The sequence below is a fragment of the Micromonospora sp. DH14 genome (assembly GCF_029809455.1).
Classification (GTDB): Bacteria; Actinomycetota; Actinomycetes; order Mycobacteriales; family Micromonosporaceae; genus Micromonospora; species Micromonospora parva.
The window spans coordinates 57,672-113,588 of record NZ_JARVKT010000008.1; the positions used below are offsets into that span (position 1 = coordinate 57,672).

Below are 55,917 nucleotides of genomic sequence, written 5' to 3' on the forward strand. Positions count from 1 at the left end.
ACCAGCCGCTGCTGGTCGCCGCCGACCTCCAGCGCCCCAACGCCGTCGGGCAGCTCCAGGTGCTCGGTGGCCGCGCCGGCGTCGAGGTGTACGCCCCGGAGCCCGGCAACGGCACCGGTGACCCGGTGCAGGTGGCCCGCGCGTCGATCGAGCACGCGAAGCGCGCCGCTCGCGACATCGTCATCGTCGACACCGCCGGCCGACTCGGCATCGACGCCGAGATGATGCAGCAGGCCGCCGACATCCGCGACGCCGTCTCGCCGGACGAGGTCATCTTCGTCATCGACGCCATGGTCGGTCAGGACGCCGTCCGCACCGCCGAGGCGTTCCGCGACGGCGTCGGCATCACCGGTGTGGTGCTCTCCAAGCTCGACGGCGACGCCCGTGGTGGTGCCGCACTGTCGGTCCGCGAGGTCACCGGGCAGCCGATCCTGTTCGCCTCCACCGGTGAGAAGCTGGAGGACTTCGACGTCTTCCACCCCGACCGGATGGCCAGCCGGATCCTCGGCATGGGCGACGTCCTCACTCTGATCGAGCAGGCCGAGCAGGCCTTCGACTCCGATCAGAAGGAGAAGATGACCGCCAAGCTGATGGGCGGCGAGCAGTTCACCCTGGACGACTTCCTCGACCAGCTCATCGCGGTGCGGCGGATGGGCCCGATCGCCAACGTGCTGGCCATGATGCCCGGCATGGGGCAGATGAAGGACCAGCTCGCCGAGCTGGACGACAGCCACTTCGACCGGGTCACCGCGATCATCCGGTCGATGACCCCGGGCGAGCGGACCAACCCGAAGATCATCAACGGCTCCCGCCGGGCGCGCATCGCCAACGGCTCCGGGGTCACCGTGATGGACGTCAACCAGCTGCTCAACCGCTTCGCCGACGCGCAGAAGATGATGAAGCAGATGGGCGGCATGATGGGCCTGCCCGGCGGTGGCCGCCGCAAGGCGACCAAGTCGCCGAAGAACAAGCGCAAGGGCACCAAGGGCGGCGGTCGTCCGCGTACCGGCGCCGGCATGCCGGCCGGCTTTCCGGGTGGCATGCCGCAGCTCCCGCCGGGGATGGACCCGAACGATCTCGCCGCCGGCCAGGGCCTGCCGCCCGGCTTCAAGCTGCCGAAGATCGACTTCAACAAGCTCGGCAAGGGTGGCGACAAGGGCCCGCGCTGACGCGTGTCGGTGACGGCGGGCGACGTCATCCTTTCCTAGGGTGATGTCGCCCTGCCCAGGATCTGTTCGTCACGGAGCGGCCGTGGAAGGTCTCCGTGGACCTGCCGGCCCTGACCGCCCGGAAGAACGACCTGCTCGCCCCCGAGGAGGGCTGATCGGGTAGGACTGTGCGCATGGCTCTTCATGTGCGCGGCGTGCTGCTCCCCGACGACGAGGTCCGGGATCTCTGGCTGGTCGGCGACCGGGTGACCTTCACCCCGGTGCCCGATGCGGAGACCGTCGTCGACGGCGGCTTCGTGCTGCCGGGGCTTGTCGACGCGCACTGCCACATCGGCATCGCCCGAGGCGGCGCCCCGATCACCTCACTCGACCAGGCCCGCGCGCTGGCCCACGTCGACCGGGACGCCGGGGTGCTGGCGATCCGGGACGCCGGCTCGCCGTACCCGTACCCCGAACTCGACGACGAGCCGGGCCTGCCGCGACTGGCCCGCGCGGGCCAGCATGTCGCCCCACCGAAGCGCTACCTGCGCGACATCGGTGTGGAGGTCGACGCGACCGAGGTGGCTGCCACGGTGGCCGCGCAGGCGCGGGCCGGCAACGGCTGGGTGAAGCTGGTCGGCGACTGGATCGACCGGGGCGTCGGTGACCTGGCGCCGGCCTGGGACGCGGACACCCTCACCGCCGCCGTGCGGGCCGCGCACGACGCCGGGGTACGCGCCGCGGTGCACACCTTCTCCGAGTCGGCCGTCGAGATCATGGTGCGGGCCGGCGTCGACTCGGTGGAGCACGGCACCGGGCTCAGCCTCGACCTGATCGACGAGATGGCCCGCCAGGGCACCGCGCTGGTCCCCACAATGATCAACATCGCCACCTTCGGGGGCATCGCCGAGCAGGCGCGGGGCAAGTTCCCCGGGTACGCCGAACACATGCTCGCGCTGCGCGACGGCTTCCCCGACGTGGTCCGCGCCGCGCACGAGGCGGGCGTGCCGATCTACGTGGGCACCGACGCGGGTGGCGGCATCGACCACGGGCTGGCCGCCGAGGAGATGCTGCTGCTGCACGAGCAGGCCGGCATGGCACCCGTCGACGTCCTCGCCGCCGCCTCCTGGGGCGCCCGCGAATGGCTCGGTTTCCCCGGCCTGGTCGAGGGTGGGCTCGCCGACCTGACCGTCTACCCCGAAGACCCCCGCGCCGACCTGAGCGTCGTCCGCGCCCCGTCCCGCACGATCCTCCGCGGCCGAGTGGTCCGCTGACCTCTTCCGCGCCGCGCCTCGTTGTGCCGCGCCGCGCCTCGTTGTGCCGCGCCGCGCCTCGTTGTGCCGCGCCGCGCCGCGCCGCGCTGTGCCGTGCCGCGCCGCGCCGCGCTGTGCCGTGCTGGGCTGTGCCGGGCCGCGCAAGATCGTGCTCGATCCTGGATGTAGTGGCCTCGGCGTCGTGGGATCCCACTACATCCGGGATGCAGCGCGATCTTGCCCGCCCAAGATCCGCGCAACATCAGGGTTGTTGCTGCTTCCGGCGCGTCTGAGGCAGCAACTTCGGTGATGTTGTGAGGATCTTGGCGCGGGGCGCGGGGCGCGGGGCGCGGGGCGCGGGGCGCGGGGCGCGGGGCGCGGGGCGCGGGGCGCGGGTCAGCGGCGCGCGGTGGCGGCGGCGCTGAAGAGGCGTACGGCGAGGTCGGCGAGGGCCGTCGCGGTCTCCTCGATCGGTTGGCGGGGGAGCACGATGTGGCTGACCACCAGACGGACGACGGTGTCGGCGGCGAAGGCCAGCGCGGCTTGGTCCGCCCCGGGCAGGTGGTCGCCGGCCCAGTCGATCAGCGCGCCGGACGCCTCGGTGAGCACCACCTCGGCCCGGGTGGTGAGGTACGGCAGCAGCTCGTCCGACCCGCCCCGGGCGCTCGTCAGGATTGCCTTGACCAGCGGGTTGTCCGCCGCGGTGGAGAGGGTGCGTGCGATGGCGGTGTACGCGCCGGCCCGCACGTCGGAGCCGTGGGCGAGCAGCGCGTCGCGCACCTCGCCAACGAACCGGTCCACCTCGGCGCGGGCGAGCGCCTCGGCGAGGCCGGCCTTGCTGCCGAACTCGTTGTAGACCGTCTGCCGGCTCACCCCGGCCGCGGTGGCCACCCCGCCCATCCGGACCGCGTCCCACCCGGCGGCGATGGTCCGGGCGCGGGCGGCGTCCACGATCGTGTCCCGCAGCCGCTGGCGGGGGGAGTCCGTGGAGGTAGCCATGGTGGTCGAATTCTACGGGCGTACCCGCTGCCCGGCCCAGCGCCGTCACGGCCCGTCAGCGGAGCGGGACGGCGCGGCGTGGAGACTCCCGGACGCGGTGTCCGCCCGCGCGGCGCATAGGATGTGCGGTCATGGCACGCGTGCTCACTCCCCGTGCGGAGGATTTCCCCCGCTGGTACCAGGACCTGATCGCCAAGGCGAAGCTGGCCGACAACGGCCCGGTTCGCGGCACCATGGTCATCCGACCGGCCGGCTACGCCATCTGGGAGCGTATGCAGGCTGAGATGGACGCTCGGATCAAGGCGGCGGGTGCGGAGAACGCGTACTTCCCGCTGTTCATCCCGGAGAACTACCTCAAGCGCGAGGCGCAGCACGTCGAGGGCTTCTCGCCGGAGCTGGCGGTCGTCACGCACGGTGGCGGCAAGCCGCTGGCCGAGCCGGTGGTGGTGCGTCCGACCAGTGAGACGGTCATCGGCGAGTTCATGGCCAAGTGGATCGACTCGTACCGGGACCTGCCGCTGCTGCTCAACCAGTGGGCGAACGTGGTCCGGTGGGAGCTGCGTCCGCGCATCTTCCTGCGTACCAGCGAGTTCCTCTGGCAGGAGGGGCACACCGCGCACGCCACCCGCGAGGACGCCCGGGCGTACGCGCGGCGAATCCTGCACGAGGCGTACGAGGACCTGATGGTCAACGTGATCGGCATCCCGGTGGTGGTCGGCCTGAAGACGGCGCGCGAGCGTTTCGCCGGCGCGACGGCCACGTACACCTGCGAAGGCATGATGGGCGACGGCAAGGCGCTCCAGCTGGGCACCAGCCACGAGTTGGGTCAGAACTTCGCCAAGGCGTTCGACATCACCTACTCATCCAAGGAGGGCGGCCGGGAGCACGCCTGGACCACCTCCTGGGGCACGTCCACCCGGATGCTCGGTGGCCTGATCATGGCGCACGGCGACGACAACGGTCTGCGCGTGCCGCCGAAGCTGGCGCCGATCCAGGCGTACGTCATGATCGTCAAGGACGGTGACGGCGTCGGCGAGGCGGCGGCCAAGCTGCGCGACGGCCTGCGCGACGCCGGTGTCCGGGTCGCGCTCGACGACCGGACCGACACCCCGTTCGGCCGCCGGGCCGTCGACGCCGAGCTGCGCGGCTATCCGGTACGCGTCGAGGTCGGCCCCCGTGACCTGGCCGTGGGCAACGCGACAGTGGTGCGTCGGACCGACGGCTCGAAGACCCCGACGCCGGTGGCGGACGTGGTCGCCGCGGTGCTGGCGGCGCTGGAGACCGATCAGCAGGTGCTGCACGATCAGGCGTTGGCCAACCGCGAGGCGCGCACGGTGGAGGTGGCCACCCTGGCGGAGGCGATCGAGGCCGCCGCGACCGGCTGGGCGCGGGTGCCGTGGTCGGCGGTCGGCGTGGCCGGCGAGGCGGAGGCGAACGGTCAGGGCGTCACGGTGCGCTGCCTGCTGCGCGCCGACGGTTCGGTTCCCGACTCGGAGGACGAGCCGGATCTGGTCGCCATCCTCGCCCGCGCCTACTGAGGTGCTCGTCGACCGGTTCGAGCCGGGTCGGCTGATCATGCACCGGAACGTGCGGCACGGCCGGATCGGATGGGTCCGGCCGGCCCGCGTGGTCAGCGACGACGATCGAGGGTTGCTGGTCTGGGTCGCCCGGGATTCGCCGGTGGCCCACGAGGTGACCGAGGCCGGGCTGGGGATGCGGGCGATGCCGTTCGCTGAGTGGATCACATCGAGCTACCGGTTGGCGCAGGGGCGTTGGAACGGTCCGCCGCTGCTGAAGTTCCTGCCCACCGGGGCGGCGCACTCGGTCTGGTGGTTCTCCGACGCCCAGGGCCGGTTCGCCAACTGGTACGTCAACCTGGAGGAGCCCGGGGTCCGCTGGGACGACGGCCCGGTGGCCGGCGTCGACGTGGTGGACCAGGATCTCGACGTGGTGGTACGCCCGGACCTGAGCTGGGAGTGGAAGGACGAGGACGAGTTCGTCGAGCGTCTCGCCTTTCCGGAGCACTACTGGGTGACCGACGAGAAGGCGGTCCGTGCCGAAGGGGAGCGGGTGATCGCGCTCGCCGAGGCGGGCGAGTTCCCGTTCGACGGCACCTGGACCGACTTCGCACCTCCGCCAGAATGGGGCGTACCGGACAAGTTGCCGGCGGGGTGGGATCGTCCGCCGGTGCGCTGAGCGGTGTTCCAGGTCACCGGCGACGTGGTGTCCGGGTCCGATGCGGAAGATCGGCAGGGGATCTGGCAGAATAGGTCGCTGGTATCCGGCGCGCGTCCGGCGCCCTCTAACCCGGGCACGTCGCCAGTCCACCGAGTTGTCTCCGGCCCAACCCCACTGTGCCGGTCGGCGCTCACCCATGCACACCGCCCGTCTTGGGCCGGTGAGATCGCAACAGGAGCGAAACAACTGTGGCCGTAAAGATCCGGCTCCTGCGGATGGGCAAGATCCGCAACCCGCAGTACCGCATCGTCGTCGCCGACTCGCGCACCAAGCGTGACGGCCGGGCGATCGAGTTCGTCGGGGTGTACCAGCCGAAGGAGGACCCTTCGGTCATCGAGGTCAAGTCGGAGCGGGTCCAGTACTGGCTGTCCGTCGGCGCTCAGCCGAGCGAGGCGGTGCAGCGGCTGCTGGAGCTGACCGGTGACTGGCAGAAGTACAAGGGCCTGCCGGCCCCGCCGCCGCTCCTGGTCGCCCCCGAGCGGGCCGACCGCAAGGCGGCGTACGAGGCTGAGGCGAAGGCCGCCGCCGGGCTCGCCCCGGAGACCCCGGCCAAGCCGGCCAAGAAGGCCGCCAAGGCTGCCGAGGCGCCGAAGACCGAGGCTCCGGCCGAGGCCCCGGCCGCTGCCGACGCCGGTGAGCAGGCCTGACATGCCACTGCGTCCGGCGTTGGAGCACCTGGTCAAGGGCATCGTCGACCACCCGGATGACGTCCGGGTGCGGATGGTCGATTCCCGTCGGGGCAAGCGGCTCGAAGTCCGCGTGCACCCCGAGGACCTCGGCACTGTGATCGGGCGGTCCGGCCGGACCGCCAAGGCGCTGCGCCAGGTGATCGGCTCCATCGGCGGGCGCGGGGTTCGCGTCGACATCGTCGACTCGTACTGATGCAGCTCGTCGTCGGCAGGATCGGCAAGCCGCACGGTGTCCGCGGTGAGGTCACCGTGGAAGTGCGGACCGACGAGCCCGAGGCACGGTTCGCCCCCGGTACAGTGCTGCGCACTGAGCCGGGGGCGACACCCCCGCCGTCCTCCGACGGCCCCGGCGTGCCGTTCCGGATTCCGGCGGAGCTGACCATCGAGGAAGCCCGCTTCCACCAGGGTCGGGTGCTGATCGCGTTCGACGGCATCCTGGACCGCAACACCGCCGAGGCGCTGCGCGGCACGCTGCTCGTGGTGGACAGCGCCGACGTGGCCCCACCGGACGACCCGGAGGAGTTCCACGACCACCAGTTGGTCGGGTTGGCCGTGGTGACCCCGGCCGGCGAACGCCTCGGCGAGGTCGCCCGCATCGACCACGCACCCTCGTCCGACCTGCTGGTGCTGCGGCGCCCCGAGGGGCGTACCGCGTTGATCCCGTTCGTCCGGGCGATCGTCCCGGAGGTCGACCTGGCCGGTGGACGTGTGATCGTCGACCCGCCAGCCGGACTGCTCGACCTTTAGGACCAGCCCGCATGCGCGTCGACGTCGTGTCGATCTTTCCGGAGTACTTCGCCCCGCTGGACCTGTCGCTGATCGGACGGGCGCGGGCCAACGGCGTACTCCAGCTCGCCGTGCACGACCTGCGGACCTGGACCCACGACGTGCACCGCACCGTTGACGACACCCCGTACGGCGGCGGTCCGGGGATGGTGATGCGCCCGGAGCCGTGGGGTGAGGCGCTGGACGGCCTCGCGCCGGTGGACGCCCCGCCGCCCCGGCTGCTGGTGCCGTCGCCGGCCGGCGCCCCGTTCACCCAGGCCATGGCGTACGAGTTGGCCGCCGAGCCGCATCTGCTCTTCGCCTGCGGCCGCTACGAGGGGATCGACCAGCGGGTTCTCGCGCACGCCGCCACCCGGATGCCGGTCACCGAGGTGTCGCTCGGTGACTACGTGCTCTTCGGTGGCGAGGTCGCGGTCCTGGTGATGATGGAGGCGGTCACCCGGCTGCTGCCGGGGGTGCTGGGCAACGCGGGCTCGCTCGACGAGGAGTCGCACGCGCACGGACTGCTGGAGGCGCCGATCTACACCAAGCCGCCGAGTTGGCGTGGGCACGACGTGCCGGACGTGCTCCGCTCCGGCGACCACGGCAAGATCGCCCGCTGGCGGCGCGAGGAGGGTCTGCTGCGGACCGCTGCCCGCCGTCCGGACCTGCTGGCCGCGCTGCCCGCCGACCGGCTCGACAAACGGGACATCGCTGCCCTGGACCAGGCCGGATTTCAACCTCCGCCGGGGGATGTGGCAAAGTAGGGGGGTTGCCGCATCCGTCCGCGCCCGCGGTCGGCTGCGAGGATCCCCGACCGGGGTCGGTCCGCCGATCACCACCCGGGAATCAGAATCACCCACCCGCGCACCGAGTGACGGTGCGCCGTGAGCCTTACGAGGACGCAGCGATGAACATCCTGGACGCCCTTGACGCCCAGTCGAAGCGGACCGACCTTCCCGACTTCCGGGCCGGTGACACCGTCAAGGTGCACGCCCGCGTCGTCGAGGGCAACCGGTCCCGTGTCCAGATCTTCCAGGGCGTCGTGATCCGCCGCCAGGGTGACGGTCTGCGCGAGACCTTCTCGGTCCGCAAGGTCAGCTTCGGCGTCGGCGTCGAGCGGACCTACCCGCTCAACGGCCCGGGCATCGACCGGATCGAGGTCGTGACCCGCGGTGACGTGCGTCGCGCCAAGCTCTACTACCTGCGTGAGCTGCGCGGCAAGAAGGCCAAGATCAAGGAGAAGCGGGAGAAGCAGCCCAGCTGACTTCCCGCTCGCCACGCCGCCCGAGCTGCGCGTATGCCGTACCGACCAGAGCGCACTACCCTGGTCGTACGGGCGCAGCGAGGCGGCGACCCCGCCCTCGCGGCGGGCAGTTGTCCACTACCGCCCGTGGAGCCTCGACGAGGCTCCCGGGCGGTGGTGTTTCTGCGGACCGGGGAGTGGCGTGGTGCAGACGCTTGACGATGACGGCACCGTCGATCCGTGGCGTCGACGGGCCCGCCGCACCCGCCGACAGATGCCCCTCTGGCAGGAGCTGCCGCTGCTGCTGGTGGTCGCGTTCTGCCTTGCGGTGCTGATCCGCACCTTCCTGCTCCAGGCGTTCTTCATCCCGTCCGGCTCGATGGAGGACACCCTCCTCGTCGGTGACCGGGTGCTGGTCAACAAGGTCGTCTACGACGTTCGGGACCCGCTGCGCGGCGAGGTGGTGGTCTTCCGGGGCACCGACCGCTGGGCGCCGCAGGTCGACGATCAGCCGAAGCCGGGCGTCGCGGGCCGGCTCGCCCGCACCGTCGGCGACCTGGTCGGGGTGAGCCGGCCCGGTGAGAAGGACTTCATCAAGCGGGTGATCGGTCTGCCCGGCGACCGGGTCCAGTGCTGCGACAGTCAGGGGCGGGTGACCGTCAACGGCACCCCGCTCAACGAGACGTACGTCCTGCGGGACTCACCGCTGGACCTGCCGCCCAACCCGGCGGAGTGTCGCTCCCGGCGATTCGACGAGATCGTCGTGCCGCCCGGTCAGCTCTTCGTGATGGGCGATCACCGCGAGGTCTCCCAGGACGCGCGTTGCCAGGGGCCGGTGCCGATCGACAACGTGGTCGGCCGGGCCTTCATGGTGGTCTGGCCCTCGTCGCGGTGGAGTGCGCTGTCGGTGCCCCCGACGTTCGAGGACGTCACCGGGCCCGCCACGGCGTCCCCCGGCGCACCTCCGGTGCGACCGACCCCGCAGGGCGGTGTGCTGCTGATGCTGCCGTTGGCAGCCGCGCTGCGTGGTTCCCGCGCGTTCCGGTCGGTGCTGTCCAGCCGGGCAACGTAGGCTCCTTGGCGTGATTGACGAGCAGACCGACAAGCCGCGCAGTTCCTTCTGGAAGGAACTGCCGATCCTGCTGGGTGTGGCGATCCTGGTCGCGGTGCTGGTCCGCGCCTTTGTGCTGCAGACCTTCTTCATCCCCTCCCCGTCCATGGAGAACACCCTCAAGATCGATGACCGGGTGCTGGTCAACAAGCTGGTCTACGACTTCCGATCACCGCACCGCGGCGAGGTGATCGTGTTCAAGGCTCCGACCTCGTGGAGCGGTAACCCCGACGGTGAGGACTTCATCAAGCGGGTGATCGGCGTCCCCGGCGACCACGTGGTCTGCTGTGACCCGCAGGAACGGTTGATGATCAACGGCAAGTCGCTGGACGAGCCGTACATCTTCTCCATGGACGGGGTTCGCGACAAGCCCGCCGACCAGGAGTTCGACATCACCGTGCCGGAGGGTCGGCTGTGGGTGATGGGCGACCACCGGTCGGCCTCCGGCGACTCGCTGGAGCACTGGCAGCAGTCCGGGCAGAACATCACCGAGGCCACGATCCCGGAGAAGGACGTCGTCGGGCGGGCGTTCACCGTCTTCTGGCCGGTCAGCAGGGCCACCTGGCTGACAGTGCCCGACGGGTTCGACGGCATTCCCAAGCCGTAGACCGACGGGGCGTGGGCGATCCGTCGTCGGTCTGGCAGGCTGGTGCGGTGACCGTGAGCGCGAGGAGTGAACGTCCGAGCCCCGCAGTCGCGAACAGCGACGACCGTGTCCACACCCCTCGACGCGCGGCCCGCGTGCTGCTCGTCGACGCGGCCGGCCGGGTCCTGCTGTTCGAGGGCTTCGACCCGGCCCGACCCGGGCACCGGTACTGGTTCACGCCCGGCGGCGGGCTCGACCCGCTGGAGTCCCCGGCGGCGGGCGCGGCCCGGGAACTGGCCGAGGAGACCGGCCTGCTGCTCGACCCGGCCGCGTTGGGCGAGCCGGTCTGGTCCGACGCGACCGAGTTCTCCTTCGACGGCGTCTGGTACCGCCAGGAGCAGGATTTCTTCCTCTTCCGGGTGGACTCCTGGCGGGTGGACACCGCCGGCTTCAACGACATCGAGCGGCGCAGCATCGCCGGCCACCGCTGGTGGCTTCCGGACGAGTTGGCGGCCAGCGGCGACCGGTTCTACCCACCGGACCTGCCCGCCCTGCTGACCCGGCTGGGGCAGCCCACCACCACGGGCCAGGAGGAGGAGACGTCATGCTGACCCCGCCGCGTACCGTCGTGCGCCGTGAGGCCGGCCTGTACGCCCTGGAGCGGGCGTTGCAGCGGCGTGGCTTCCGGCACGTCGCCGGTGCGGACGAGGCCGGTCGGGGGGCGTGCGCCGGTCCACTGGTCGCCGCCGCGGCGGTGCTGCCCGAGGGGCGGCGCGGCGAGATCGAAGGGCTGGCCGACTCGAAGCTGCTCACCCCGGCGAGCCGGGAACGGGTGTACGCGGAGGTCGTGGACCGCGCCCTCGCGTACGCCGTGGTGGTCATCCCGGCCGAGGAGGTCGACGCCCGGGGCCTGCACGTGTGCAACCTGGCCGCGATGCGCCGGGCGCTCGCCTCGCTCACGACCCGCCCGGAGTACGTGCTGACCGACGGCTTCGGCGTGGACGGCCTGGGGGTTCCCGGGCTGGCGGTGTGGAAGGGCGACCGGGTGGCCGCGTGCGTGGCGGCGGCCAGTGTGCTCGCCAAGGTCACCCGGGACCGGCTCATGGTGGAGCTGGACGCGGTGTTCCCGGCGTACGGCTTCGCCGAGCACAAGGGCTACATCACCCCGGAGCACTCGGCGGCGCTGCGGGAGCACGGGCCGTGCCGGGAGCACCGTTTCTCGTACGTCAATGTCGCCGCGGTCTCCGGCCGCGACGGCCGGCCGCCGCGCGCCCGGCGGCCCGGCGGCCAGGGTCCGGATGAGCCGATGGAGCGCTCACGGGCGTCAGGGGGTACCGTCGGCGTGGCGTTGGGCGAGCAGCCTCGGCCTCCGGCGCCGGTGGGGGAAGATGTGGCCATGGAAGGCGGAGTGCGATGAGCGCGGAAGATCTCGAGAAGTACGAGACCGAGATGGAGCTGCAGCTCTACCGGGAGTACCGCGACATTGTCCGCCAATTCTCCTATGTGGTGGAGACGGAGCGGCGGTTCTACCTGGCGAACCAGGTCGACCTGCACGTGCGCAACTCCGACGGCGAGGTCTACTTCGAGGTCGAGATGCACGACGCCTGGGTGTGGGACATGTACCGTCCCGCCCGCTTCGTGAAGAATGTCCGGGTGATGACCTTCAAGGACGTCAACGTCGAGGAGCTGGAGAAGCCCGACATCTCGCTGCCCGCCGACTCCGGCTTCGGCGGCTGAGCGCACCCCAGCCGCGGTGCCGCGCCACGGGCCCCCCACCCGTGGCCTGACACCAGCCGGTCACTCGGCCGGCACCACGACCTCGACCCGCTGCGCCATGTTGTTGGCGAACCCGCCACGGTTCCACTGTTGCTCGACCGGCTGGGTCCGCCCGGACGCGTCGGTCGCCCGCGCGCCGAGCACGTACCGGCCGGGCGTGGCGACCCACTCGTGCCGCCAGCGCCGCCACGCGAAATCTCCGGCGTCCGTCGGGTCCAGCTCGGCCGGCACCCAACTCTCCCCGCCGTCGGTGGTCACCTCCACTGCCACCACCGGCGCGTGCCCCGACCAGGCCCGACCATCCAGGGTGCACGGGCCGGGGCGCAGCACCCGACGGCGGGACATGAAATCGGGGAAGCCGGGCGGGCGGACCAGCGCACGCGGCTCGATCCGGGTGACCGGCACCCCCGGGTCGTCGGCGTCGCGGCGTACCCGGTAGGCCACCGCGTTCTGGTACCCCTCGAACGGCTCGGTCCGCAGCTCGATCGAGTGGACCCACTTCACGTGCGCCATGCCGTACCAGCCCGGCACGATCAGCCGCAGCGGCGCGCCGTGCTGCGGCAGCAGGGGAGCGCCGTTCATCTCGTACGCCAGCAGCACCTCCTCGCGCAGCGCGTCGGCGACCGGAAGCGCCCGCTGGTAGTCCTGCTCGACCCCGCGCTCCACGCCGTGGTCGGCGCCGGTGAAGACCACGTCCACCGCTTCCGGGTCGATGCCCGCCTCGCGCAGCAGCGGAGCGAGCGGGGTGCCGGTCCACTCGGCGTTGCCGACCGCCTCGACCAGCCACGGCTGGCTGACCGGCCGGGGGTGCAGCAGGGCCCGGCCGTTGCCCGCGCACTCCAACGTCACCTGCCGGGTGACCCGGGGCCGCTCGCGCAGGTCGGCGAGGGTCACCGTCAACGGCCGGTCCACCGCCCCGCCGATGCTCAGCGTGTGCGTCGCCGGGTCGAGCGCCGGGATGTCGTAGTGGATCAGCAGGTAGTGCAGCCCGGCCGGGGTGACGTCGTAGCGCAGCGCCTCCAACGGGATGCCGTGGTTGCGGGCCGCGAGCTGCAACTCCTCGGCGCTGATCGTCTCGTCCGGCTCGGCGAGCCTCGACGGGCCGCTCACGTCGGCCACCGTCGGCCCGGTGAGCGGCGACGTCCGGTCAGCGTGAGTGGTCATGTGGGCCTCCCCGGTGCGTACGGCGGCACCCGCCGTACGCGGCACAGCCTAGGCCCTTCCTGGCGGTCCGAAAACGGGCACCGGAGGTCCCGGCGGCGCACCCGCGTCGGGCCGGGGGGCAGCGCATAACAGATCATCGAAGCCGTCGGGTGCTCGTCCACAGCGCCGCCGGTTGTCCACAGGCCCGCCGGCCGGGCTGGCGGACGGTCCCGCCTCGGTCGGAGGCTGCCGTCATGCGACCAGCCCTCCGTTCGATCCGACGCACCGTGCTGCTCTGCGCCGCGCTCCCGCTCGCGCTGACCGTCCAGCTCTGCGGGCTGGCGGTGCTGGGCGCGGCGGTCCCCGGCCAACCATCGACGCCGACAGTGCCGGTCGCGGCCCTGACGGTGCCGGTCGCCGACCCGGCGCCCACCGGGCGGTTCCGCTGGCCGGTCGACGGGCCACCACGGCCGGTGCGCCGCTTCGACCCGCCGCCCCACCCGTGGCTGCCCGGCCATCGTGGCGTCGACCTGGCCGCCCCGGCCGCAGCGGTGATCCGCAGCGCCGGGGCGGGCACGGTGCTCTTCGCCGGCCCGGTGGCCGGCCGACCGGTGGTCACCGTGGGCCACCCGGACGGGCTGCGGACCACCTACGAGCCGGTCCAACCCGCCGTACGCCCCGGCCAGCCGGTCGGTGCCGGCGCGCCGCTCGGCGAGCTGCTCCCCGGGCATCCGGGTTGCCCGGTCGAGGCGTGCCTGCACTGGGGTCTGCGCCGGGGCGACGACTACCTCGACCCGCTGGCCCTGCTCGGCCTCGGACCGGTGCGGCTGCTCCCGGTCGGTCTCGTCAGCGCTGGGCGAGCAGTGCCGGCAGCCGTGCGGCCAGCCGGTCGTATTCGTCGGCGGCGTTGTAGACCTGACCGGTGAGCCGCAGCCACCCCCGGCCGTTCCAGCTCATCACCGCCACCTCGGCGGCGAGCCGCTCACCGACCCGGGTCTGCAACGCCCGCGCGGCGTCGATCGTGGTGCCCGTGCCGGCCGGCAGCGGGATGAGACGCAGAGCCACCTCCGGCCCACCAGGGTCGGGCAGGTCGGTCGGAGTCACCCCCAGGGCGTCTCCCACCACCCGCTGGCCGTACCCGGCGAGCGCGGCGTTGTGTGCGCGCACCAGGTCGACGCCCAGACTGCGCATCGTGAACAGGCCCGCCGGGGCGGCCAACCAGGACGTGTAGTCGAGAGTCGCCTGCCACTCGAGCGGGGCCGGGAAATCCGACTCCTGCTCCCAGGACACCACCAGCGGCTCGATCCGGTCCCGCCACTGCGGTGCCACCGTCAGCAGGGCGGTCCCGCGCGGGGCGTACGCCCACTTGTGCAGGTTGCCCACCCAGAAGTCCGCGCCGATGCTCGCCACCGGGGTGGACAGCATGCCCGGGGCGTGCGCGGCGTCCACCAGGACGGGCACGCCGTGTTCCCGGGCCACCCGGGCGATGGCGGTGACCGGGAAGAGTTTGGCGGTGGCCGAGGTGAGCTGGTCGACGACGAGCAGCCGGGTCCGCCCGGGGCGCAGGCCGGCCCGGATGCTCTGCACGATCTGCTCGTCGGGGGCCGCCAGCGGGATCGGCAGGACCCGGCTGACCGCGCCGGTGCGGCGGCACTCGCGCTCGATGGCCAGGCTCACCGCCCCGTACCCGTGGTCGGTGCTCAGTACCTCGTCGCCGGGTTGCAGGCCCACCGACTGGAGCACCACGGCGACGCCGGTGGTGGTGTTGCCGACCAGGGCGCTGCCGTCCGGGTCGGCACCCAGGAAATTGGCGAGGTGCCGACGGGTGTGCGCGATCCGGTCGACCAGCCCCTGGGTGAAGAAGCGCAGCGGGTTCGCCTCCATCTCGTCACGCAGCCGCTGCTGGGCGCGCTGCACGCCGATCGGCACCGCGCCGAACGAACCGTGGTTGAGGTGGCTGACCGCCGGGTCCAGGGAGAAGAGCAGGCGGGCGCCCGGGATCGGCTCAGGGGGCTGCGGGACGCTCACTCGATGATCGTAACCGTGGGGCTCGGCGCCCTCCGGCCCTTGCTCAGGCCCGCGGGTGCGCCTGCCGGTACGCGGCACGCAGCCGCTCGACCGAGACATGGGTGTAGATCTGGGTGCTCGCCAGCGACGAGTGACCGAGCAGCTCCTGCACGGCGCGCAGGTCGGCGCCACCCTCCAGGAGGTGGGTGGCCGCGGAGTGGCGGAGGCCGTGCGGGCTGGTCCGGGGCAGCCCGGCGGTCTCGGCGTACGCACCGACGATCTGACGCGCGGTCGTCGGGTTGAGCCGACCGCCCCGGGCACCCAACAGCAGCGCGTCGCCGGAGTGGGCGGCCACCATCGCCGGGCGGCCCCGGCGCAGCCAGTCGTCCAACGCCCGCTGGGCGGGCACCCCGTACGGCACCGCGCGTTCCTTCCCACCCTTGCCGAACACCCGGAGCACCCGCCGGCCGTGGTCGACGTCGCCGACGTCCAACCCGCACGCCTCGCTGACCCGTACGCCGGTGGCGTAGAGCAGCTCCAGCAGCACCCGGTCGCGCAGCGACACCGCCTCGGCCTCCTCCGCCGCGCCCTGCGCCGATCCGGCCGCTGCCTCCGCGCGGACCAGGCCCGTGTGCTCCTGGTCTGTGCCCGCCGGGTTCGGGTCGGCTGGGTCTGTGCCGGCTGGGTTCGTGTCTGCTGGGTTCGTGCCCGCTCGGTCCGTGCCCGCTTGGTCCGCGGGCGGCGGGTTGGTGGGTCGGATCTGCCGGGACGGTGCCTCGACCAGGGCGGCGGCCTGGTCGGCGCGCAGCACGCTGGGCAGCTCCCGGTGCGCGCGTGGGCTGGCCAGCGCGGCGCCCACGTCGGCGGGGAGCAGCCCGGCCCGGTGGGCCCAGCCGCTGAACGCCCGCGCCGACGCGGCCCGCCGGGCCAACGAGGTGCGGGCCGCACCGGTGGTGCGCTGTCGCGCCAGCCAACTGCGCAGCACCGACAGGTCCAGCTCGGCCAGGTCGACGCAGCCCATCCGAACGGCGTGGTCGAGCAGCGACACCAGATCGGTGACGTACGCGCGGACGGTGTGCGCCGACCGGTTACGGACCCGGGACAGGTGCTCGGCGAAGTCGTCGACAGCGTCGCGCAGCGCCGGCGGCAACGCCTGGTGCATGGCCCGGGTGCCCCGGTCGGGGCGGCTCATCGGGGCCGCGCCAAGGCACCGGCCGGGTCATCGGCCCAGGCACCCTCACTGACAGCTGGCACGGCCACAGCCTACGGCCGGTCCGCCCACGTCACCGGACACGACGGTGCCGCCTTTCGCCTACCGGTGGCGGTTGTTCTTCCTCATCAGGAAGACGACCACGCCGACAACCAGCACGGCGGTCGTGGCGAGACAGCAGAGCACGCTGATGTGCCACGGCTTGATTGCACCCATGACCGGGACCGTACCGGCAATGGCAGCTGGCCGGGGTCCCGAGCGGGAGGGCGTGCGGGCATCCGACAACCACCGCGCCCGCCGGGCCGTGTCGCACCCGCTCAGCCTCACGGCGGGCCTGACGTCTCCGATGCCGCCGCCCGCTTGGGCTTCGCGGGCGGGGCGAGGGCGTAGCCGTCCTCGCGACGGACCACCATGGACAGCTCCTCCAGCAGCGACAGCTTGCGCAGCGCGGTCCGTACGTCGACACCGGCGCGGGCGGAGAGTCGGTCCACGCCCATCGCGCCCCGACGGGGCAGCGCCTCCAGCAGCGAGCGCGCGTCGTCGTCGAGCGCGTCGGCGGCCCGCTGCGGCCCACGTGCCAACGGGGCCAGGTCCGCGCCGATCCGGCCCACCTCCTCCAGCACGTGCGCCACCCCGGCGACCAGCCGGGCCTTGTCGGGGAACTCGCGCAGGAACTCGTGTGCGCCGACGGACATCGCCGAGGTCACCGGCCCCGGCACCACCATGGTCACCCGATTGGCGTGGATGGCTCGCCGCGCGGTCTGCGTCGCGCCGCTGCGCGCCGAGGCCTCCACCACGACGGTGCCCCGGGTGCCAACGGCGATCACCCGGTTGCGGATCAGGAACCGGGGTCGCAGCGGCTCGGCACCCGGGGGCCACTCGCTGACCAGCAGACCCGTCTCGGCGATCCGGTCGAAGAGCGCGGCGTTGCCCATCGGGTACGGGCGGTCTTGTCAAGCGAGATGTACAAGATCTAGGGTCCCCGTCATGTCTGGCAGGCGTAAGCGCGGTAGGGGCCTTGGCGTTATTCGGCTGAGTAAGCACAGCAACCGCCCGGATGACCCTTCAACCAGCCCGGAGCGGCAAAAGCATCACATTCTTGATGCTGCCGATAAGAGGGGCATCGAGATTGTTGGTTGGGCGGAAGACCTGAACGTCTCCGCCCGCAAGATTGCCCCGTGGAAACGCCCTCAGCTTGGATTGTGGATACCGAACCTCGCCCAAGAAACGCCGACCGGCGGCAGACCGGATGAGTTCGACTGCCTGATCTTTTGGAAGATCGACCGGGTTGCCCGGTCAGTTGGTGACTTCGCCAATCTCGTCAAGTGGGCAGGAGATAGCGGTAAAAACCTCATAGCCGCTGACGGAACCGTTGACCTGAGCACGCCCTACGGAAAAGCCATGGCTCAGATTGTCGCCGTGTTCGCAGAGTTGGAAGCGGACATTATCAAAGAGCGCGTCAACGATGGTCGGCAAGCATTGCGGGATGAGGGCCGGTGGGGTGGCGGCAGATACCCGTATGGGTTCATTCCCCGGCAGCAGGATTCCGGGGGGTGGAAGCTAGAGCACCACCCCGAGAATGCCGACAGGCTACGTGAAATCGCGCGTCGGGTCATCGCTGGCGAGTCGATGAATGCGATTGGTCGTGACTTCGACAAGCGGGGAATTCCAACGCCGACCGGCGGCAAACTGTGGGAGCAAGTGCATCTAACGCCGATGCTTCGTCATCGTTCCCTGATTGGTGAAGCGACGCACAACGGGGAGACGGTTAGGGATGACCTGGGTCGCATCATCCAGGCTTGCGACCCTCTGATCATGCGGACCGAATGGGACAACCTCCAAAAGCGCCTAGACGATGTGTCGATTCCCAAGAATCGCCAACCGGGCGTCTCGATGCTGTTGCGCATCGGGTTCTGTGGCCGATGCGGGCTGCCTCTCTGGCTCCGCCGAAAGACGATCAAGGGTGTTGAGTACCGCTATTCGGGTTGTAGTGGTGCGTGGTGCGCTAGCCAGAAGCGGACGTGTGATGCGTTGGGCATCCGGGCGGATTTCCTTGAGAGCATGATTGAGGAAATGCTCATGAATGCTATCGGTGATCTTGAGATGATCGAGCAGATTGACACCATGGGCGAGGACCGGCGAGAGGAATTGGCGGAGAAGTCCGCCAAGCTTGCTGACCTGTTGGTCGCCTCTGCTGGTGCACCCGAGAGCGTGAAGTCTCGGCTTGCGCCGGACGTTGAGGCGTTGACCGTCCGGGTTACTGAGCTTGAGTCCCAGCCGGTCATTGAACCGGTGCGCCGACAGGTCGGCACCGGGCAGACTTACCGCCAATTGTGGCAGTCGTCCGACGACAGGGAGCGTCGCCGGCTACTCGTTGAGTCGGGCATCCGGGTTGAGGCGATAAAGCTTGACGGCACCAATCAAGGGGTGTCCGTGGCGTTGATAGAGCGACCGGGCCGCGAGGATGACGCGATCATGATCAAGCAAGAGAGGGACATCTCCGTAACCCTGTTCATCCCTCACAACCTCGCCCAGCGGGCAACCGGCAACCCGGCTGTCAAACTGCTTTGGCGGCGGAGTCCGCTACCTGTAGCCGTCTGAGAGCGCCGCAGAGCGGCGAACCAACCCCGGTAGGTGTCTCTCCCTGCCGGGGTTTTTCGTGCCCTGGTGGCCCTGTTGGCGGGTGAGAGAATGATCGCGCGGCCCGTTAAGGGCCCACCAATCTTGACGAACCAGAAACCGTGTAATCGGCGTGGCTCCGCCATGCCGACTTTAGGGAGGTTGAATGACGCTGCCCGCTTTCCTGGATTTCGATAGCGCCGACGTCCCCGGGGAGCTGTCCCCGGCTGATGCGGCTTACATCAGGGCTGTCGACCACGAATCGGTGAACCGGATTGACTTCGGGGGTGGCGCGTCCTGGTGGGCGAGCCCGCATGAGCAGAGTAAGCAGCGGGCGCGTGATCCCCAGTTCCCGTTGTGGCTGCGGGTGCGGTACGCGGCGGAAGGCTGGTCTAACCGCATCGGGCACGCTGAGATGAGTAAGGGACAGTTGGCCGGCATCCTCGGCTATGAGGATCGGTACTGCCGGGCAACAGTGGTTGCCGTGAGTCGCGCCATAAGGCAGGCCATCGGTAAGGGCCTGCTCGATCCGTCTTCGGGGCCTTCGTGCCTGGTGATGCCGTACGCGGATCATCAGCAGGCGGGCCGTGGGACGCGGTTCTGTCGGGAGCATCGGATCGTTCGGGCCTAGCCAGTGTGCAGCTTGTCAACCTGGCTGGTTGACACCTGTCAGCAGGATCGGTTAGCGATCCACGCTCAATGTCCGATTCCCTCTCTATCTCAGTGATTACCCGTGGCGAGGAACGAGGCACGGGGACGAGCGGCCCTAGGTTGGGTTCAGTTGTCCTACTAATGGCCGGCTGATGTGCCGGCCCTAGTTAAAACCTCTGTTAACCAATAGCCGCTAAGCCGTTCCTGTGTGCAACGGCAGTATTGACCACCAAGGAAACAAAGGATCGGCCGCCAGAGCCGATCCGTACGGGGAAGGGGTTGTTATCAGCTCAAGTACCTGCACCAAGTGCCGCAAGCTCATACCGCTTGGCAGCGGTAGTCGCTGCGGCGGCTGCAAGCCCAAGCGTGTTCATGCGCTGTCAGCGTCTCAGCGTGGCTACACCAGCGAGTACCGCCGTAACCGAACCCTAGTCCTGGCGGACGGGCCCGCGTGCACCCTGTGTCGACGTCGGCCAGCAACCACCGCGGATCATGTCGTGCCGCTGAGCAAGGGCGGCACCAACAGACTCACGAACCTGCGGCCTGCGTGCGGGCCCTGCAACTCCGGCCGAGGGAACCGCGCCGGGCCCACTGGGACCATGTAGACGCACAGCGTGTCCGTCGCCCCCGGTCGGCGGCGGATACGTTGTCGTCCGTGGCGGTTACTGACGAGCGTGGACGAACGCTCTTCTGGGTGTGCGGTGGGTGTGACGAGTACGTAGTTGTTGGGTTCGAGTCGAAACCAGGATGGGGGCCGCCCGGGGCCCCAGTGCTCGCGGATGGCGTTGTAGCGGTGGAGAATGATCGAGGAAGCATGCGCCTATGGCACCGCGCCTGCACCTCGCTCCCGGCTCAGGCGTAGCCATAGGGGAGGGGTCGAAACTTTAGCCGAATTCCCTCCCGGACCCATCGAATTAGGCGCGTGCGTGTCTCGGGGGTGACTCCGATCTTGTGGGAATGCAAAGCAAATGGAGACGCAATTCTTAATGGAACTCCGGCGGCCAGCCATTGGAAGTTTCCTGACGTAGGAGCTGTTGGATCGCCGGGCTGGCCCATAGCGCACGCACCGTCTGGGCCGGCTCCCGGACCTCGTTGTTGCTGGCGGCACCCTCCAGCACAAGCTTCGGAAACCGTGTGAGGGAGTGCAGGGTCAGGCTGGCTGAGGCATCCGCCAAGGGCTCCACCCGCTGACCACCTACAGCCTGCGCATCAGCCCGCTGCTCCGCGGTCGCCTGTTCAATGGCGATTTTCCTAGCAGTCGTCAACGGCTGTGGAACAAGCCCAAGCACTGGATCATCCACGGTGCGGAAGCGCGCGATGTAAGACCAGGGCAACATCGTGAGCGGGTCACGGTCACCCTCGTCGCTGTCTCCTAACAGCCATCCAACGATGCGGGCTCGTTCTCGCCCAAGGACTTCTTGGTCCTCGGGGTGCTTCTCAGCCAAGGTCGCTAGTTGGGTTAGCTCTTCACGAAGCGTGGCGTTGTCCGGGGCCGGGTGCTTGATGGCGTGGAGTCGGCTGAGAAGCAACTGCCCGCGTTCGTTCCGGTAGGCGCGGGTCGTGATGATGTCCTTGGAGAGCTGGTCGAGCAGCTTTTGCTCGTCCTCGGAGAGGGCAAGCAGCCGTTCCCTGAGGGCCTTGTCCTGGCTCCGCCACTCTGCGATTGGCAGAAGGCCCTCGTTCGCCTGCTGGCGCAACGCCCTCAGCTTGTCGATTGACTCGACTGGCCAATCGAAGAGCGTGTTTGCTTCCATCGCAGCCTGAACATCCACGCCGAGAGTATGCCCGGCGTGACTGAGTCGGCGGTACGCCACACTCCGCCGCTGCTACGCGGTCACAGGTTCTTGAGAGGCCAGAACAGCACGCACCGTAGACGGGTACCACTTCTTGCCGCCCTGAGCTGTAGGGACGCCATCGGCGTTCAGCTCACGTGCGATTCCGGCGAGGCTCTTACCAGCAGCAGACTCAGTGATGATGCGGCTCCGAACCTCGGCCGGCAGAGACGCCGGACGACCGAGACGAACCCCGGCCGCCTTCTTGGCTGCCAGGCCCTCACGGGTGCGCTGGCCGATGATGCGCCGCTCCCACTGAGCCGCGGAGGCCATCACCGAGGCGAGGAACTCCCCGGCGGGCGTCGCAAGGTCAATGCCAAGGTCGAGGGCAATCAGGTTCCACCGCTTGGCGCGCGCCCGGTCCATCAGGGCGGCGAAGTCGATCAGGGACCGGGAAAGCCGGTCCAGCTTGGCGACCACCAGCGTTTCGGCCTGCCGGGACTCCACCAGTTCCAACGCCTCCGCCAAGCCCTCACGGCCTTCAACAGACTTGCCGGACACTCCGGCGTCTTCCTTCCACGCCACGATGGTCCAGCCGCGCCGGTCCGCCTCCGCCTGAATGGCGGCCCGCTGCGCCGCAAGACCGGCACCGGACTCCGCCTGCTCCTCGGTCGAAACCCGAAGGTAGGCAACAGCGGTGTTCGCGGGGGCGTTCTTGATCCTCGGCATACTCATGATCATACAGCAAACGACCGTTTGATGTATCTTCCGAGCCCCACTGCCGCCCCAAATTTTGGAAGTAGTCCCTAGTTGTCTGCGGGCTTCTGCCATGACCGCCCCCTCGTTCACCCTCCGTGCGTGAGCGACAGCGTAGGGCTCTGTATCGCTACCGATAGACAGCCAACACCGTTGGACCTTGAAGTAGCCGGGCCTGAAACCGTGCTGCGACACCGACCACGCAGGATCGACCTGCGCCAGGATTTGACTTAGGGTCGCCAGGGTGAAGATCGCGCCAACGCTGAAGAGTGTTCCGACAGACCCAGACACCTCCAAGCCCACCGCCGCCGAGTTCTTCGCCGGCATCGGCCTTGTGCGCCTTGGTCTGGAGCAGGCCGGCATCAGCGTTGTGTGGTCCAACGACATTGAGCCGGCAAAGGAAGAGATGTACCTCGGCCACTTCGGCAAGGGCGAGGGTCACGTCTTCAAGCCGGGTGATGTTGGCGAGGTTAAGGGCAGCGACATGCCGCCAAGGCTTGATCTGGCTTGGGCTTCCTTTCCCTGTACCGATCTCTCGCTAGCGGGGTGGCGTCGAGGGCTCAGCGGAAGCGAGTCATCCACTTTCTGGGGCTTCACCAACGTTCTGAGGGAGATGGGGGAGGATGCTCGTCCGCCCGTCGTCGCTCTTGAGAACGTGGTTGGCTTCGCCACCAGCCATGGGGGCGAAGACTTGGCGACCGCCATCCGTGAGTTGAACGATCTTGGCTACTCAGCGGACGTGCTTACCCTTGACGCGCGACGCTTCGTGCCGCAGTCGCGTCCACGCCTGTTCGTCGTTGGGGCTCAAAATCCGCCGGCGGATGAGCCGGTTCCCAACAGCGAGCTTCGTCCCGACTGGCTCCTGGCCCCCTTCGGTGACCCCTCCCTGAGGACACACAGGGCCAAGCTGCCCACCCCGCCGCCACCGCTCACATCCGGGCTCTCTGCCCTTGTTGAGCAGGTTGGGCCGGACGGCTGGTGGGAGGACAAGCGCCGGGACGCTTTCATCGGTTCCCTGTCGCCCATCCAAGCGGAGCGACTTGAGAAGTTGAAGGCACAGAAGGCCGTAACCTATCGGACGGCTTACCGCCGGACCCGGAACGGCAAGCCCACGTGGGAAATCCGCCCCGACGACATCTCTGGATGCCTGCGGACTGCCCGCGGCGGCTCGTCGAAGCAGGCGGTTGTAGAAGTGGGTGATGGAGGCGTCCGCGTGCGGTGGATGACCCCACTTGAGTACGCGCGCCTGATGGGAGCCGGGGACTACACGCTCAACAACCTTCGAAGCAACCAAGCTCTCTTTGGTTTCGGAGATGCAGTATGCGTGCCCGTTGTCTCTTGGCTCGCGAAGCACTACTTGCTTCCCCTCATGAACGGCGAAATGCAGCCGCGCCAACTCGTTGCTGTCGCGGGCTGACCTTCAGCAAGGAGAGCGGGCAAATGGAGATCCAGGGCAGGGACATTCAAGATACGCTCCCGTGCAGCCACGACTTTCCCTCCGACAGGATCGGGGCGACCAAGAGCATTCTGCGGAACCTTTCGGAAACAAGTCCTGACCTTCTTCATTCAGCAGACATCCAGGAAGAGGACTGGCTTCCCCTGCTGCGTGCCGCCATCGAGAGCATGCGCGGCGAGAGTTCCGCGAACCCGGTGGATAAGCAGCGATTCATTGCCGCCGTGCTTCAGTACTGCCAGCAACAGAAGGCAATTGAGTCGTGGGGCTTTATCGGTAGTGGTGGCCGCCAGGACTATAGAGTCTCACTTTCTGATGGCACGACGGTGGCGATCGAGGCGAAAGGCTGCCTCGACGGCAACAACACCGCAATCTGGGATCGCCCCAGCTGGGCAGACGAATTCGTGGTCTGGGGCCTCTGTCCCGAAGGCCTGGCAAAACCGCCCGGCAAGGGTGCGTGGTCGGGCATCGCGACTCGGCTGATGCCGAAAATCGTGGCCGAGCGGAAGGTGGTTGACGCCTTCATTCTTTGGGACGGGCGCTGCGGCTCTGCCAGGCGCATTTGCCCCAAAAGCTTTGGGGTCGATGGGTCGTTGAGGTCGCAAGCTACGGACATTGTGGGGCAGGCCGGCAAGGCGGCATGGATCCCCCCGCCGTGTATTTACCTGTTCCCAAGGTCGTATCCGACGGTCCCCCATAACCGCAAACCGGCTATCCATACAGTCAACACCTCGCGATTCTCCCGCGCCTTGCTGGGGGCATTCAACGTGCCCGAGAGCAAGCAGGCGGCTTACGTCCATTCAGTAGAGGTGGAGGCGAGGGGAAGCAGTGAGGGTACGGAGATCCAGGTAAAGGCTGTCTCCCGCTGCTGGCCGGACGGCGACGACCGAGTTGTGTCCGGCAGGTGGAAGCCGGTCAGGCGAGAGGCGTAAAGGCCGAGACTTGCCGCATACCGACGCGAGCATGGCGGACAGTTCCTGGGCCTCGACTCCGGCTGTACGCCGGTCCATGCAGTCAAACCGTAGCCGCGACACCAAGCCTGAGTTGTTGCTAAGACGAGCTCTGCATGCCCGCGGCTTTCGGTATCGAGTTTGCACAAAGCCGCTTCCTGATCTCCGCATGAAGGCAGACATAGTTTTCCGACCTTCACGGGTGGCCGTGGAAGTCCGCGGCTGCTTTTGGCATGGCTGCCCAGAGCACCACCGCAAGCCGTCGGCTAATAGCGCCTATTGGGCTGCTAAGGTAACGCGAAATGTTGCGCGGGACGAGAGGAACAGCAGGGCTCTTGCTGAGGCGGGATGGCTGCTAATTGTTGTGTGGGAACATGATGATGTTGCCGAGGCCGTCGGTATTGTCGCTAATGCTGTTCGCAGGCGAAGATAATTTCAGCAAGACCTCCAGAACTGCTAAAGTTCTGCCTTTGGCTTTGCCTCATGACTGCTTGGCTCCCCCTCGGTTTCTATCTTTAGGCTTCTCTTGATGTGGTCCTGGACTGCGCGCTTCTGGTTGATCACCTTATCAATAAGCTCACCGCCCTGCTTTTCGAGCTCTTCAGGCGTTCTGCCTCTGACTTCCGACATGTCAATCGAGAAAAATGATGTCACGATGTAGAGGCCTCGGATTTTTGCCATCAGAGCCTCGGGTGCCAGGAGTTCGGCTTTTATCTCTCCTGCATAAATCTCCTCAACCAGAGCTTCCAGTCGGTCCTGGTCATGCCGGGATAAGGTTACCCTCCCGAGAAGTGGGAACGGTTTAACGTGCCTCGCCAAGTGAATCCAACGCTCTACGCTGCCAAGTAGCGTGGAATAAACGGCCATCCGATCTTGGTGCCAGCGTGCCTCGTCCTCGCGGTTCCACTGCTCCTGCCGTTCCTGCCGCTCACGCTTCCACCGCACGTCATCTTGCGCGACTTGCCGTTCCCACTGACGCTTCTCGCGACGGGATGCGAGCAGGTGAGTAACTACGGTCGCGATCAAGGCACTCAGCAGACCGACCATGGCAATCACAAACGGAACTGATGTCTGTGGCTCCGTCTGGGCAGGGCGTTGGACGGGCACAACAACTGAGGTGGTGGTTTCCACGGTTGGGGACACCACTGCGGTGGTGCTGGGAGAAGGAGTCGGGGACGGGGACCCGGTTGCCATCCGCTCAGCATCCCGTACAGAGGTGCCGCAGGCCATCCGCTTCTAGGCTCTGAGCAGACATGGCCGGGCAGTCAGGCACAATCTCCAAGACGAAACGTGACGAAGGCCACTCAAGAGCCATACTGTATTTGGCGCTCCAGCTCGGGCTAGTTGTCATGAGAAACCTTGGCTCTTCTAGCGACCAACTACTCACCCGCCTGCTGGCTCTGCTCCTCGCGATGCTCCGTCTGACGAGCAGGCAGAAGCAAGAGTGCAAGGCGCGGGACCGTCATGATCTGATCATGGACTACCTCAGGGCGGCCCCCGCTGTACTAACTGGGCTTGCGGCGATCCTCGCCGCCCTGACCGGATTGCTGTCCATAGTCGTCCGGTGATGCCCGTGACGGAGGGGGCGGCGCTGGCCCCCTCCGTCCTCGGTCAGCCGCTGGGGGTGGTGGCGGATACGGCCACCCTCCGGCGTTTCCAGGCGGTCTCCCGCAGACCCAGATTCAGCGGGGCAGACGAATGGCCATCCGCCTACGTAAGCTGCGACCGATCGATCACCTTGGGTGAGGCTAGGATGCGGCTGGCGGGGAGGCCACGTGGAATCATCAGGGCTGGGCCTGCGGTTTGGGTTGGCCGTATGAGCGGCGGCTTCTACGTTGACCCAGCGGGCATGGATGGTCTGTACGGCCTGCTCCATGGGGCGTCTGAGGATGCCGCAGACGCGCACGGTTACATGACCCGGCATTGTGATCTGGCTTTCGACCAACAGGGCCTTCTCTTCATGCTTGCAGGCCCTCACCGCACGGCCTACCGGCGGATGTCCGAAGGGCTAGAGCGGCTCAAGACGCTGTCTCAGGGTGCCGCCACTCAGGTCAACCTGGCGCAGCGCGAGTACGCGACCTCTGATCAATCGACCGCAGCGCGGTTGGACAAGACCTACCCGGGTGCCCACGACTCGTCCACTTTGCGCAGCACGCTTGCTGGCCCCACCAGGCCCGACCTCTGGCCGGCCGCCGCCCGCTCACCCTTTACCGAAGTGGCCGATCCAGCGGCACGGCTGGTCCCACCGAATTACGCCACGGGCGTCGAGATGTTCCAGATAAACCCGCTCGCTGACCTCGTCAGCCCGGCTGCTTGGCTGCGTCAGACGAGCGTTTGGCTGTTCGGTGAAGACCCGTTCGAGGGTTGGGGCAAGGCATTCAGTGGTGATTGGGACTCGTACGTGCACTGTGCTGCCGCTTGGCGGATCATCGGCAACGCGATGGACGATCTCGGTCGGAACCTCATCACCGGCGCGGCGGACGTTCCGTCCGTATGGCGAGGCAACGCAGCAGAGGGAGAGCAGGAGTATCAACTGTCTCTCGGCTCCGCAGCTCGCGCTCTACACCCCGTCTGCGATCAGTACGCAGACCTGTACACACGGGCAGCCGAAGCAGCGAAGCAACTTCACTCCGTGGTCACTGGGCTGATTACCAAGCTGATCGACGTGCTGATCATCGTCAACGCCAGCGCGGTGGTTGGCACGGCCACCATCGAGACGGGTGTGGGCCCGGTTCTCGGCTACTCAGTGGCGGCCTGGTACGCCTGGCAGGCGTACGACCTGTACAACGAGATTTCGACGTACTTCGGCAACGCCGAAGCGACCTTCAAGCTCATCGCTGGCTCTATCGAGATGGTGAAGGTTGGCATGGAGGTGGCGAGACTGCCTGACTTGAAGCCGTACCACCACCCGGCCTTCGCGTGATGACGGACGACATCACCCGGGAGCCTCTTGCCCGTGCCGTGCTTGCCAAGCTGGCTCGCAGCAGAGGTCCAAATGATCCCCTTGGTTCACTGGCCCACACCGTCCTGAGTGGTGAGGCGGACCTCCGCACGGCTGCCTCCATGTCCTGGCACGGCACGGCCTTGCATGCCGAATTTGCTGAGGCCATGGCCCGTCGTGATGCCATGGCACCAGAGGAGCGAGCCGAGTTAGAGCGGCAGGCTCGGCTACTGCACAATGCTGGCGACTCGGCATTCCCAGACTCGGACGGCACGGCCGGCCCGGACCGCCCTAAGGAGGGCCGCCCACGATGAGCGTTTGGAAGCGTTGGAGGATCGCCTTTCCGCTGCTCGCCCTCAGCCTGCTGATGCTCGTGCCGGCAGTGTTCGGCACATGGGCTTGGTGGTCCGAGAACGGCACGGCGTACCGAGTGCTGTCGATCATCATCTGCCTAGTCGTCGCCGGCTGCGTAGGCGTCTCTCTCTCCGTCGGCATCAAGCGGACCGACGATGTGCCTTGGCTCCGTATCGGGCTCGTCGCCTTGGGCGTGCTCGCTACCTGTGGCCTGGCTATCGTTCGGGACTCGGTGTAATCGTGAGAGGCGACTGTAGCGCCCTGTGGGCTGTCCAGCAGCGTTGGAACCCCGCCCTGCACTCTTAGGGCTAGTCCGTACCAACCCTTCGCGCGAATCCCTCAATTAGGGTAAGCGCGGGCGGGTATAGATTAATTAATTCTCTGAGCCAGTCAGCGCCCGTGGCAATCGGACTACCATTTCCTGGGGGGTTGACCGATTCCGGCTTGATGGTCGAACATTGATAATAGCGATGGGGTCGGGTGCGGCTGGCCCGCAAAAACAGCGCCCGGGGTGCAACCCGGGCGCTGTTGGTGACTCCGCCGTCGATGTCAGTGGACGAATCTGCCTGGAGTCAAAATGAGATTAAACAAATTAATGAACCGCGTCAACCTGAGTAGGGACGTCAGGGTCGAAACGTCCTCCGGTCCCCATGGGGATCATAAGGAAGAGCAGGATCGGCGACACATGCGGCGACTTGAGTACATGCGCGCGTTACCGCCGATCCTGCGAGCGGCAGCGTTTGTGCTGGCGGCCGTGAGCGGCTTGCTCGTCCCGCTGCTCAGCAGGTAGTGGCAAGCGGGAGGGGCCCGGCTTCGGCCGGGCCCCATCGCCTGCGTGCGTTCCGTGCTGCCTTACTGACCTGCCCAGCAAGCAAGGTCGTTTCGTGCGAAGAGATCGGCGTTCCCCTGCTTGCCCCTGGCCTGAGGCACCTTTCCCATACGTCGCTGTAGCCGCTTCTTGGCGGCCTCGTACGACCAGGGCAGCACTCCGGCATCTACCGCCTGGCGCAGCGTCAGGAAGTCGCCGGCAGGGCTTGATAGGCCGTTGAGCTGGGAAGTCCCCGGGGACCGGGGACATGCGAGCTCCCGCGCCTCCGCTGCGGTTAGGTACGCGACCTGAGTCTCAGTCGCCTGACCACCGACGACGATCTGCCACCGTCCGAGCGTCCGGGACGCCCGCGGCATCGCAGCCTCAGGAACCAGCATCTTCCAGTTGTTCGCCGTGTAGCGGGCAAGGCAGCGAACCCCGAAGTTCTCCCGCGCCTCCGGCCCGCCGATTGCCCTGGCGGTGAGCATCTGCGCGATTGCTAGCACGTTGACCTTGGCACTGCGCCCCATGAACAGCAGATCGGCTAGAGCCGACACGGCAGGCGACCGTTTCGGGTCGCCTTTGCCGCGCGCTTCGGCCCAGAAGTTGACGAGCTGCCCGATCGTGGCGTTCAACTCTTCGGCGATCACCAGGACCCGCGGGCCGGGGTCCCAGTCTTCCGCTTCGTGCATTGCCAGCGTGTTCCGCTCGTCCGCGAGAGCGGCGAGGCGGACCAGGGCGTCATGCATCTGCGCCGGCTTGGCGCAATAGTCAGCCCCCGACAACCCGAGGGCCCACCGATGGGACCCCTTGCGGTCGAGAATCACCACCCGTCCGCCCCGGTTAAGCACCTGGACCGCAACCAGCTCGGCAAGCACACTCTTACCGGCACCCGTGCCCGCACTCACCGCGATGTGAGGCGAGTCGTCACGCAGCGACAGCGTGACGGGGCGATCCCCGGCACCTTGCCCGATGTAGAACTCCCATTCAGCCAAGCTGGGAAGGTGTTGGGCAACCTGCTCGGCACCGACCCGGGCAGGTGGACGCTTACGCACCGTCCAAACAGCGGTTACCCGCGGCCCTACTTGGTGCCACGTCTCCACCAGATCGGCGACGGGAATCTTGCTGCCGACGATCGAAGAGACGAGCTGCCGTTGCTCCCGGGTCAGATACGGGGTGTCGGCAGTCAGCTCGATACGCGGACCCTTGTCTGGGTCCACAGGACGGCGGAACGCGGCCAGCCGGGACGTGATCGGCTCCGCCTGCCTTTGGGCCGCCCATACGGCCCGCTGAGCGCGTTCAGGAAGCCACCGGATGATCGGCTCCACCTTCTCGCCGTACCAAGTCCGCGCGGCCGTCTCAGCCGGGCTGAGCGGCTTGGCCAGCCGGGGCGTGAGGTTGCCCAACGACGGATCAACGTGGAGGCATAAGCCGGTCTGTAGACCCATCGCGGGGGCGAGAGCTGCCATGGTCGGGGTGACGTACTCCCGGTTGAACCGACGCATCGTGAACCGGCGGCGCACCCGCCACCCGGTGACCGCTACAGCGGTACCGAGCACCCCACCAGCCTGCCCGGGGTAGGCCGCAACCATGACGGCTACGGCCGGAACCCCAATGCGACATACCTGACGCTGCCAACCAGCCAACCGCCCCTTGCCACGCTGCCGGTACGGGTAGCCCTCCCGGGCGTCGAGGGGACGGCCGGACAGGTACCGATACACGACCCGGGAAACGGTGTGCTTGCGCCGTAGTCGCCGGATGACCTGCTCAAGCTCGCTCATTGCTCGCTCCCCTCGCCCGAGAGGTGAGCGAGAGCGGCAGCCATGCCGAGCACAGCCACGGGGAGGCAGGCAACAAGGGTGGTAATCCACCAGGGGGCCGACGTGATGCCGGCGGCCACCAGCAGGTGATAGGCAACCTGACCGAGGGCACCAACCAACAGGGACCCGATGGCCGACCACTTGGCAAATCGGCGCGCCCGGGGCGGAACCAGACCCGACAACCAAGCCCGAAGGGCGTACGCCGCGTACACCTCCACCCCGACCGGCAGAGTGATAGCGGTGTTGATGCTGAACCCGTCAGCGATGCCGGGTAGCGGGTGGACCACCCCGAACCCAGTGAGTCCACCAAGGCCAACCCACCCGGACCAGATAGCGACGAACGCCGGAAGGGCGATAAGTACTACGGGCCAGGTAGCCAGGCTGCGCCGCTTGAACGGCACCGGGGCGGGCTTCACGGTGACCGGCGGGTGTCCGTTCCCCTCAGGCTGCGGCAACGGCTCAGCGGCCTTGAGAGCAGGCAGGATCACCGGAACCGGGGTGGAGTCGGCCGGCGCAACCGGCGGAACCGCGGTGGCAACTGGGGCAGGCTCGGCGTACTCCCACGGGTCCGAGACGGGCCCGGTGTCGGTGTCGTCGGGCACGGTGATGGGTTCGGCAACCAGGGCCAGGCGGACTGCCTGAGCCTTGGGAGCACCCACCTTGAACTCACGCATGATCTGGTTGCGGCTCGGAATCTCACCGAGCTTGTCAGCCAAGTTCCGCACAGCGGGGAGCAGGTCGGCAACGGCTCGCGGGTACGCGCTGGGAACGGTGGCCGTGGTCATCGGTTGATCAGCTCCCGGCGAGTAGTGGCGACCGTTGGAACGTCCGCAAGATGGGCGATGTCGTCGGCAACCTGGTGTGCGTGCTGGTCAACCAGGCCGCGAGCGATGGCGAACGGCGCGAGCATCACGGCCGGTCCGCCGACCAGGACCAGGGCCAGGGTGTAAGCCGTGGTGTCGTTCATCGGGCACCCGCCAGAGCCTCAGAGCGGCACGGTCCGCAGTTGTCCCGAGGGCTACCCCGGTGGCTAGGGCATTGCTCCGCCTTGCCAGCGACCGGGAGAGCGGCCCCACGACGCTCTACAGGCCCGTACAGAGGCCGCTGAGGGTGGCGGTTGGGGTTTTTGGATTTGATCCAGCTACGCCAGTCACGCGCGCCAGCGCGCTTCATCTTCGATTGGTCTTCTCCACTTCGGGTGACGCACTGGCTGTCACCCCCGGGCCCCTCGTTCGTCACCCCCTCACGCTGGTTGTCACCCCCGGACGGCTGTCCCGTCACCAGCCGGTAAACCCGGGTGGCAACGCCCGCAACCTTCGACACGATCAGTCGGCCAAGCTGAACGAGCTTGGCGAGGCACCGTTGCACGGTCCGCTCAGAACAGCCCACGTACTCCGCGATGGTCGCTACAGACGGCCAGGCGTGGCCTTCCTGGTTGGCGTGGGCAGCGATGGCGATAGCTACTGCACGTTCGTTCTTGCCGAGGTCTTTGGTCGCCAGCATGGCGGCCTTCACCGCCTGGCTCATCGGGCACCACCACGGGCCCGGAAGTTGGCGAGCACGGCCCGCCGGTCGGCAGCGGTAAGGGTGTCTCGCCCGTCCCACGTCCAGAGCAAGAGGGCAGCCTCAGCACGGCTGCGCGGCTGGGAGGGCTCAAGGGCTTTGACCGCCAGGGCCGCAGCAGGCGTTAGGGTGGTTCGCACGTCGGGGTACCTCCCGGCTAGGCCCCGGAGTCAGCGCGCCAACGCTGCCCGGGGCTGTTTTGGATCTTGTTTCACATAATGGCGGCCAAGACCGGTCGAGCCCGCAGGCGAGCACCGCGACGGTCAGACCGCCCGCGGTGAGGGCGCCCCGGTGGGCGGCGGCGTCGATGCCGAACGCGCCACCGGACACGACAGTCCAGTCCCGCTCCGCCAACCCGTACCCCAGCTCGGTCGCGACGTGCTGCCCGTAGCCGGTGGCGGCCCGGGCGCCCACCACTGCCACCGAGCGGTCCAGGGCTTCGCCGAGCGGCCAGCTTCCGCGTACCCAGAAGCACAGCGGCGGGGCGGTCTCGGCGTCCACCCGGCGGCTGACGTCCGGCAGACGCAACTCGGCCAGGCTGGCAACCTGGGTCGGCCACTCCTCGTCGTCCGGGGTGACCAGCCGGGCGCCCAGTCGGTCCGCCCGCTCCAGAGCCTCGGCCGCCACCGCCCGCGCGTCGCCGGCCGTCGAGCGTGCGGCGACGGTGGTGTGCAGCCAGCCGTCCGGGCTGCCGCCGTCGAGCAGCAGATCCAGGGTCGCCACCGGGCCGTGCCGTTCGACCAGCCGGTGCACGGCGCGCGTGCCCGGCTCCGCCAACCAGGTCAGGGCGACCCGGGCCAGCCTGCGCTCCTCTTCGGCGTTCACGCCGCCTCCCCCGTCCGTAGTTGCAGCGCTTCCCGGACGTCGTCCTGGTCCGGTCGGTCGCGGCCGTCCAGATCGGCGATGGTCCAGGCCATCCGGATCACCCGGTCGAAGCCGCGCGCCGACAGCGAGCCGGAGTCGAGCCGGCCACGCAGCTCGACGGTGACCCGGGCCGGCAGTCGCCACGGCGGTCGGCGCAGGTACGGACCGTCCACCTCGGCGTTGAGCCGCCGGCCGAGGTCGGCCCAGCGAGCGGCTGCCGCCCGCCGGGCCGCCGCCACCCGGGTGGCGACCGTCGCCGACGGCTCGACGCCACCGTCGGTCGCCATCAGCTCGGCCGCCCGTACCGGCATCAGTCGCACCTGGACGTCGATCCGGTCGAGCAGCGGACCGGACAGTTTGCCCAGGTAGCGGCGGCGGACCAGCGGCGAGCACTCGCAGTGCGCGTCACCGGCCGGCTTCGCGCACGGACACGGGTTGGCCGCCAGCACCAACTGGGTGCGCGCCGGGTACACGGTGCCGCCCCCGCTGCGGCTCAACTGGATCCGGCCGTGCTCCAGCGGCTGGCGCAGCGCCTCCAGCGCACCCTTGCTGAATTCGGGAGCCTCGTCCAGGAACAGCACCCCGCGGTGCGCCAGCGACACCGCGCCGGGCCGGGCCAGCCCCGAGCCGCCACCGACCAGCGACGGCACGGTCGCTGTGTGGTGCGGCGCCTGGAACGGCGGGCGCCGCAGCAGGCGACCGCCGGGCGGCAGCAGCCCGGCGACCGAGTGCAACGCGGTGACCTCCAGCGCCGCGTCGTCGTCCAGCTCCGGCAGGATGGACGGCAACCGTTCGGCGAGCATCGTCTTGCCGGCGCCCGGCGGGCCGAGCAGCGCCACGTGGTGCCCGCCGGCGGCGGCGACCTCCAGGGCCCGTCGACCCAGCTGCTGCCCGGCGACCTCGGCGAGATCCGGCCCACCGGCCGCCGGTGCGGGGATGTCCGCCGGTGGCTCGATCAGTGGGGTCCCGTCGCGAACGAAGGCGACGAGCCGGTGCAGGGTGTCCACCGCGCGCACCCGTACGCCGGGGATGACGGCGGCCTCGGCGGCGTTCCCGACCGGGACGATCACCCGCGTGACGCCGGCCCGGGCCGCGGCGGCGACCATCGGGAGGACGCCGCGTACCGGCCGGACCGTCCCGTCGAGCCCCAGCTCACCGAGGACCACCACCCCCTCCAGGGGAAGCAGCGGCAGCTCACCCGAGCCGCCCAGCAGCGCGGCGGCGATGGCCAGATCGAAGGCCGAGCCGAACTTGGGCAGCGTGGCGGGGAGCAGGTTGAGGGTGATCCGCCGGTTGGGCCAGCGCTGGCCGGAGTTGACCACGGCGGCGCGGACCCGGTCGCGGGCCTCGTGCAGGGCGGTGTCCGGCAGACCGGAGATCACCACCGCCGGCAGGCCGGCGGCCAGGTCGGCCTCCACCTCGACGAGGTGGCCGGTCACCCCGACCAGCCCCACGCAGAGCACCTTCGCGTAGCTCACGGCGCGTCACCGATCCTCCGGGTGCGCATGTCAGAACGCGCCCTTGAGGTGGTCGACCTGCGCCGGCCCGGCATCGGGCAGCAGCACGGACAGCACGTCGAAACGCACCTCCTGCGCGGTCGTACCGGTTTCGGTCAGCCACCGCGCGGCGAGCCCGCGCAGCCGGCGGGCCTTGGCCGGCACGACCGCCTCGGCCGGGCTGCCGAAGCCGTCACCCCGGCGGGTCTTCACCTCGCAGAAGGCGAGCACCGGCCCGTCCCACGCGATGATGTCGATCTCCCCGGCCGGGCAGCGCCAGTTGCGGGCGATCGGGCGCAGCCCCGCCTCGGTCAGGTGCCGGGCCGCGCACCGTTCGCCGTACGCGCCAACCGCCTGGTTCCGCTTCGTCATGGCCGGCACGGTGCCCGGCAAAGGACGATCGCCGCGACCCGGCGGCGGCCCCGCTGTGGACAACGGGTGCGCTGTGGACAGTCAAACGATCATGCCGACGCTGTGCTAGCGGTGTCGCCGACCTGTTTTCACCAGCCGATCACCATTCGTACCCCGCCTCACGGTTGATCGGCGGCACTGACGGCCGGGCTGAAATGGCGCGGGCGTGTCCGGTCGCATACGGTGCCTGACGTGGACGGACGACGGAGTTTTCCGGAAGATCAGGAGTCGCGCTGGTACCCCGACGAGCGGGGTCGCGGTTACGGCGAGTCGGAGTGGCGCGGCGCGGGCGAACCGCGGTACCGGGACGGCGAGATTCCCGACCAGCGGGGCGCGGAGGACGCCCGATCCGTCGAGGACACCGGTGTCGGCCGCCGCCGGGAGCCGGACTCGGGGCGCTTCGGCGCGGTGGACGCGAGCCGTTTCGGCGGCTCGCCGGAGCCGGACCCGGGTCGCCTGAGCGCCGTGGACCAGGGCCGTTTCGGCACCCCGGAGCGGGACTCGGGCCGCTTCCCGGCGGTCGACGCCCAGTCCGGGCGGTTCGGGGCGGTGGAGAACGACTCCGGACGCTTCGGCGCGGTGGACCCCCTCGGTGACGCCCGGTCCGAGTCCGACGGATACCGGGCGACCCGTTCGCGCAGGGCGGACCGGGACCCGTCGGAGATCTCCGGTGAACTGCCCGGTCGTCGGGCCGCCCGGGAACCGGCCGCCGTCGAGACCCCGCTGGCGAACACCACGTCGGAGACCGCCCGCGACACCGCGTCGCCGGCCGGGGTGCTCGCCGACCAGGCTCGTCCCGCCCCGCTCACCGGGTACCCGATCATCGAGCCGGCCCGGGGTGGTGGCGACCCGCCGCACCCGCTGGAGATGCCGACCGGCCCGATGCCGGGGATCGGCCCCCGGCCCGACCTGCCCGCTGCCGAGCCGCCGGTGTACCCGCCGGCCGCCGACGGCGTCTACCGGACCCGCCGACCGGTGCTGGCCGTACTCTTCACCCTGCTGGTGTTGATCTTCGAGGTCCCCGCGCTGCGGGTGCTGCTCGCGGGCGTGACCGGCGACCCGGTGGACGCCGGGAACGTGGTGGTGGGCATCGCCCTGGTCGCCGGCCTGCCGATCTTCGCGACCGGGCTGTACGGGCTACGAACCGGAGGTCTGGCGCTCTCCGACAACGGTCGCGGCTGGCTCCGCCCGCCGACGGCCTACCTGACCGTCGGTCTGGTGCTCTTCGTGGCCGCCGCGCTCGCCGCCGGCTGACCGTCCTGCGGCCCGGGGCGGCGCCCCGCGCACCCCGGGGCGGCTGAACGGGCGAAGGGCGTACACTGGCCAACTGGCGACCGCCTCGTGCGGTCGACCTCGCGCGCCCTCTTCACGAATCGTCGTGGAGCGACGGCCTCCCTGGTCCCGATCTTGATCGGGCCCACCATGGGCCGGCGACCAGGCGCCAGGACGCCCGGCCACCGGCCGGGCGTGACAACCAGGGACCTTGAGGAGTACCCCAACCATGGCCGTCGTGACCATGCGTCAGCTGCTGGAGAGCGGTGTCCACTTCGGGCACCAGACCCGGCGCTGGAACCCGAAGATGAAGCGCTTCATCATGACCGAGCGCAACGGCATCTACATCATCGACCTGCGCCAGACCCTCGAGTACATCGAGAAGGCGTACGAGTTCGTGCGTGGGACCGTCGCCGAGGGTGGCAGCATCCTGTTCGTCGGCACCAAGAAGCAGGCCCAGGAGGCGATCGCCGAGCAGGCGACCCGGGTCGGCCAGCCGTACGTCAACCACCGCTGGCTCGGTGGCATGCTGACCAACTTCCAGACCGTGTACAAGCGGCTGCAGCGGATGAAGGAGCTGGAGGGTCTGGGTGACCTGAGCGGCACCGCCGCCGGTTACACCAAGAAGGAGACCCTGCAGCTCTCCCGCGAGAAGATCAAGCTGACCCGCACCCTCGGTGGTCTGCGGGACATGCAGAAGCTTCCCGCCGCGGTGTGGATCGTCGACACCAAGAAGGAGCACATCGCCGTCGACGAGGCCCGCAAGCTGGGCATCCCGGTCATCGCGGTGCTGGACACCAACTGCGACCCGGACGAGGTCGACTTCCCGATCCCGGGTAACGACGACGCGATCCGCTCGGCCGAGCTGCTGACCAAGGTCGTCGCCGCCGCCGTCGCGGATGGTCTGATCGCGCGTTCCGGCCGTCGCCGGGGCAACGACGAGAAGCCCGAGGGCGTCGCGAGCGACGAGCCGCTGACCGAGTGGGAGCGCGAGCTGCTCGAGCCGAAGAAGGCCGACGAGTCGGCCGCCCCGGCCGAGCAGCCCGCCACCCCGGAGCAGCCGGCGCAGGCCGCCACCGAGCAGCCGGCGACCGCCACCGCGGAGTGATCGCACCGTCGCTGCCCCGCCGTCCGTTTTCGCGGACGGCGGGCAGCGACGGTACGCCGGGCACGATCCGCCCGGATCCGGGTAACCGGCACCTCTGACCATCCACACGCCGTCTCAACACCGAAGAGAGAGCCATGTCCCAAATCACCGCCGCGGACGTCAAGAAGCTCCGCGACCTCACCGGCGCCGGCATGATGGACAGCAAGAAGGCGCTGACCGAGGCCGAGGGCGACTTCGACAAGGCCGTCGAGATCCTGCGCGTCAAGGGCGCCAAGGACGTCGGCAAGCGGGCCGGCCGCACGGCCGCGAACGGCCTGGTCGCCCACTCCGGCAAGTCGCTGCTCGAGCTGAACTGCGAGACCGACTTCGTCGCCAAGACCGACTCGTTCATCGCGCTGGCCCAGCAGCTGGTCGAGCACGGTGACCGCTCCGGCGTGAACTCCGCCGAGGAGCTGCTCGCCACCGAGCTCGACGGCAAGGTCGTCGCGGACCTGATCCAGGAGCAGTCCGCCAAGATCGGCGAGAAGCTGGTGCTCAACCGGTTCGCCCGGGTCGAGGGCACCATCGCCATCTACCTGCACCGCAAGGCCCAGGACCTGCCGCCGGCCGTCGGCGTGCTGGTGTCGTACACCGGCAAGAGCGACGAGGCCGGCGACGCCGACGCCCGTGGTGTGGCCATGCAGATCGCCGCGATGCGGCCGAAGTACCTCACCCGGGACGAGGTTCCGGCGGAGGTCGTCGAGTCCGAGCGGCGCATCGCCGAGCAGACCGCCCGCGAGGAGAACAAGCCCGAGGCGGCCCTGCCGAAGATCGTCGAGGGTCGGGTGAACTCCTTCTTCAAGGACTTCGTCCTGGTCGAGCAGGCGTCGGTGGCCGACAACAAGAAGTCGGTGAAGCAGCTGCTGGCCGAGGCCGGCATCGAGGTCACCCGCTTCGTGCGGTTCGAGGTCGGCCAGGCCTGAGCCGCCACCGGGCGCCGCGCGCGCCCGTGGGCAGAAGACGTCAGCGAGGAGGCCGCCGGTGTACGTGACAGGCACCGCGGCCTCCTCGTCACATAGGGTCGGCAGCGGCAGGTTCGCGGTACGCGCCGCACGGGGCGTGCGCGTGGGGAAGGGCGGGGCGGATGACGCAGGTTGTGAGTGACCGGACGCTGGAGCTGGACGATCCGACGGCACCGCCGCCGGGGCGTGCCCGCCGGGTGGTGCTGAAGCTCTCCGGTGAGGTCTTCGGTGGCGGCGCGATCGGCGTCGACCCGGACGTCGTCCAGGCCATCGCCCGGCAGATCGCCACAGTGGTCCGCCGCGGTGTGCAGGTCTCCGTGGTGGTCGGCGGGGGCAACTTCTTCCGCGGCGCCGAGCTGCAGAAGCGTGGGATGGACCGGGCCCGCGCCGACTACATGGGCATGCTCGGCACCGTGATGAACTGCCTGGCCCTCCAGGACTTCCTGGAGAAGGAGGGCATCGAGACCCGGGTGCAGAGCGCCATCACGATGGCCCAGGTCGCCGAGCCGTACATCCCGCTGCGCGCCATCCGGCACCTGGAGAAGGGCCGCGTGGTCATCTTCGGCGCCGGCGCCGGGATGCCGTACTTCTCCACCGACACGGTGGCCGCCCAGCGGGCGCTGGAGATCCGGGCCGACGTGGTGCTGATGAGCAAGAACGGCGTGGACGGCGTCTACACCGCCGACCCACGGATCGACCCCACCGCCAGCAAGCTCGACTCGATCACCTTCTCCGAGGTGCTGCGCCGCAACCTGCGGGTGGCCGACGCGGCGGCGTTCAGCCTCTGCATGGAGAACGGCCTGCCGATGCTGGTCTTCGGCGCGCAGGGTGACGACACCATCATCCGCGCGGTGGGTGGCGACAAGATCGGCACCCTGATCACCGCCTGAGTCCCGCGGACGGCGACGGCAGCGGTCTGACGACTTTCAGCAGAGCCCACGACGAGCACAGAAGGAGGCGAGGAGACCGGTGATCGACGACACCCTCCTCGAGGCCGAGGAAAAGATGGACCGTGCGGTTGAGCACGCCAAGGAGGAGTTCGGCGCCATCCGTACCGGTCGCGCCAACGCCGCCATGTTCTCCAAGGTCATCATCGACTACTACGGCACGCCCACGCCGCTGACGCAGATGGCGTCCATCGCGGTCCCCGAGCCGCGGATGGCCGTCATCAAGCCGTACGACAACTCGCAGATCAACGCGATGGAGAAGGCGATCCGCGACTCGGACCTCGGGGTGAACCCGAACAACGAGGGCACCCAGCTGCGCATCCTGCTCCCGCAGATGACCGAGGAACGCCGCCGCGACATGATCAAGGTGGCTCGGCACAAGGGCGAGGAGGCCAAGGTGGCGATCCGCAACGTCCGCCGCCGTGGCAAGGAGGAGCTGGACCGGATCGTCAAGGACGGCGAGGCCGGCGAGGACGACGGCCGCCGCGCCGAGAAGGAACTCGACGACCTGACCCAGCGCTACGTGGCCACCATCGACGACCTGGTGAAGCACAAGGAAACCGAGCTGCTCGAGGTGTGACGCATGCTCCGAGGCCCGTTCCCGACGTCGGGAACGGGCCTCGTGCCGTCGGTCAGCAGGGAATCCAGACGGTCCTGGTGCGCTCGGCGAACTGCTCGCCGGTGTCGGCGTCACGCAGCGAGAAGTGGGCGGTTGCCCGGCCGGGGTGCAGCGCCGGAGCGATGCGGGCGAACGCCATCGAGAGTTCGACCGTGCCGCCGTCACAGACGACCTCGCCGGCGCCGCGTCCCCCGGTGGCCCAGAGGGTCGGCAGGTCGTCCTGCACCAGCGACGCCGACATGAGGACGAAGCCGGCCGGGCAGTTGCTGGCGGTGGCGGTGACCGACGTGGCCGGGTACGTCACGCCCGGCTCGCCGGCGGGCGGCTCGAACGGGAACAGCTCGCTGGCGTGGCGGTCGATGGTGATCCGGGTCTGTGTCGTGCTGGCGGCGGCCGGTGACGCCGCCGCCAGGACCATGGCGGCCACGGTCAGCACCGCGAGACCGAACTTGTACATGTGAGTGCCCTTCCCCCGTGCGGACGCGCCGACGGGTGCCGGCGCCCCACCAGCGGACCACGCCCACGGTGGCGGCTCAGTAGTCGATCGAGCACCGGACAAGTCGGATCGACGGCTGCGGATCGTCTGCGGCCTGTCGTACCGGACGGGTGTGCGTCGCTGGCCACGGCCCGGCGGCGAGGGGTGGGGTCGGTCGGCGTGCCTCGTCCGCCGTGCCGGTCCGGTGTGTGCAGTAGGCTCGGCAGGATTCCCGGCCACCGGGTGGTGAACACCGGGGATCGACCGACCGTCGGGGCGGTCAATCGGAGGAACATCGCACGTGTAGGGGATGCTTGTGGTCTTGCGTCATGTGGTGGTTCTCGTGCCGCGTCGCGGTGCGTGATGTCCCACCCCGACCCCTACGGCAGTGAGCCTCGCGGCTGGGACCGGCCGGAGCGCCCGGTGGCGCTACCGTGGCCGGACCAGGAGCTGGAGGCCGGCCAGTGGAGCCGCCGTCCGGCCGCCGGCCCGGAGCTGTACGCCGAGCCGCACGCCCGGCCGTACGCCGACCCGCGCCCCGCTGACCCGTACGACGAGCGTGGCCGCCCGGCCCGTCCGGACGACCGCTTCGACGACCGCGACCGGCATGTTCGGTTCGACGACCGTAACCAGCCCGACCGGTACGACGACCGGGGCCGTGGCGACCGGTACCTCGATCGTCCTCCCGCCGCCGGCGAAGGGCCGCCCCGGTACGACGGCCCGGATCGTGGGCGCTTCGACGAGCCGGGCCGTGTCGACGGCCCTCCCGCCGGTGTCGACGACCCGGGGTACCCGACCGAGCTGCTCGAGCCCGTCCGGGCCGAGGTGGTGCCGGACGAGGCGCCGACGACCGGTCGGCGGCCGAAGGGGCGACGTCGGGCCAGCCTCGACCGACCGGCCACCCAGCAGGTGGGCACCGGGCGCGCCGGGCGCAATCTTCCCGCGGCGATCGGGGTGGGGCTCGGCCTCGGCGCGCTGATCGTGGTGCCGCTGGTCGTCTACCCGTTGGCGTTCCTGCCGGTGATCGCCGCAGCGGTCGCGGTCGGCATCTGGGAGATGGCCCGGGCGGTCCGACGCAGCGGCGCGCACCCGCCGCTGGTGCCGCTGATCGCCGGTGGCGTGTTGACGGTGGGGCTGGCCTGGTTCGCCGGCCCGGACGCGCTCAGCCTGGGGCTGCTGGTCACGGTGCTGGGCACCATGATCTGGCGGTTGGGTGACGGGCCGGCCGGCTTCCAGCGGGATCTCACCGCCGCCACCCTGATCGCCGTCTACGTGCCGTTCCTGGCCGGTTTCGCGGCGTTGTTGGCGGCGGCCCCCGACGACGGCCGGCTGCGCATCCTGGCCACCCTGATCGGGGTGGTCCTCTCGGACACCGGTGGGTACGCGGCCGGCGTCTCCTTCGGCAAGCACCCGATGGCCCCGTCGATCAGCCCGAAGAAGTCCTGGGAGGGCTTCGCCGGCTCGGTCACCGCGGCGGCAGTGGGCAGCGCGTTGCTGCTGTGGCTGATGTTCGAGGTGGCCCCCTGGTGGGGTGCGCTGTTCGGGGTGGCCGTGTCCTGCGCGGCGGTCCTCGGCGACCTGGCCGAGTCGATGATCAAGCGGGATCTCGGCGTGAAGGACATGAGCAACCTGCTGCCCGGCCACGGCGGTCTGATGGACCGACTGGACTCGATCCTGTTCGCGGTGCCGACGGCCTACCTGCTGTTGGCGGTCCTCGTGCCGGTGGTTGGCTGAGGTATGAATCACGGCTACCCGGTCATCCGGCTCCGGTGGTCGCGCCCCGTTCGACACCTCCGGACCGGCGCCCGCCGCCGACGGCGTGACACACTGGACCAGCCATGACGAGCCTGCCTTTGATCCCCGCCACCTCGGTCGCCCCCGCCGCGCGCCGGGCCTCCATGCCCCCTCAGCACCTCGCTGACCTGGACCTGGCCGGCCGCCAGGCGCTGGTTACCGGGTTGGGGGAGCCGGCCTTCCGCGCCAAGCAGGTCTCCAACCACTACTTCGGGCGGCTGGTCCGCGACCCGCAGGCGATGACCGATCTGCCCGCGGCGACCCGGGAGCGGCTGGCCGACCAGTTGCTGCCGCCGTTGCTCACCCCGGTGCGCGAGTTGGCCTGCGACGACGGCGCCACCCGCAAGGCGCTCTGGCGGCTGCACGACGGTGCGCTGGTGGAGAGCGTGCTGATGGGCTATCCGGACCGGGTGACCGTCTGCATCTCCAGCCAGGCGGGGTGTGGCATGGCCTGTCCGTTCTGCGCGACCGGCCAGGCGGGGCTGACCCGCAACCTGTCGACGGCGGAGATCGTCGACCAGGCGGTGTACATGGCCGGGGTGGCCGCCTCCGGTGTGGTGGCCGGCTCCCCGCCGAGGCTGTCGCGCGTCGTCTTCATGGGCATGGGCGAGCCGCTGGCCAACTACAACCGGGTGATCGCGGCGATCCGTCGGCTGGTCAGCCCGGCTCCGGAGGGGCTCGGTCTGTCCCAGCGGCACATCACCGTTTCCACGGTCGGCCTGGTTCCTGCCATCCGCCGACTGGCCAGCGAAGACCTCTCAGTGACCCTTGCGTTGTCGTTGCACGCGCCCGATGATGATCTGCGCGACGAACTCGTGCCGGTAAACCAGCGCTGGAAGGTAGCCGAGGTGCTGGACGCAGCGTGGGACTACGCCGCCCGGACGGGCCGCCGCGTGTCGATCGAGTACGCGATGATCAAGGACGTGAACGACCAGCCGTGGCGAGCCGACCTGCTCGGTCGGCTGCTGGCCGGCAAGTTGGCCCATGTGAACCTCATTCCGCTCAATCCGACGCCGGGCAGCCGCTGGGACGCGAGCCCGAAGCCGGTCGAGCGGGAGTTCGTCCGGCGGTTGCGCGAGGCCGGGGTGTCCACCACAGTTCGGGACACCCGGGGCCGCGAGATCGACGGCGCGTGTGGCCAGCTCGCCGCCGCCGAGGACAACGACACCTTCACCGACCGCGCCGGAGAGGCACCGGCGTGACCGGGCGTGGCGAACGAGACCAGGAGACATAGTGGCGAGTCAGGGTCAGCGTTTCCGGCGCAAGGCGCTCCGCCGGGGATACAAGGTCGACGAGGTGGATGCCTTCCTCGACCGGGTCGAGGCGACGCTCGACGGCCGACAGGTCGGCGCCCCGGTGGCCTCCCAGGAGGTTCACGACGTCGTCTTCCGGGTCCGCTTCAACGGCTATGACGAGTGGCAGGTCGACCTCCACCTGGACCGGGTCGAGCGGCAGCTGGCCGAGCTGGAGGAGCGCAACAGCGCCGGGCGCGGTGCCGACCCCCGGATGGGTGACCGGATGGGCCCACCGGACCGGATGGGGCCGCCGATGCGTGATGACCGGGGCATGGTTCCGCAGCCGATGCCGCCCCGGCCGATGCCCGCGCAGGCCGGCCCGCCCTACGGTCGCTACGACGAGCCGACCGGTGCCTTCGCCGGTGGGTACGACGCCCCTCGCGGCGGTGGTTACGACGCGCCGCGTGGCCCGGCCGGCCCTCCGATGGGCCCCGGTGGCCCGATGGGCCCCGGCCCGATGGGCGGCCACGGCATGCCGCAGCGCGGCCTGCCCGCCGGCCCCAGTGGGTACGGCCCGGACGACCAGCGTGGGCCTGCTGGGTACGGCCCGGACGACCAGCGTGGCGGGTACGGCCCCGACGACCAGCGCGCGCCCGGCGGTTATCCGCCGCCGCCGGAGGAGCCGCGCTTCGACGGCTTCGAGGCCGGACGGCACGGTCGCACCGACATGACCGCCGAGATCCGGATGCCGGAGCGGGACCTGCGCGACATGCGCCGTGGTCCGGCCGGTCCGCCTCCGCTGCCGCAGCAGGGCATGGGTGGCCCGCCGATGGCCGGCCCGCCAGCGGTCGCCGGCCCGCCGATGGGTGGCCCGCCCATGGGTGGCCCCCCGATGGCTGGTCCGCCCGGCAGCGACCTGTACCGGGTCGACCAGATCCGCCGTAGTTTCCAGGTGCGCCGCTTTGGCAGCGGGTACGACCCCGACCAGGTGGACCGGTTCTTCGAGACGCTGCTCGGTGGCATGCAGCGGCGCAACCCGATGCCGGTCGACCCGAAGGACCTGGACACGCTCCGGTTCGGCCTGGTGCCGGGTGGCTACTTCGAGGCCGAGGTCGACGCCGCGCTCAAGGACGTGCAGGACATCCTCTTCGGGCGCTGACCCCGACGCGTACGGACGAGGGCCCGTCCCCCGGGTGGGGGCGGGCCCTCGGCGTTCTCGGCCGGCGTCCGGCGGTGGGTCGGGTCAGGAGCGCAGACCGTTGCGCCGCAGCACGATGTCGCCGATCACGATGATCAGCAGCAGCGCGGCCAGGCCGATCAGCCAGATGTCCTCGACCCTGCCCTCGTGGTTGCCGCAGATCATCGCCAGCAGCGCCAGTGCGGACAGCACGGCGCCGATCTGCCCGGCCTTGCGGTGCCCGGGCTTGTGCTGGTCTGGCGACGTTACCGGCTCGCTTCCTGCCACTGTCGGTCCTTCCCTCGCGATCGGATCTTTCGTTAGTCTGGCACGCCTTGCGTCAGGCCCGGCGCAGGGTCCGGCCAGTTGAGGGAACGGCATGACTCGCGGGGAGAGCCGGGAGCTGTCGAAGGCCGCCTACGGGGCGTGGGAGGCGAGGGGGCGGGCGGCCTGTTGCGGGCGGGCCGAACGGCACTACCGGCGTCGCGGGGCGGTGGTCAGACTCGCTCCGGTAGCGTTTGGCGTACACCTGATTGTCTGTTTGAGGGGGACTGTGCGGTGCGAGTGACCGGAACCGGGCACGCCAGCATGCGGATCGACACGGCTGCGGGCAGCATCCTGTGCGACCCGTGGGTCAACCCGGCCTACTTCGCCTCGTGGTTCCCTTTCCCGGACAACTCGCTGTTGGACTGGGAGAGCCTGGGTCAGGTCGACTACCTGTACGTCTCCCACCTGCACCGGGACCACTTCGACGCGAAGCACCTGCGGGACTTCGTCTCCAAGGACGCCACCGTCCTGCTCCCCGAGTTCCCCACCTCGGAGATGGAGGACGAGTTCCGGGCGCTGGGCTTCACCAAGTTCCTGAAGGCGCCCAACGAGCAGGTGGTGGAGCTGCCCGGCGGCCTGAAGATCATGATTCAGGCGTTGACCAGCCCGACCGACGGGCCGATCGGCGACTCGTCGCTCTGGGTGGAGTACGACGGGGTGCGGCTGCTCAACCAGAACGACGCCCGCCCCACCGACCTGAGCGTCTTCGCCGAGTTGGGGCACGTGCACGCACACCTGCTCCAGTTCTCCGGCGCGATCTGGTACCCGATGGTCTACGAGCTGCCGCAGGCGGCGAAGACCGCGTTCGGCAAGCAGAAGCGGGACCGGCAGTTCGACCGGACCTGGCGCTACATCGACGACCTGAAGGCGTCGCACGTCTTCCCGATCGCCGGCCCGCCGTGCTTCCTCGACGACGCGCTGTGGCAGTTCAACGACATCCACGGCGACGAGGGCAACATCTTCCCCGACCAGTCCGTCTTCCTGTCGGAGTACGCCAAGGTCGGCGGCACCAACGGGATCGTGCTGCTGCCGGGCAGCGTCGCCGAGGTCACCACCGAGGGCGCGAGCACCACCCACCCGGTGCCGGTGGAGGAGTTCTTCGCGAACAAGGTCGCCCACCTGGAGGAGATGCGGGAGCGCAAGCGCCCGATCATCGAGGCGGAGAAGGCGTCCTGGCGGCACCCCGAGGTGGACGTGCTCGGGGAGATGAAGCGTCGGATCGAGCCGCTGCTCGACGAGTCGATCTACCTGGCCAAGGGGGTCGGCGGCCCGGTCCGCTTCGATCTGGTGGGGTACGACGGCGAGAGCGTCGAGTCGATCGTGGTGGACTTCCCGGGCAAGGAGGTCCGGCCGTACGCGGAGGAGAAGGTCCGCTACCGGTTCCGTACCGACCGGTCGCTGATCGAGCACCTGCTCTTCATCGACGAGGTGGACTGGGTCAACTCGCTCTTCCTGTCCTGCCGGTTCTCGGCGGCCCGGATCGGCCAGTACAACGAGTTCGTCTACGCGTTCTTCAAGTGCCTCTCCGAGGAGCGGCTGCAGTACGCCGAGGGCTGGTACGACGAGCACGAGCGCACCACCGACGCCGAGGACATCACGTTGGGCGACTGGGTGGTGCAGCGCCGCTGCCCGCACCTGAAGGCGGACCTGACCCGCTTCGGCATCGTCGAGGGTGACCAGCTCACCTGCCAGCTGCACGGCTGGCGCTTCGACCTGCCCAGCGGCCGCTGCCTGACGAGCGTCGGCCACAAGGTGCGCGCCCACCGCGTAGACGCCGAAACCCCCGCCCCCGCCGGCGAAGCAGCGATCTAACCCGGCCCCGCCCCCGGCCCCGGCCCCGGCCTGGTTGATCATGAAGTTGTTGCCCGCCATGACGGCGTGTCGTGGCAACAACTTCATGATCAACGGCACGAGGGGCCTGGGAGGAGCTAGGTCGACAGGTCTTTGAGGATTCGGCGGGCGGCGTTGTGGCCGGCTGCGCCGATGACGCTGCCGGCCGGGTGGCAGCCGGCGCTGCCGGCGTACACGCCGTCGATGCCGGTGGCGTAGGGCATCCGGTCGGTGAACGAGACCGTGTTGTCGACGTGGTGGATGTGCCCGCCGGTGATGCCGAAGTGCGCCTCGATGCCGGGTGGCGGCAACGGCACCGCGTCGGCGATCAGGTCGGCGGTGCCGGGGGCGTACCGCTCGACGATCCCGATCAGCCGGTCGACGTAACCGGGCAGCGCCGCGTCCCAGGTGGTGCCGGCCAGCTCGTACGGGACCGACTGGACGAAGAGCGCCGACGAGTGGTGCCCGGCCGCGTCGGAGAGCGACGGGTCGACGGTGGTGTGCAGGTACCACTCGATGGTGGGCTCCGCCGGCAGCCGCCCGGCCTGCACGTCCGCCCACATCGCGCGCAGCGCGGTCATCGGCGACGCCTCCGCCCCGCCGACCAGTGACGCCGAACCGGGCAGCAGGTGGATGGTCGAGCCGAACGGGCTCGGCGTACCGTCCGGCAGGCAGGAGAACCGGGGCAGCCCGGTGAGCGCCAGGTTGAGCTTGAGCGTGGTGCCGGGCCGGCGGACCGCCGCCATCCGTTCGCCGAGCCGCGCCGGGAGCGCGCCGTCGGGCAACAGGTCCATCAGCCGGTACGGGTCACACGCGCCGAGGACCACCCGGGCGGCGACCTCCCGACCGTCGGCCAGCACCACTCCGCTCGCCGCGCCGCCGTCCAGGGTGACCGCGCGTACCGGCGTACCGGTCAGGATCGTCGCCCCGGCGGCGCGCGCGGCCTCGGCGAACGTCCGCGAGACGGTGCCCATCCCACCTTCGGCGATCATCCAGGTGCCGCCGGATCCGGGCAGCCGGCACATGTTGTGCACGAGGAAGTTGTGGCCGGTGCCCGGGTCGTCCGGGCCGGCGTTGAGCCCGGACAGGCCGTCGGTGACCGCGTACATGCTGACCAGTAGTTCCGAGCGGAACTCGAACCGGGCCAGGTAGTCGGCGACCGAGCCCCGCACAAGGTCGACGAAGACCGCACGCAGCGCCGGGCGGACGTACCGCTCGGCGGTCTCCTCGACGCTCAGCGGCTCGGCCAGCCAGGCCGGCGCGAGGTCCTCCCGCAGCGCGGCCAGCTCGGCCTGCATGGCGTCGTCGGCGGCCACGTCGGCGGGGGAGAAGAACTCGGCGAGCTGTGCCCGGGTGGCGGCGGTGTCAGTGCCGAAGAGCAGGTACGGCGAGCCGAGGCCGCCCGGGGTGGGGAGGAAGTAGTGCGGGTCGCGACGCAGCACCGGAATCCGCACGTCGAGCGTGGCGAGCAGCTCCGGGGGCATCAGCCCGAGCAGGTACGAGCCGGTGGAGTGGCGCAGCCCCGGCACCTTCGGGAACGGATTCTCGGTGCGGGTCGCGCCGCCGATCACGTCGGCGGCCTCCAACACGAGGACGTCCAGGCCGGCACGGGCCAGCAGGACCGCGGAGACCAGACCGTTGTGCCCGGAACCGACGATCACGACGTCGGCCCCAGCCGGAATCTCACTGCTCATGCCACCGCACCCTAGTCCGCAAACGCCCGGGACGGTCAGCCCAGCGCCTGCCCACCCGTCACCCCTCGTTCATCGGGCAGTGGCTGCGATCGATGCCGGCAGGGTCCTACCGTCGGTTGGACATCGACCACTTCGGGAGGTTCACCGATGGACCGTCGTACCGTCCTGCGTTCCGCCGTCGCCGGCGCGGCCGCCTTCTCCGGCAGCCTCTGGGCCGGCGCCGCGCTGGCCGCCCCCGCTCAGCCCGGCCCCGGCCCGTACGGGGACCTGTTGGCCGCCGATGCCAACGGCATCCAACTGCCGGCCGGGTTCACCAGCCGGGTGATCGCCCGTTCCGGGCAGCGGGTCGCCGGGACGTCGTACCTCTGGCACTGGGCGCCCGACGGCGGGGCCTGCTTCCCGGCCGGCGACGGTTGGATCTACGTGTCGAACTCGGAGATCCCGTTGGTCGGCGGCGCTTCGGCGGTGCGCTTCGCGGCCGACGGGTCGGTCGTATCGGCGTACCGGATTCTCGGCGGTACGAACGTCAACTGCGCCGGTGGCGCGACCCCCTGGGGCACGTGGCTGTCCTGCGAGGAGGTGCCCCTCGGCCGGGTGTTCGAGACGTGGCCGGACGGCAGTCGGTCGGGCGAGGAGCGGACCCGGATGGGTCGGTTCACCCACGAGGCCGCAGCCTGCGACCCGGACCGCAGAGTGGTCTACCTGACCGAGGACGAAGGCGACGGCTGCTTCTACCGCTTCGTTCCGGACACCTGGGGCGATCTGCGTACCGGTCGCGTGCAGGTGCTCTGCGCGCCGGCCGACCAAGTCGCCGGGCCGGTCACCTGGCGGGACGTGCCGGACCGGGACGGTTTCCCGATCCCCACCCGGCTCCAAGTAGGCGCGGCGAAGCACTTCGACGGTGGGGAGGGCTGCTGGTACGACCGGGGCACCTGCTGGTTCACCACGAAGGGCGACAACCGGGTCTGGGCGTACGACGCGGTCAACCAGCGTCTCGACCTGGCGTACGACGACTCGTTGGTGCCGGCCGGCGGGGCACCGCTGAGCGGCGTGGACAACATCACGGGTACCGCCGCCGGTGACCTCTACGTCGCCGAGGACGGCGGCAACATGGAAATCAATGTCATCACTCCGGCCGGAGTGGTGGCGCCCGTCGTGCGGATCCTTGGGCAGTCGTCATCGGAGATCACCGGCCCGGCCTTTTCCCCGGACGGCTCCCGCCTGTACTTCTCGTCCCAGCGGGGCACCAGCGGTGCTTCGACAGGCGCCAACGGCATCACTTACGAGATCCACGGCCCCTTCCGCCGCTGACCCCACCCGCCGTCGATGACCGCCCCCTGTCGATCAAGAGGTTTGCGTGAGCGAACGGTGTGAAACTGACGCAAACCTCTTGATCACGGGGGTGGGGGGTGGGGTAGGTGGAGGGTGAAGGTGGAGCCCTGGGTGGGGGTGCTGGTGGCGGTGACGGTGCCGCCGTGGGCCTCGGTGAGCTGGCGGACGATGGCCAGGCCCAGGCCGCTGCCGCCGGTCTGGCGGCTGCGGGACTTGTCCGCCCGCCAGAAGCGGTCGAAGACCCGGGGCAGGTCCTCGGCGCTGATCCCGCTGCCGGTGTCGGCCACCGACACGATGACCTCGGCACCGGTCGCGCTGGCGCTGATCGTCACGCGCCCGCCCGACGGGGTGTGCCGCACCGCGTTGGCCACCAGGTTGCCGACGGCCTGGCGCAGCCGTACCGGGTCGGCGTCCACCTGCGGGTCGGCCTCGGTGCGTACCCCGATGGTGACGCCGACCCGGTCGGCCTGGGCCCGGTGCGCCTCCGCGACCTGGGCGAGCAGGTCGGTGAGGTAGACCCGTTCGCGGTGCAGCCGCAGCGCGCCCGCGTCGGCCTCGGCCAGGTCCTGCAGATCGCTGATCACGTGCTGGAGCAGCGTCGCCTCCTCCAGCAGCGAGGAGAGCAGCCTGCGGTCGGGGGCCGCGACGCCGTCCTCGACCGCTTCGAGCCAGCCCCGGATGTTGCTCACCGGCGTCCGCATCTCGTGCGCGATGTCGCTGACCATGGCCCGGCGCAGCTGCTCCAACCGCTCCCGCCGCTCAGCCATGTCGTTGAAGACCTCGGCCAGCCGGGCGATCTCGTCGCGGCCGGTGACGCGGACCCGGGCGGAACCGTCGCCGTCGCGCATCCGCTGGGCCGCCCCGGTCAGGGCGTGCAGCGGGCGGGTCAGCCGGATGCCGGCGAGAACGGTGACGCCGACGGTCACCAGCAGGACGAGACCGGCGACCGCGATGATGCGGGTCTGGTTCGCGGGGGAGGGGTCGAAGGTGCTCGACGGGCGACCACCCGGGTCGGTGACGAAGAGGGTCGCGGCCGGGGCGACGTACGGGAGGAGTTGTTCGCGTCGGCTGGTGCCGACGCAGGCGCTGATCGCCCGGTTGTGCTCCTGGTCGACGCCGGCCGCGCTCCGGGAGTCCGGTGCGCTGGCCGCCGGCTGCCTCGTCCAGGTCCAGTCCAGATCCACCTGCACCGCGGGCAGGCGTCGGCGGGCCAGGCAGGTGTTCACCAGGGCGTTGAGCTGGGCGAGCGCCTTGCCCTCGGTGGCCGTACGGGCCGCGAGATCAGCTCTCGACTGACCGCAGGTGGCGTCGTCGCTGAGGTCGGTGCCGGGGGTCTCGATCCGTGGGCGACCGGTGGGCCCGTCCACGACGGTGGCGTCGATCCTGGCCCGCAGCCGCAGACACCGGACGGCCTCGGCCGCCTTGTCGCGCAGCGCGGTGCGCTCCTCGGCCGGCAGCAGGTACGGCCCGGCGGTGCGCGGGTCGATGCGGTTGGTGCCACCGTCAGCGGTGTTCGGGACGGCGGCACCTTGCATCACCGCGGTGTCGACGGCGAGCGCGTCGACGGTCGCGGCCGACGTTGTCGGCAGCGGGCCCGCGCCGGGTGCCGAGTCCGCGATCGGCGCACCGCTGTCGGTGGTCAGGGCGATCCGCCGGCCCACGTCCCGTGCGAGCGTCCGCACCGCGGCGTCGACTCCGTCCCAGGTCGGGTGGGTCGCCGCGTACGCGAGCAGAGTGTCGTAGATGCGCGCGTCGTCGGCGAGCGCCTGCCCCTGCTCCTGCCGGATCGCCCCGGTGGTGGTGCGGACGGCCAGCCACGCGGTCGAGGTGATCGAGCCGACGGCGATGAGCACGGCCAGCGCCAGCAGCCGGAGCAGCAGGCTGCGGCGCAGCGGAACCTCATCCGACACGGGGTGACTCTTCGACCAGCTTGTAGCCGACGCCGTACACGGTGACCAGCCGGGCCGGCTTGCGCGGGTTCGGCTCGATCTTGCGGCGCAGGTTCATGACGTGCACGTCGACGGTCCGGTTGGTGATGTACCTGTCGAACCCGTGCAGGTAGCCCAGCAGTTGGTCGCGGGTGAACGCCCGGGCGGGCTGGGCGGCCATCGCCTGAAGCAGTTGGAACTCGCCGGGTGTGCAGTCGACGAGGCGGCCGTCGCTGCGTACCTCGTGGCGGACCGGGTCGACGTGCACGGCGCCGACGCGCAGCACCGGGTCGGTCTGCTGCACCGTCCGCTGGCCCCGGCGCAGCAGGCTGCGGGCCCGGGCCACCAGCTCACGGGGGCTGTACGGCTTCGTCATGTAGTCGTCGGCGCCCAGGTCGAGGCCGAGCAGCAGGTCGTCCTCGGTCGACCGGGCGGTCAGCATCAGCACCGGCAGGTCGGACTCCCGACGCAGGATGCGACAGACGTCCAGGCCGTCGACCTTCGGCATCATCACGTCGAGGACGAGCAGCGCCGGTGGCCGCTGCCGGATGTGCTCCAGGGCGGCCCGACCGTCGGCCACCACGACCACCTCGTGTCCCTCGCGTTCCAGGTACCGGCGGGCCAGCTCCGCCTGCTTCCGGTCGTCCTCGGCTACCAGCACATACGCGCACACGGCAGCGACTGTACGTGCCCCCGGTGGGCCCCGACGACGCCGTTGAGCTGGCACTACCGGATGACGATCGGTTCCTGACAGGTCTCTGACAGCTGGCCGTGAAGCTGCCTGCCATGACCAACTCAACCCATCGGGTCGCGGCCGGACTCGCCGCTGTCACAGTGTTCGCCGCCGCCCTCACCGGCTGCGGCGGTGGCGCCGACAAGGACACCGCCAGCGGTACGGGCGACGTCGCGTCACTGACCACCCCGTCCGCCACGGCGAGCGCCACCGGCACCGCGGTCAGCGGCCGCCCACAGCTGCGCCTCGACACCACCGACGAGGAGGAGACCCAGCTCTGGGAGACGTACCGCATCTGCCTGCATGAGCACGGGGTCAAGAAGAACGACGGCCGGCAGCCCGGCGCGACGGGGACCGGGACCGGCCTCTCCCTCGACCAGAGCGGGGAGCCGAAGGCGGCGTACGTGGTGTGTGCCGACAAGATGCCGTTGCAGCCGCCGGAGCTGGATCGGGACAGGAACCCGAACTACGTGAGCCAGTGGAACGACTACGTGCAGTGCCTGCGGGGGCACGGGCTGAAGATCCACTCGTTGCCGGACGGCTCCGGTTGGACCTACGACGACGGGGTGGCCGACCCGACCAACGGACTCGAGGGTCCCGCCATGGCCAAGCTGGAGCGGGACTGCACGATGGAGATCTTCGGTGCCAAGCGGTAACCCGACCGAGGGGCGGGGGCGGCGGACGACCCGGCGGACCGCGATCGTGGCCGCCACTGTCACAGTGGTGGTCGCCGTCGGCGCCGGCGTCGGGGTGCTGGCAGTGCGGCGTGACGCCGATCGTGACGGCGCGAGCGTCCCACCGCAGACCACGACAACGACTGTGGCCCGGGCCGACCTGTCGGACACCCGCTCACTCAACGGCACGCTCGGCTTCGGCCCGGAGCGGGTGGTGAAGGGCGCGGGGGAGGGCGTCGTCACCCGGCTGCCGAAGGTGGGCGACACGGTGGCCCGGGGCAAGCCGCTCTACTGGGTCGACGACCGACCGGTGCCGGTGCTGTTCGGCGGCACTCCGTTCTTCCGTACGCTCGACAAGCCGGGCCTGGTGGGCAGTGACGTGCGGCTGGTGTCGGACAACCTGACGGCGCTGGGCTTCCGCACCGGGCCGCGGCCGTCCCGGGGCACTGACGGCACGAAGATCGGCCCGGGTCAGGCGTTGCTCACCGAGACCCTGGTCGCCTCGATCAAGAAGTGGCAGCAGTCCGTCGGCCTGGAACCGACCGGCACGATCGGGGTCGGGGAGGTCGCCGTGCTGACCGGGCCGGTCCGGGTGAGCGCGGTGAAGGCGCTGCCCGGTGATGCGGTCGCCGGTGAGCTGCTGGCCGTCACCGAGAAGGTCAAGCTGGTCACCGTGCCGGTCGCCGCCACCGAGGTCGGCGCCATCACTGTCGGTGCCGCGGTGGTCGTCGCCCTACCGGACAGCTCCGAGATCCCCGGCAAGGTCGCGTCGATCTCCCAGACGGTCAGCGGCGGCGGACCGGACGGGGGCGGTGGCCAGGGCAGCCCTCCGACGGTGGCGGTCCTCGTCGCGCCGACCCGGGCCGCGGACGTCGCCAAGCTGGACGCCGCCGCGGTACAGGTCCGGTTCACCACCGCCGTGCACAGGAACGTGCTCGCGGTGCCGGTCGGCGCTCTGGTGGCGCTCCGCGAGGGCGGACACGCGCTCCAACTGCCCGACGGCGGCCTGTTGGCGGTCGAGACCGGGATGTTCGCCCGGGGCCTCGTCGAGGTCAGCGGCGCCGGGGTGACCGAGGGCCTCGACGTGGTGACCGCATCGTGAACGGCGTGACCACCCGGTCCGACGACGCCCCGACCGAGGTGATTCCGGCGTACGCGCAGACGGTGCTCAGCGTCGAGGGGGTGAGCCGGACGTACCCGGGCGGGGTGACCGCGCTGGACGACGTCTCGCTGACCGTCCGCGCGGGCGAGATGCTCGCCATCGTCGGGCCGTCCGGGTCCGGCAAGTCCACGCTGCTGAACATCATGGGCACCCTCGACCTGCCGACCAGCGGCCGGGTACGCGTCGCCGGGCAGGACGTCACCGGGCTGTCCGACCGCAGCCTGTCCGCTCTGCGGGGCCGCTGGCTCGGCTTCGTCTTCCAGCAGTTCCACCTCACCGACGGGCTCGACGCCGCCGAGAACGTCGCCACCGGCCTGCTCTACGCCGGGGTGCCCCGCCGTCGTCGTCGCCGTACCGCTATCGAGGCGTTGGCCCGGGTCGGTCTCGCGCACCGGGTCGACCACCTGCCGCGGCAGCTCTCCGGCGGGGAACGGCAGCGGGTGGCGATCGCGCGGGCGCTCGTCAACGAGCCGGCGCTGGTGCTGGCCGACGAGCCGACCGGAGCCCTGGACACCAGCAACGGGGCAGCGGTCCTGGCCCTGTTGATGAGCCTGAACGCGGAGGGCACCACCATCGCCGTGATCACCCACGACCGCGATCTCGCCGCCCGTACGCCTCGACAGGTGGAGATCCGCGACGGCCGGATCGTCGCGGACACCGGGAGCACCCGATGAGCGCGGCCCCCGGGGGCATCCGGTCGACCCGGCTCGCCCCGACCGACGTACTCCGGCTCGGTCTGCTCGGGCTGACCACCCGCCGGATGCGGGCGGTCCTCTCCGCCCTGGGCATCTCCATCGGGATCGCCACGTTGGTGGTGGTGGTGGGGATCCCCGCGTCCAGTCAACGCGACCTGATGGACCAGCTCGACGCGCTCGGCACCAACATGTTGCGGGCCGAGCCGGTACCGGATCAGGAGCCGCCCGTCCTGCTCCCCGAGGACGCCGCCGCCATGGTGTCGCGGATCGGGCCGGTCGAGGCGGCCAGCGCGGTCGCGAACACCCACACCACAGTGCGGCGCAACGACCTGATGGACCGGTACGACACGTCCGGGCTCAGCGTCCTCGCGTCCCGGCCGGGCCTGTTGGGGACGGTCAACGGGCGCATCCACAGCGGTCGGGCCCTGGACGCCGGGACGGCCGCACTCCCGACCGCCGTCCTCGGCCACGTCGCGGCGGGTCGGCTCGGCTTCGCCACGGTGGACCCCCGGCAACCACCCCAGGTGCGCATCGGCGAACGGTGGTTCACCGTGATCGGCATCCTGGACCCGTTGCCGCTCTCCCCGGATCTCGACCGGTCGGTGCTGGTCGGCTGGGACGCCGCCAAGGCCATGCTCGGCTTCGACGGTCATCCCACTGTCGTCTACCTGCGGGCCAGGGAGGACGCGCTGCAGGACGTCCGCGCCGTGCTGCCGGCCACCCTCAACCCGCAGTTGCCCGGGCTGGTCCAGGTCAGCCGCCCTTCCGACGCGCTCGCCGCGAAACGCGCCACGGAGCACAGCTTCTCCGCGGTCTTCCTCGGATTGGCGGCGGTCGCCCTGCTGGTCGGCGGGATCGGGGTGGCCAACACGATGGTCATCTCGGTGTTGGAGCGCCGTCGGGAGATCGGCCTGCGTCGGGCGCTCGGCGCGAACCGGGGCCAGATCCGGGTGCAGTTCCTCACCGAGTCGGTGCTGCTCAGCGTGCTCGGAGGCGCGGTCGGGGCGATCCTCGGGGTGCTCGCGACGGTGGGTTACGCCAGCTACCAGGGCTGGCCGCCCATCATCCCGCCGACGGCGGTGGTCGGCGGAATCGCCGGCGCCCTCCTGGTCGGTGTGGTCGCGGGCGTCTACCCCTCGGTCCGAGCCGCCCGCCTGACCCCCACCGAAGCCCTCTCCACCCCGTAACCCACTCCCTGCGGTGATCATGAAGTTGTTGCCACCCGCCACGGCGTGTCGTGGCAACAACTTCATGATCAAAGGGGGTCAGCGGGTGGGTTTGGTGC

At 69.9% G+C, this 55,917-nt stretch carries 54 protein-coding genes and 2 pseudogenes (2 of these 56 running past the window's edge); 36 read left to right on the forward strand and 20 right to left on the reverse strand.

Annotated features, from left to right (window positions below; all coding sequences use genetic code 11):
* On the forward strand, positions 1 to 1,169 hold the 3' portion of the coding sequence (gene ffh / locus QCZ28_RS13035) for a signal recognition particle protein (protein WP_279516897.1). It extends 385 nt beyond the left edge of the window; only the last 1,169 of its 1,554 coding nucleotides appear in the window; its start codon lies off the left edge, out of view; its stop codon occupies positions 1,167 to 1,169.
* A gap of 173 nt (positions 1,170 to 1,342) precedes the next feature.
* Positions 1,343 to 2,422 (forward strand): amidohydrolase family protein, encoded by a 1,080-nt coding sequence (locus QCZ28_RS13040; protein WP_279516898.1) that lies wholly within the window; start codon positions 1,343 to 1,345, stop codon positions 2,420 to 2,422.
* A 375-nt stretch (positions 2,423 to 2,797) separates the two neighbouring features.
* On the opposite strand, the gene QCZ28_RS13045 is transcribed toward QCZ28_RS13040, so the two are convergent.
* A complete protein-coding gene (locus QCZ28_RS13045) occupies positions 2,798 to 3,400 on the reverse strand; it encodes a TetR family transcriptional regulator (protein WP_279516899.1) in 603 nt (200 codons plus the stop codon).
* A 131-nt stretch (positions 3,401 to 3,531) separates the two neighbouring features.
* Between QCZ28_RS13045 and proS the strand changes: the two genes are divergently transcribed.
* From proS to QCZ28_RS13105, 12 genes are all read left to right on the forward strand, one after another.
* Positions 3,532 to 4,938 (forward strand): proline--tRNA ligase, encoded by a 1,407-nt coding sequence (proS, locus tag QCZ28_RS13050; protein WP_279516900.1) that lies wholly within the window; start codon positions 3,532 to 3,534, stop codon positions 4,936 to 4,938.
* A gap of 37 nt (positions 4,939 to 4,975) precedes the next feature.
* A complete protein-coding gene (locus QCZ28_RS13055) occupies positions 4,976 to 5,596 on the forward strand; it encodes a DUF402 domain-containing protein (RefSeq protein ID WP_279517040.1) in 621 nt (206 codons plus the stop codon).
* 230 nt (positions 5,597 to 5,826) lie between these two features.
* Positions 5,827 to 6,285, forward strand: coding sequence for a 30S ribosomal protein S16 (gene rpsP, locus QCZ28_RS13060; RefSeq protein ID WP_279516901.1), 459 nt, complete (start codon positions 5,827 to 5,829; stop codon positions 6,283 to 6,285).
* Positions 6,260 to 6,520, forward strand: a complete 261-nt coding sequence (locus QCZ28_RS13065; RefSeq protein ID WP_172862164.1) for an RNA-binding protein — start codon at positions 6,260 to 6,262, stop codon at positions 6,518 to 6,520. The genes rpsP and QCZ28_RS13065 overlap by 26 nt, the downstream gene beginning before the upstream one ends.
* The gene (rimM, locus tag QCZ28_RS13070; protein ID WP_030335226.1) at positions 6,520 to 7,074 is read left to right on the forward strand and encodes a ribosome maturation factor RimM; all 555 of its coding nucleotides are present in this window, start codon (positions 6,520 to 6,522) and stop codon (positions 7,072 to 7,074) included. The genes QCZ28_RS13065 and rimM overlap by 1 nt, the downstream gene beginning before the upstream one ends.
* 11 nt (positions 7,075 to 7,085) lie before the next feature.
* Positions 7,086 to 7,859 (forward strand): tRNA (guanosine(37)-N1)-methyltransferase TrmD, encoded by a 774-nt coding sequence (gene trmD / locus QCZ28_RS13075; protein WP_279516902.1) that lies wholly within the window; start codon positions 7,086 to 7,088, stop codon positions 7,857 to 7,859.
* 143 nt (positions 7,860 to 8,002) lie between these two features.
* Positions 8,003 to 8,359 (forward strand): 50S ribosomal protein L19, encoded by a 357-nt coding sequence (gene rplS, locus QCZ28_RS13080; RefSeq protein WP_030335223.1) that lies wholly within the window; start codon positions 8,003 to 8,005, stop codon positions 8,357 to 8,359.
* Between the two features lie 181 nt (positions 8,360 to 8,540).
* The gene (gene lepB / locus QCZ28_RS13085) at positions 8,541 to 9,410 is read left to right on the forward strand and encodes a signal peptidase I (RefSeq protein WP_279516903.1); all 870 of its coding nucleotides are present in this window, start codon (positions 8,541 to 8,543) and stop codon (positions 9,408 to 9,410) included.
* Positions 9,411 to 9,420: 10 nt separating this feature from the next.
* Positions 9,421 to 10,056, forward strand: coding sequence for a signal peptidase I (lepB, locus tag QCZ28_RS13090; protein WP_279516904.1), 636 nt, complete (start codon positions 9,421 to 9,423; stop codon positions 10,054 to 10,056).
* 47 nt (positions 10,057 to 10,103) lie between these two features.
* Positions 10,104 to 10,646: an NUDIX domain-containing protein gene (locus QCZ28_RS13095; RefSeq protein ID WP_279516905.1), complete on the forward strand. Its 543-nt coding sequence runs from the start codon at positions 10,104 to 10,106 to the stop codon at positions 10,644 to 10,646.
* On the forward strand, positions 10,640 to 11,452 hold the full coding sequence (locus tag QCZ28_RS13100) for a ribonuclease HII (protein ID WP_279516906.1): 813 nt from the start codon (positions 10,640 to 10,642) through the stop codon (positions 11,450 to 11,452). The genes QCZ28_RS13095 and QCZ28_RS13100 overlap by 7 nt, the downstream gene beginning before the upstream one ends.
* Positions 11,449 to 11,772: a DUF2469 domain-containing protein gene (locus QCZ28_RS13105; RefSeq protein ID WP_007075222.1), complete on the forward strand. Its 324-nt coding sequence runs from the start codon at positions 11,449 to 11,451 to the stop codon at positions 11,770 to 11,772. Before QCZ28_RS13100 ends, QCZ28_RS13105 begins: the two co-directional genes overlap by 4 nt.
* Positions 11,773 to 11,832: 60 nt before the next feature.
* On the opposite strand, the gene QCZ28_RS13110 is transcribed toward QCZ28_RS13105, so the two are convergent.
* Entirely contained in the window at positions 11,833 to 12,975 is a 1,143-nt protein-coding gene (locus QCZ28_RS13110) for a sulfite oxidase (protein ID WP_279516907.1), read from the reverse strand.
* Between the two features lie 233 nt (positions 12,976 to 13,208).
* Between QCZ28_RS13110 and QCZ28_RS13115 the strand changes: the two genes are divergently transcribed.
* A complete protein-coding gene (locus QCZ28_RS13115) occupies positions 13,209 to 13,880 on the forward strand; it encodes a M23 family metallopeptidase (RefSeq protein ID WP_279516908.1) in 672 nt (223 codons plus the stop codon).
* Here the strand turns inward: QCZ28_RS13115 and QCZ28_RS13120 are convergent.
* The 3 genes and pseudogenes from QCZ28_RS13120 to QCZ28_RS13130 all read right to left on the reverse strand — a co-directional run.
* A complete protein-coding gene (locus QCZ28_RS13120) occupies positions 13,801 to 14,982 on the reverse strand; it encodes an aminotransferase class V-fold PLP-dependent enzyme (RefSeq protein WP_279516909.1) in 1,182 nt (393 codons plus the stop codon). The genes QCZ28_RS13115 and QCZ28_RS13120 overlap by 80 nt on opposite strands.
* Positions 14,983 to 15,025: 43 nt before the next feature.
* Positions 15,026 to 16,153, reverse strand: a complete 1,128-nt coding sequence (locus tag QCZ28_RS13125; protein ID WP_279516910.1) for a tyrosine recombinase XerC — start codon at positions 16,151 to 16,153, stop codon at positions 15,026 to 15,028.
* Positions 16,154 to 16,494: 341 nt separating this feature from the next.
* Positions 16,495 to 17,121 (reverse strand): annotated as a pseudogene (locus tag QCZ28_RS13130) (DNA-processing protein DprA); the annotation flags it as partial.
* Between the two features lie 37 nt (positions 17,122 to 17,158).
* On the opposite strand from QCZ28_RS13130, the gene QCZ28_RS13135 reads away from it, so the two are divergent.
* On the forward strand, positions 17,159 to 18,772 hold the full coding sequence (locus QCZ28_RS13135) for a recombinase family protein (protein ID WP_279516911.1): 1,614 nt from the start codon (positions 17,159 to 17,161) through the stop codon (positions 18,770 to 18,772).
* Positions 18,773 to 18,956: 184 nt separating this feature from the next.
* Positions 18,957 to 19,421: a hypothetical protein gene (locus QCZ28_RS13140; protein ID WP_279516912.1), complete on the forward strand. Its 465-nt coding sequence runs from the start codon at positions 18,957 to 18,959 to the stop codon at positions 19,419 to 19,421.
* 1,003 nt (positions 19,422 to 20,424) lie between these two features.
* On the opposite strand, the gene QCZ28_RS13145 is transcribed toward QCZ28_RS13140, so the two are convergent.
* Entirely contained in the window at positions 20,425 to 21,213 is a 789-nt protein-coding gene (locus tag QCZ28_RS13145) for a hypothetical protein (RefSeq protein ID WP_279516913.1), read from the reverse strand.
* 54 nt (positions 21,214 to 21,267) lie between these two features.
* On the reverse strand, positions 21,268 to 21,942 hold the full coding sequence (locus QCZ28_RS13150; protein ID WP_279516914.1) for a recombinase family protein: 675 nt from the start codon (positions 21,940 to 21,942) through the stop codon (positions 21,268 to 21,270).
* Between the two features lie 271 nt (positions 21,943 to 22,213).
* Here QCZ28_RS13150 and dcm point away from each other — a divergent pair, with 271 nt between their 5' ends.
* Genes dcm through QCZ28_RS13165 form a run of 3 tightly spaced genes read left to right on the forward strand, consistent with a single transcriptional unit; the run spans position 22,214 to position 24,805 of the window.
* Positions 22,214 to 23,386, forward strand: coding sequence for a DNA (cytosine-5-)-methyltransferase (gene dcm, locus QCZ28_RS13155; protein WP_279516915.1), 1,173 nt, complete (start codon positions 22,214 to 22,216; stop codon positions 23,384 to 23,386).
* A gap of 23 nt (positions 23,387 to 23,409) precedes the next feature.
* Positions 23,410 to 24,354, forward strand: coding sequence for a hypothetical protein (locus QCZ28_RS13160; protein ID WP_279516916.1), 945 nt, complete (start codon positions 23,410 to 23,412; stop codon positions 24,352 to 24,354).
* Between the two features lie 31 nt (positions 24,355 to 24,385).
* Positions 24,386 to 24,805, forward strand: a complete 420-nt coding sequence (locus QCZ28_RS13165) for a very short patch repair endonuclease (protein ID WP_279516917.1) — start codon at positions 24,386 to 24,388, stop codon at positions 24,803 to 24,805.
* Between the two features lie 23 nt (positions 24,806 to 24,828).
* Here the strand turns inward: QCZ28_RS13165 and QCZ28_RS13170 are convergent, their stop codons facing one another.
* Entirely contained in the window at positions 24,829 to 25,503 is a 675-nt protein-coding gene (locus QCZ28_RS13170) for a hypothetical protein (RefSeq protein WP_279516918.1), read from the reverse strand.
* Positions 25,504 to 26,188: 685 nt separating this feature from the next.
* Between QCZ28_RS13170 and QCZ28_RS13175 the strand changes: the two genes are divergently transcribed.
* Positions 26,189 to 27,295, forward strand: a complete 1,107-nt coding sequence (locus QCZ28_RS13175; protein WP_279516919.1) for a hypothetical protein — start codon at positions 26,189 to 26,191, stop codon at positions 27,293 to 27,295.
* Positions 27,296 to 27,623: 328 nt separating this feature from the next.
* Positions 27,624 to 27,905: a hypothetical protein gene (locus QCZ28_RS13180; protein WP_279516920.1), complete on the forward strand. Its 282-nt coding sequence runs from the start codon at positions 27,624 to 27,626 to the stop codon at positions 27,903 to 27,905.
* A 614-nt stretch (positions 27,906 to 28,519) separates the two neighbouring features.
* Here QCZ28_RS13180 and QCZ28_RS13185 read toward each other — a convergent pair.
* From QCZ28_RS13185 to QCZ28_RS13210, 6 genes are all read right to left on the reverse strand, one after another.
* Positions 28,520 to 30,256, reverse strand: a complete 1,737-nt coding sequence (locus tag QCZ28_RS13185; RefSeq protein ID WP_279516921.1) for a type IV secretory system conjugative DNA transfer family protein — start codon at positions 30,254 to 30,256, stop codon at positions 28,520 to 28,522.
* Positions 30,253 to 31,080, reverse strand: coding sequence for an ABC transporter permease (locus QCZ28_RS13190; RefSeq protein WP_279516922.1), 828 nt, complete (start codon positions 31,078 to 31,080; stop codon positions 30,253 to 30,255). The genes QCZ28_RS13185 and QCZ28_RS13190 overlap by 4 nt, the downstream gene beginning before the upstream one ends.
* Positions 31,077 to 31,262 carry a hypothetical protein gene (locus QCZ28_RS13195; protein ID WP_279516923.1) on the reverse strand — a complete coding sequence of 62 codons (186 nt, stop codon included), beginning with the start codon at positions 31,260 to 31,262 and terminating at the stop codon, positions 31,077 to 31,079. Before QCZ28_RS13195 ends, QCZ28_RS13190 begins: the two co-directional genes overlap by 4 nt.
* A gap of 686 nt (positions 31,263 to 31,948) precedes the next feature.
* Complete coding sequence (locus QCZ28_RS13200) at positions 31,949 to 32,683, reverse strand: DNA-processing protein DprA (protein ID WP_347815104.1); 735 nt, start codon at positions 32,681 to 32,683, stop codon at positions 31,949 to 31,951.
* Positions 32,680 to 34,200 (reverse strand): YifB family Mg chelatase-like AAA ATPase, encoded by a 1,521-nt coding sequence (locus QCZ28_RS13205; RefSeq protein WP_279516924.1) that lies wholly within the window; start codon positions 34,198 to 34,200, stop codon positions 32,680 to 32,682. Before QCZ28_RS13205 ends, QCZ28_RS13200 begins: the two co-directional genes overlap by 4 nt.
* A gap of 30 nt (positions 34,201 to 34,230) precedes the next feature.
* Positions 34,231 to 34,590, reverse strand: coding sequence for a YraN family protein (locus QCZ28_RS13210; protein WP_279516925.1), 360 nt, complete (start codon positions 34,588 to 34,590; stop codon positions 34,231 to 34,233).
* A 194-nt stretch (positions 34,591 to 34,784) separates the two neighbouring features.
* On the opposite strand from QCZ28_RS13210, the pseudogene QCZ28_RS13215 reads away from it, so the two are divergent.
* The 5 genes and pseudogenes from QCZ28_RS13215 (at position 34,785) to frr (ending at position 39,537) form a co-directional block, all read left to right on the forward strand.
* Positions 34,785 to 35,883: pseudogene (locus QCZ28_RS13215) on the forward strand (hypothetical protein).
* 247 nt (positions 35,884 to 36,130) lie between these two features.
* Positions 36,131 to 37,009, forward strand: a complete 879-nt coding sequence (gene rpsB, locus QCZ28_RS13220; RefSeq protein WP_279516927.1) for a 30S ribosomal protein S2 — start codon at positions 36,131 to 36,133, stop codon at positions 37,007 to 37,009.
* A 134-nt stretch (positions 37,010 to 37,143) separates the two neighbouring features.
* A complete protein-coding gene (gene tsf / locus QCZ28_RS13225; RefSeq protein WP_030335198.1) occupies positions 37,144 to 37,971 on the forward strand; it encodes a translation elongation factor Ts in 828 nt (275 codons plus the stop codon).
* A gap of 161 nt (positions 37,972 to 38,132) precedes the next feature.
* Positions 38,133 to 38,900 (forward strand): UMP kinase, encoded by a 768-nt coding sequence (gene pyrH / locus QCZ28_RS13230; protein ID WP_030335195.1) that lies wholly within the window; start codon positions 38,133 to 38,135, stop codon positions 38,898 to 38,900.
* Positions 38,901 to 38,979: 79 nt separating this feature from the next.
* The gene (gene frr, locus QCZ28_RS13235; protein ID WP_030335193.1) at positions 38,980 to 39,537 is read left to right on the forward strand and encodes a ribosome recycling factor; all 558 of its coding nucleotides are present in this window, start codon (positions 38,980 to 38,982) and stop codon (positions 39,535 to 39,537) included.
* Positions 39,538 to 39,589: 52 nt separating this feature from the next.
* Here the strand turns inward: frr and QCZ28_RS13240 are convergent, their stop codons facing one another.
* Positions 39,590 to 40,033: a hypothetical protein gene (locus QCZ28_RS13240; protein WP_279516928.1), complete on the reverse strand. Its 444-nt coding sequence runs from the start codon at positions 40,031 to 40,033 to the stop codon at positions 39,590 to 39,592.
* A 381-nt stretch (positions 40,034 to 40,414) separates the two neighbouring features.
* Here QCZ28_RS13240 and QCZ28_RS13245 point away from each other — a divergent pair, with 381 nt between their 5' ends.
* The 3 genes from QCZ28_RS13245 to QCZ28_RS13255 all read left to right on the forward strand — a co-directional run bounded on the left by QCZ28_RS13245 (position 40,415) and on the right by QCZ28_RS13255 (position 44,239).
* Positions 40,415 to 41,785, forward strand: a complete 1,371-nt coding sequence (locus QCZ28_RS13245; protein ID WP_279516929.1) for a phosphatidate cytidylyltransferase — start codon at positions 40,415 to 40,417, stop codon at positions 41,783 to 41,785.
* A 104-nt stretch (positions 41,786 to 41,889) separates the two neighbouring features.
* A complete protein-coding gene (gene rlmN / locus QCZ28_RS13250) occupies positions 41,890 to 43,047 on the forward strand; it encodes a 23S rRNA (adenine(2503)-C(2))-methyltransferase RlmN (protein ID WP_030335187.1) in 1,158 nt (385 codons plus the stop codon).
* A gap of 31 nt (positions 43,048 to 43,078) precedes the next feature.
* Positions 43,079 to 44,239 carry a DivIVA domain-containing protein gene (locus QCZ28_RS13255; RefSeq protein WP_279516930.1) on the forward strand — a complete coding sequence of 387 codons (1,161 nt, stop codon included), beginning with the start codon at positions 43,079 to 43,081 and terminating at the stop codon, positions 44,237 to 44,239.
* 84 nt (positions 44,240 to 44,323) lie between these two features.
* Here the strand turns inward: QCZ28_RS13255 and QCZ28_RS13260 are convergent, their stop codons facing one another.
* Positions 44,324 to 44,545, reverse strand: a complete 222-nt coding sequence (locus QCZ28_RS13260; RefSeq protein WP_130408195.1) for a DUF2631 domain-containing protein — start codon at positions 44,543 to 44,545, stop codon at positions 44,324 to 44,326.
* A gap of 270 nt (positions 44,546 to 44,815) precedes the next feature.
* Here QCZ28_RS13260 and QCZ28_RS13265 point away from each other — a divergent pair, with 270 nt between their 5' ends.
* Positions 44,816 to 46,396, forward strand: coding sequence for a Rieske 2Fe-2S domain-containing protein (locus QCZ28_RS13265; RefSeq protein ID WP_279516931.1), 1,581 nt, complete (start codon positions 44,816 to 44,818; stop codon positions 46,394 to 46,396).
* 116 nt (positions 46,397 to 46,512) lie between these two features.
* Here QCZ28_RS13265 and QCZ28_RS13270 read toward each other — a convergent pair whose 3' ends face one another.
* A complete protein-coding gene (locus QCZ28_RS13270; RefSeq protein ID WP_279516932.1) occupies positions 46,513 to 48,108 on the reverse strand; it encodes an NAD(P)/FAD-dependent oxidoreductase in 1,596 nt (531 codons plus the stop codon).
* 147 nt (positions 48,109 to 48,255) lie between these two features.
* Here QCZ28_RS13270 and QCZ28_RS13275 point away from each other — a divergent pair, with 147 nt between their 5' ends.
* Positions 48,256 to 49,419 carry an alkaline phosphatase PhoX gene (locus QCZ28_RS13275; protein ID WP_279516933.1) on the forward strand — a complete coding sequence of 388 codons (1,164 nt, stop codon included), beginning with the start codon at positions 48,256 to 48,258 and terminating at the stop codon, positions 49,417 to 49,419.
* Between the two features lie 83 nt (positions 49,420 to 49,502).
* Here QCZ28_RS13275 and QCZ28_RS13280 read toward each other — a convergent pair whose 3' ends face one another.
* Both QCZ28_RS13280 and QCZ28_RS13285 read right to left on the reverse strand, forming a co-directional pair.
* On the reverse strand, positions 49,503 to 51,350 hold the full coding sequence (locus tag QCZ28_RS13280) for a HAMP domain-containing sensor histidine kinase (protein ID WP_279516934.1): 1,848 nt from the start codon (positions 51,348 to 51,350) through the stop codon (positions 49,503 to 49,505).
* The gene (locus tag QCZ28_RS13285; RefSeq protein ID WP_279516935.1) at positions 51,340 to 52,041 is read right to left on the reverse strand and encodes a response regulator transcription factor; all 702 of its coding nucleotides are present in this window, start codon (positions 52,039 to 52,041) and stop codon (positions 51,340 to 51,342) included. The genes QCZ28_RS13280 and QCZ28_RS13285 overlap by 11 nt, the downstream gene beginning before the upstream one ends.
* A 113-nt stretch (positions 52,042 to 52,154) precedes the next feature.
* Here QCZ28_RS13285 and QCZ28_RS13290 point away from each other — a divergent pair, with 113 nt between their 5' ends.
* The 4 genes from QCZ28_RS13290 to QCZ28_RS13305 are packed head-to-tail and all read left to right on the forward strand — an operon-like array spanning position 52,155 to position 55,819.
* Positions 52,155 to 52,757, forward strand: a complete 603-nt coding sequence (locus QCZ28_RS13290; RefSeq protein ID WP_279516936.1) for a hypothetical protein — start codon at positions 52,155 to 52,157, stop codon at positions 52,755 to 52,757.
* Complete coding sequence (locus QCZ28_RS13295) at positions 52,744 to 53,877, forward strand: efflux RND transporter periplasmic adaptor subunit (protein ID WP_279516937.1); 1,134 nt, start codon at positions 52,744 to 52,746, stop codon at positions 53,875 to 53,877. Before QCZ28_RS13290 ends, QCZ28_RS13295 begins: the two co-directional genes overlap by 14 nt.
* Positions 53,878 to 53,882: 5 nt before the next feature.
* Positions 53,883 to 54,611: an ABC transporter ATP-binding protein gene (locus QCZ28_RS13300; protein ID WP_279516938.1), complete on the forward strand. Its 729-nt coding sequence runs from the start codon at positions 53,883 to 53,885 to the stop codon at positions 54,609 to 54,611.
* Positions 54,608 to 55,819 carry an ABC transporter permease gene (locus QCZ28_RS13305; RefSeq protein ID WP_279516939.1) on the forward strand — a complete coding sequence of 404 codons (1,212 nt, stop codon included), beginning with the start codon at positions 54,608 to 54,610 and terminating at the stop codon, positions 55,817 to 55,819. The genes QCZ28_RS13300 and QCZ28_RS13305 overlap by 4 nt, the downstream gene beginning before the upstream one ends.
* A gap of 78 nt (positions 55,820 to 55,897) precedes the next feature.
* On the opposite strand, the gene QCZ28_RS13310 is transcribed toward QCZ28_RS13305, so the two are convergent.
* Positions 55,898 to 55,917 carry the 3' portion of a YhjD/YihY/BrkB family envelope integrity protein gene (locus QCZ28_RS13310; protein WP_279516940.1) on the reverse strand. Its footprint extends 811 nt past the window's final position, so only the last 20 of its 831 coding nucleotides appear in the window; the start codon falls outside the window, past its right edge; its stop codon occupies positions 55,898 to 55,900.

What these genes read in the sequence shown, in the direction of transcription:
- pyrH (WP_030335195.1), top strand. Translation starts at nt 38,133, where the DNA reads ATGACGCAGGTTGTGAGTGACCGGACGCTGGAGCTGGACGATCCGACG.
- QCZ28_RS13290 (WP_279516936.1), top strand. Translation starts at nt 52,155, where the DNA reads ATGACCAACTCAACCCATCGGGTCGCGGCCGGACTCGCCGCTGTCACA.
- QCZ28_RS13115 (WP_279516908.1), top strand. Translation starts at nt 13,209, where the DNA reads ATGCGACCAGCCCTCCGTTCGATCCGACGCACCGTGCTGCTCTGCGCC.
- tsf (WP_030335198.1), top strand. Translation starts at nt 37,144, where the DNA reads ATGTCCCAAATCACCGCCGCGGACGTCAAGAAGCTCCGCGACCTCACC.
- rlmN (WP_030335187.1), top strand. Translation starts at nt 41,890, where the DNA reads ATGACGAGCCTGCCTTTGATCCCCGCCACCTCGGTCGCCCCCGCCGCG.
- QCZ28_RS13240 (WP_279516928.1), bottom strand. Translation starts at nt 40,033, where the DNA reads ATGTACAAGTTCGGTCTCGCGGTGCTGACCGTGGCCGCCATGGTCCTG.
- QCZ28_RS13140 (WP_279516912.1), top strand. Translation starts at nt 18,957, where the DNA reads ATGACGCTGCCCGCTTTCCTGGATTTCGATAGCGCCGACGTCCCCGGG.
- QCZ28_RS13105 (WP_007075222.1), top strand. Translation starts at nt 11,449, where the DNA reads ATGAGCGCGGAAGATCTCGAGAAGTACGAGACCGAGATGGAGCTGCAG.
- rpsB (WP_279516927.1), top strand. Translation starts at nt 36,131, where the DNA reads ATGGCCGTCGTGACCATGCGTCAGCTGCTGGAGAGCGGTGTCCACTTC.
- QCZ28_RS13185 (WP_279516921.1), bottom strand. Translation starts at nt 30,256, where the DNA reads ATGAGCGAGCTTGAGCAGGTCATCCGGCGACTACGGCGCAAGCACACC.
- QCZ28_RS13160 (WP_279516916.1), top strand. Translation starts at nt 23,410, where the DNA reads ATGGAGATCCAGGGCAGGGACATTCAAGATACGCTCCCGTGCAGCCAC.
- QCZ28_RS13045 (WP_279516899.1), bottom strand. Translation starts at nt 3,400, where the DNA reads ATGGCTACCTCCACGGACTCCCCCCGCCAGCGGCTGCGGGACACGATC.
- trmD (WP_279516902.1), top strand. Translation starts at nt 7,086, where the DNA reads ATGCGCGTCGACGTCGTGTCGATCTTTCCGGAGTACTTCGCCCCGCTG.
- proS (WP_279516900.1), top strand. Translation starts at nt 3,532, where the DNA reads ATGGCACGCGTGCTCACTCCCCGTGCGGAGGATTTCCCCCGCTGGTAC.
- QCZ28_RS13110 (WP_279516907.1), bottom strand. Translation starts at nt 12,975, where the DNA reads ATGACCACTCACGCTGACCGGACGTCGCCGCTCACCGGGCCGACGGTG.
- rimM (WP_030335226.1), top strand. Translation starts at nt 6,520, where the DNA reads ATGCAGCTCGTCGTCGGCAGGATCGGCAAGCCGCACGGTGTCCGCGGT.
- QCZ28_RS13245 (WP_279516929.1), top strand. Translation starts at nt 40,415, where the DNA reads ATGTCCCACCCCGACCCCTACGGCAGTGAGCCTCGCGGCTGGGACCGG.
- QCZ28_RS13150 (WP_279516914.1), bottom strand. Translation starts at nt 21,942, where the DNA reads ATGCCGAGGATCAAGAACGCCCCCGCGAACACCGCTGTTGCCTACCTT.
- QCZ28_RS13165 (WP_279516917.1), top strand. Translation starts at nt 24,386, where the DNA reads ATGGCGGACAGTTCCTGGGCCTCGACTCCGGCTGTACGCCGGTCCATG.
- rplS (WP_030335223.1), top strand. Translation starts at nt 8,003, where the DNA reads ATGAACATCCTGGACGCCCTTGACGCCCAGTCGAAGCGGACCGACCTT.
- QCZ28_RS13125 (WP_279516910.1), bottom strand. Translation starts at nt 16,153, where the DNA reads ATGAGCCGCCCCGACCGGGGCACCCGGGCCATGCACCAGGCGTTGCCG.
- QCZ28_RS13135 (WP_279516911.1), top strand. Translation starts at nt 17,159, where the DNA reads ATGTCTGGCAGGCGTAAGCGCGGTAGGGGCCTTGGCGTTATTCGGCTG.
- QCZ28_RS13270 (WP_279516932.1), bottom strand. Translation starts at nt 48,108, where the DNA reads ATGAGCAGTGAGATTCCGGCTGGGGCCGACGTCGTGATCGTCGGTTCC.
- QCZ28_RS13305 (WP_279516939.1), top strand. Translation starts at nt 54,608, where the DNA reads ATGAGCGCGGCCCCCGGGGGCATCCGGTCGACCCGGCTCGCCCCGACC.
- QCZ28_RS13195 (WP_279516923.1), bottom strand. Translation starts at nt 31,262, where the DNA reads ATGAACGACACCACGGCTTACACCCTGGCCCTGGTCCTGGTCGGCGGA.
- QCZ28_RS13175 (WP_279516919.1), top strand. Translation starts at nt 26,189, where the DNA reads ATGAGCGGCGGCTTCTACGTTGACCCAGCGGGCATGGATGGTCTGTAC.
- QCZ28_RS13055 (WP_279517040.1), top strand. Translation starts at nt 4,976, where the DNA reads ATGCACCGGAACGTGCGGCACGGCCGGATCGGATGGGTCCGGCCGGCC.
- QCZ28_RS13180 (WP_279516920.1), top strand. Translation starts at nt 27,624, where the DNA reads ATGAGCGTTTGGAAGCGTTGGAGGATCGCCTTTCCGCTGCTCGCCCTC.
- QCZ28_RS13210 (WP_279516925.1), bottom strand. Translation starts at nt 34,590, where the DNA reads ATGACGAAGCGGAACCAGGCGGTTGGCGCGTACGGCGAACGGTGCGCG.
- QCZ28_RS13275 (WP_279516933.1), top strand. Translation starts at nt 48,256, where the DNA reads ATGGACCGTCGTACCGTCCTGCGTTCCGCCGTCGCCGGCGCGGCCGCC.
- QCZ28_RS13190 (WP_279516922.1), bottom strand. Translation starts at nt 31,080, where the DNA reads ATGACCACGGCCACCGTTCCCAGCGCGTACCCGCGAGCCGTTGCCGAC.
- QCZ28_RS13100 (WP_279516906.1), top strand. Translation starts at nt 10,640, where the DNA reads ATGCTGACCCCGCCGCGTACCGTCGTGCGCCGTGAGGCCGGCCTGTAC.
- QCZ28_RS13040 (WP_279516898.1), top strand. Translation starts at nt 1,343, where the DNA reads ATGGCTCTTCATGTGCGCGGCGTGCTGCTCCCCGACGACGAGGTCCGG.